Annotated in this window: 61 protein-coding genes (2 of these 61 cut by a window edge); 31 read left to right on the plus strand and 30 right to left on the minus strand. The window is 56.6% G+C overall.

What is annotated here, in order from left to right; genetic code table 11:
- Positions 1 to 161, plus strand: the 3' end of a protein-coding gene (locus HZ995_RS15060; protein ID WP_209356468.1) for an ammonium transporter. It extends 1,021 nt beyond the left edge of the window; only the last 161 of its 1,182 coding nucleotides appear in the window; its start codon lies beyond the left edge, outside the window; it ends in the stop codon at positions 159 to 161.
- Positions 162 to 206: 45 nt separating this feature from the next.
- Here the strand turns inward: HZ995_RS15060 and HZ995_RS15065 are convergent, their stop codons facing one another.
- On the minus strand, positions 207 to 650 hold the full coding sequence (locus HZ995_RS15065) for a type II toxin-antitoxin system RatA family toxin (RefSeq protein ID WP_209356469.1): 444 nt from the start codon (positions 648 to 650) through the stop codon (positions 207 to 209).
- A gap of 80 nt (positions 651 to 730) precedes the next feature.
- Here HZ995_RS15065 and hpt point away from each other — a divergent pair, with 80 nt between their 5' ends.
- The 3 genes from hpt to HZ995_RS15080 all read left to right on the plus strand — a co-directional run bounded on the left by hpt (position 731) and on the right by HZ995_RS15080 (position 2,723).
- Positions 731 to 1,273: a hypoxanthine phosphoribosyltransferase gene (gene hpt / locus HZ995_RS15070; RefSeq protein ID WP_209356470.1), complete on the plus strand. Its 543-nt coding sequence runs from the start codon at positions 731 to 733 to the stop codon at positions 1,271 to 1,273.
- A gap of 106 nt (positions 1,274 to 1,379) precedes the next feature.
- Positions 1,380 to 1,838: a c-type cytochrome gene (locus tag HZ995_RS15075; RefSeq protein ID WP_209356471.1), complete on the plus strand. Its 459-nt coding sequence runs from the start codon at positions 1,380 to 1,382 to the stop codon at positions 1,836 to 1,838.
- 6 nt (positions 1,839 to 1,844) lie between these two features.
- On the plus strand, positions 1,845 to 2,723 hold the full coding sequence (locus HZ995_RS15080) for a cytochrome c (RefSeq protein WP_209356472.1): 879 nt from the start codon (positions 1,845 to 1,847) through the stop codon (positions 2,721 to 2,723).
- Positions 2,724 to 2,785: 62 nt separating this feature from the next.
- Here HZ995_RS15080 and lipA read toward each other — a convergent pair whose 3' ends face one another.
- Entirely contained in the window at positions 2,786 to 3,739 is a 954-nt protein-coding gene (gene lipA / locus HZ995_RS15085; RefSeq protein ID WP_209356473.1) for a lipoyl synthase, read from the minus strand.
- 221 nt (positions 3,740 to 3,960) lie between these two features.
- Between lipA and HZ995_RS15090 the strand changes: the two genes are divergently transcribed.
- The gene (locus HZ995_RS15090; RefSeq protein WP_209356474.1) at positions 3,961 to 4,509 is read left to right on the plus strand and encodes a peroxiredoxin; all 549 of its coding nucleotides are present in this window, start codon (positions 3,961 to 3,963) and stop codon (positions 4,507 to 4,509) included.
- Positions 4,510 to 4,560: 51 nt separating this feature from the next.
- Here the strand turns inward: HZ995_RS15090 and HZ995_RS15095 are convergent, their stop codons facing one another.
- Entirely contained in the window at positions 4,561 to 5,646 is a 1,086-nt protein-coding gene (locus HZ995_RS15095) for a DUF6456 domain-containing protein (protein ID WP_209356475.1), read from the minus strand.
- Positions 5,647 to 5,884: 238 nt separating this feature from the next.
- On the opposite strand from HZ995_RS15095, the gene HZ995_RS15100 reads away from it, so the two are divergent.
- The gene (locus tag HZ995_RS15100; protein ID WP_209356476.1) at positions 5,885 to 6,169 is read left to right on the plus strand and encodes a DUF6477 family protein; all 285 of its coding nucleotides are present in this window, start codon (positions 5,885 to 5,887) and stop codon (positions 6,167 to 6,169) included.
- Positions 6,170 to 6,178: 9 nt separating this feature from the next.
- On the opposite strand, the gene HZ995_RS15105 is transcribed toward HZ995_RS15100, so the two are convergent.
- Positions 6,179 to 7,723, minus strand: coding sequence for a trimethylamine methyltransferase family protein (locus HZ995_RS15105; RefSeq protein ID WP_209356477.1), 1,545 nt, complete (start codon positions 7,721 to 7,723; stop codon positions 6,179 to 6,181).
- 223 nt (positions 7,724 to 7,946) lie between these two features.
- On the opposite strand from HZ995_RS15105, the gene guaA reads away from it, so the two are divergent.
- The 11 genes from guaA (at position 7,947) to HZ995_RS15160 (ending at position 17,955) form a co-directional block, all read left to right on the plus strand.
- Positions 7,947 to 9,506: a glutamine-hydrolyzing GMP synthase gene (guaA, locus tag HZ995_RS15110; protein ID WP_209356478.1), complete on the plus strand. Its 1,560-nt coding sequence runs from the start codon at positions 7,947 to 7,949 to the stop codon at positions 9,504 to 9,506.
- Entirely contained in the window at positions 9,497 to 10,144 is a 648-nt protein-coding gene (locus HZ995_RS15115) for a YdcF family protein (RefSeq protein WP_209356479.1), read from the plus strand. Before guaA ends, HZ995_RS15115 begins: the two co-directional genes overlap by 10 nt.
- 27 nt (positions 10,145 to 10,171) lie before the next feature.
- Positions 10,172 to 11,080, plus strand: coding sequence for an NAD-dependent epimerase/dehydratase family protein (locus HZ995_RS15120; RefSeq protein ID WP_209356480.1), 909 nt, complete (start codon positions 10,172 to 10,174; stop codon positions 11,078 to 11,080).
- A gap of 53 nt (positions 11,081 to 11,133) precedes the next feature.
- Positions 11,134 to 11,469 (plus strand): hypothetical protein, encoded by a 336-nt coding sequence (locus tag HZ995_RS15125; protein WP_209356481.1) that lies wholly within the window; start codon positions 11,134 to 11,136, stop codon positions 11,467 to 11,469.
- A complete protein-coding gene (locus HZ995_RS15130; protein ID WP_209356482.1) occupies positions 11,466 to 12,341 on the plus strand; it encodes a DMT family transporter in 876 nt (291 codons plus the stop codon). The genes HZ995_RS15125 and HZ995_RS15130 overlap by 4 nt, the downstream gene beginning before the upstream one ends.
- Before the next feature lie 99 nt (positions 12,342 to 12,440).
- Complete coding sequence (locus tag HZ995_RS15135; RefSeq protein ID WP_209356483.1) at positions 12,441 to 13,520, plus strand: OmpP1/FadL family transporter; 1,080 nt, start codon at positions 12,441 to 12,443, stop codon at positions 13,518 to 13,520.
- Between the two features lie 121 nt (positions 13,521 to 13,641).
- Positions 13,642 to 14,499, plus strand: a complete 858-nt coding sequence (locus HZ995_RS15140) for an ATPase (RefSeq protein WP_209356484.1) — start codon at positions 13,642 to 13,644, stop codon at positions 14,497 to 14,499.
- A 45-nt stretch (positions 14,500 to 14,544) separates the two neighbouring features.
- Entirely contained in the window at positions 14,545 to 15,489 is a 945-nt protein-coding gene (gene metA / locus HZ995_RS15145) for a homoserine O-acetyltransferase MetA (RefSeq protein ID WP_209356485.1), read from the plus strand.
- A 1-nt stretch (position 15,490) separates the two neighbouring features.
- On the plus strand, positions 15,491 to 16,435 hold the full coding sequence (locus HZ995_RS15150; RefSeq protein WP_209356486.1) for an alpha/beta fold hydrolase: 945 nt from the start codon (positions 15,491 to 15,493) through the stop codon (positions 16,433 to 16,435).
- A 40-nt stretch (positions 16,436 to 16,475) separates the two neighbouring features.
- A complete protein-coding gene (ppk2, locus tag HZ995_RS15155) occupies positions 16,476 to 17,345 on the plus strand; it encodes a polyphosphate kinase 2 (RefSeq protein ID WP_209356487.1) in 870 nt (289 codons plus the stop codon).
- Positions 17,338 to 17,955: a TetR/AcrR family transcriptional regulator gene (locus tag HZ995_RS15160; protein WP_209356488.1), complete on the plus strand. Its 618-nt coding sequence runs from the start codon at positions 17,338 to 17,340 to the stop codon at positions 17,953 to 17,955. The genes ppk2 and HZ995_RS15160 overlap by 8 nt, the downstream gene beginning before the upstream one ends.
- 121 nt (positions 17,956 to 18,076) lie before the next feature.
- Here the strand turns inward: HZ995_RS15160 and rpsI are convergent, their stop codons facing one another.
- From rpsI to HZ995_RS15175, 3 genes are all read right to left on the minus strand, one after another.
- Positions 18,077 to 18,562, minus strand: coding sequence for a 30S ribosomal protein S9 (gene rpsI, locus HZ995_RS15165; protein WP_209356489.1), 486 nt, complete (start codon positions 18,560 to 18,562; stop codon positions 18,077 to 18,079).
- 2 nt (positions 18,563 to 18,564) lie between these two features.
- Entirely contained in the window at positions 18,565 to 19,026 is a 462-nt protein-coding gene (gene rplM, locus HZ995_RS15170) for a 50S ribosomal protein L13 (protein ID WP_209356490.1), read from the minus strand.
- A gap of 159 nt (positions 19,027 to 19,185) precedes the next feature.
- Positions 19,186 to 20,580 carry a PLP-dependent aminotransferase family protein gene (locus tag HZ995_RS15175; protein WP_245168687.1) on the minus strand — a complete coding sequence of 465 codons (1,395 nt, stop codon included), beginning with the start codon at positions 20,578 to 20,580 and terminating at the stop codon, positions 19,186 to 19,188.
- A 108-nt stretch (positions 20,581 to 20,688) separates the two neighbouring features.
- Here HZ995_RS15175 and HZ995_RS15180 point away from each other — a divergent pair, with 108 nt between their 5' ends.
- Positions 20,689 to 20,922, plus strand: coding sequence for a DUF1127 domain-containing protein (locus HZ995_RS15180; protein ID WP_209356491.1), 234 nt, complete (start codon positions 20,689 to 20,691; stop codon positions 20,920 to 20,922).
- 34 nt (positions 20,923 to 20,956) lie between these two features.
- On the opposite strand, the gene HZ995_RS15185 is transcribed toward HZ995_RS15180, so the two are convergent.
- The gene (locus HZ995_RS15185) at positions 20,957 to 21,382 is read right to left on the minus strand and encodes a PaaI family thioesterase (protein ID WP_209356492.1); all 426 of its coding nucleotides are present in this window, start codon (positions 21,380 to 21,382) and stop codon (positions 20,957 to 20,959) included.
- 444 nt (positions 21,383 to 21,826) lie between these two features.
- Between HZ995_RS15185 and trmFO the strand changes: the two genes are divergently transcribed.
- The 3 genes from trmFO to gluQRS all read left to right on the plus strand — a co-directional run bounded on the left by trmFO (position 21,827) and on the right by gluQRS (position 24,694).
- Complete coding sequence (trmFO, locus tag HZ995_RS15190) at positions 21,827 to 23,170, plus strand: methylenetetrahydrofolate--tRNA-(uracil(54)-C(5))-methyltransferase (FADH(2)-oxidizing) TrmFO (protein WP_209356493.1); 1,344 nt, start codon at positions 21,827 to 21,829, stop codon at positions 23,168 to 23,170.
- 67 nt (positions 23,171 to 23,237) lie between these two features.
- Positions 23,238 to 23,849 carry a class I SAM-dependent DNA methyltransferase gene (locus HZ995_RS15195; protein ID WP_209356494.1) on the plus strand — a complete coding sequence of 204 codons (612 nt, stop codon included), beginning with the start codon at positions 23,238 to 23,240 and terminating at the stop codon, positions 23,847 to 23,849.
- Complete coding sequence (gluQRS, locus tag HZ995_RS15200; RefSeq protein WP_209356495.1) at positions 23,846 to 24,694, plus strand: tRNA glutamyl-Q(34) synthetase GluQRS; 849 nt, start codon at positions 23,846 to 23,848, stop codon at positions 24,692 to 24,694. The genes HZ995_RS15195 and gluQRS overlap by 4 nt, the downstream gene beginning before the upstream one ends.
- On the opposite strand, the gene hisI is transcribed toward gluQRS, so the two are convergent.
- Entirely contained in the window at positions 24,691 to 25,065 is a 375-nt protein-coding gene (gene hisI / locus HZ995_RS15205; RefSeq protein WP_209356496.1) for a phosphoribosyl-AMP cyclohydrolase, read from the minus strand. The genes gluQRS and hisI overlap by 4 nt on opposite strands.
- A gap of 66 nt (positions 25,066 to 25,131) precedes the next feature.
- Here hisI and HZ995_RS15210 point away from each other — a divergent pair, with 66 nt between their 5' ends.
- Positions 25,132 to 25,584, plus strand: a complete 453-nt coding sequence (locus HZ995_RS15210; protein ID WP_209356497.1) for an iron-sulfur cluster assembly scaffold protein — start codon at positions 25,132 to 25,134, stop codon at positions 25,582 to 25,584.
- Positions 25,585 to 25,792: 208 nt separating this feature from the next.
- Here the strand turns inward: HZ995_RS15210 and HZ995_RS16165 are convergent, their stop codons facing one another.
- From HZ995_RS16165 to HZ995_RS15230, 5 genes are all read right to left on the minus strand, one after another.
- Positions 25,793 to 25,915 carry a hypothetical protein gene (locus HZ995_RS16165; RefSeq protein WP_280719817.1) on the minus strand — a complete coding sequence of 41 codons (123 nt, stop codon included), beginning with the start codon at positions 25,913 to 25,915 and terminating at the stop codon, positions 25,793 to 25,795.
- A gap of 118 nt (positions 25,916 to 26,033) precedes the next feature.
- Positions 26,034 to 28,124, minus strand: coding sequence for an ATP-dependent DNA helicase RecG (recG, locus tag HZ995_RS15215; protein WP_209356498.1), 2,091 nt, complete (start codon positions 28,122 to 28,124; stop codon positions 26,034 to 26,036).
- A complete protein-coding gene (ligA, locus tag HZ995_RS15220; RefSeq protein ID WP_209356499.1) occupies positions 28,121 to 30,247 on the minus strand; it encodes an NAD-dependent DNA ligase LigA in 2,127 nt (708 codons plus the stop codon). The genes recG and ligA overlap by 4 nt, the downstream gene beginning before the upstream one ends.
- Positions 30,248 to 30,432: 185 nt before the next feature.
- Entirely contained in the window at positions 30,433 to 31,152 is a 720-nt protein-coding gene (ctrA, locus tag HZ995_RS15225) for a response regulator transcription factor CtrA (protein ID WP_209356500.1), read from the minus strand.
- Positions 31,153 to 31,259: 107 nt separating this feature from the next.
- Entirely contained in the window at positions 31,260 to 31,538 is a 279-nt protein-coding gene (locus HZ995_RS15230) for a DUF1153 domain-containing protein (protein WP_209356501.1), read from the minus strand.
- Positions 31,539 to 31,663: 125 nt separating this feature from the next.
- Here HZ995_RS15230 and mnmA point away from each other — a divergent pair, with 125 nt between their 5' ends.
- On the plus strand, positions 31,664 to 32,806 hold the full coding sequence (mnmA, locus tag HZ995_RS15235) for a tRNA 2-thiouridine(34) synthase MnmA (RefSeq protein ID WP_209356502.1): 1,143 nt from the start codon (positions 31,664 to 31,666) through the stop codon (positions 32,804 to 32,806).
- A gap of 7 nt (positions 32,807 to 32,813) precedes the next feature.
- Here the strand turns inward: mnmA and lpxB are convergent, their stop codons facing one another.
- The 13 genes from lpxB to pyrH all read right to left on the minus strand — a co-directional run bounded on the left by lpxB (position 32,814) and on the right by pyrH (position 44,860).
- Complete coding sequence (gene lpxB / locus HZ995_RS15240) at positions 32,814 to 33,989, minus strand: lipid-A-disaccharide synthase (RefSeq protein WP_209356503.1); 1,176 nt, start codon at positions 33,987 to 33,989, stop codon at positions 32,814 to 32,816.
- The gene (locus HZ995_RS15245; RefSeq protein WP_209356504.1) at positions 33,990 to 34,790 is read right to left on the minus strand and encodes an LpxI family protein; all 801 of its coding nucleotides are present in this window, start codon (positions 34,788 to 34,790) and stop codon (positions 33,990 to 33,992) included.
- Between the two features lie 3 nt (positions 34,791 to 34,793).
- Positions 34,794 to 35,591, minus strand: coding sequence for an acyl-ACP--UDP-N-acetylglucosamine O-acyltransferase (gene lpxA, locus HZ995_RS15250; RefSeq protein WP_209356505.1), 798 nt, complete (start codon positions 35,589 to 35,591; stop codon positions 34,794 to 34,796).
- A 3-nt stretch (positions 35,592 to 35,594) separates the two neighbouring features.
- Positions 35,595 to 36,056, minus strand: a complete 462-nt coding sequence (gene fabZ, locus HZ995_RS15255) for a 3-hydroxyacyl-ACP dehydratase FabZ (protein ID WP_209356506.1) — start codon at positions 36,054 to 36,056, stop codon at positions 35,595 to 35,597.
- Between the two features lie 84 nt (positions 36,057 to 36,140).
- On the minus strand, positions 36,141 to 36,677 hold the full coding sequence (locus tag HZ995_RS15260) for an OmpH family outer membrane protein (RefSeq protein ID WP_209356507.1): 537 nt from the start codon (positions 36,675 to 36,677) through the stop codon (positions 36,141 to 36,143).
- 32 nt (positions 36,678 to 36,709) lie between these two features.
- Positions 36,710 to 39,055 carry an outer membrane protein assembly factor BamA gene (bamA, locus tag HZ995_RS15265; protein ID WP_209356508.1) on the minus strand — a complete coding sequence of 782 codons (2,346 nt, stop codon included), beginning with the start codon at positions 39,053 to 39,055 and terminating at the stop codon, positions 36,710 to 36,712.
- A 161-nt stretch (positions 39,056 to 39,216) separates the two neighbouring features.
- Entirely contained in the window at positions 39,217 to 39,357 is a 141-nt protein-coding gene (locus HZ995_RS15270) for a hypothetical protein (protein WP_209356509.1), read from the minus strand.
- An 80-nt stretch (positions 39,358 to 39,437) separates the two neighbouring features.
- Positions 39,438 to 40,784: an RIP metalloprotease RseP gene (gene rseP / locus HZ995_RS15275; RefSeq protein WP_209356510.1), complete on the minus strand. Its 1,347-nt coding sequence runs from the start codon at positions 40,782 to 40,784 to the stop codon at positions 39,438 to 39,440.
- A 3-nt stretch (positions 40,785 to 40,787) separates the two neighbouring features.
- Positions 40,788 to 41,957 carry a 1-deoxy-D-xylulose-5-phosphate reductoisomerase gene (gene dxr, locus HZ995_RS15280; protein WP_209356511.1) on the minus strand — a complete coding sequence of 390 codons (1,170 nt, stop codon included), beginning with the start codon at positions 41,955 to 41,957 and terminating at the stop codon, positions 40,788 to 40,790.
- 42 nt (positions 41,958 to 41,999) lie between these two features.
- Positions 42,000 to 42,758: a phosphatidate cytidylyltransferase gene (locus HZ995_RS15285; protein WP_209356512.1), complete on the minus strand. Its 759-nt coding sequence runs from the start codon at positions 42,756 to 42,758 to the stop codon at positions 42,000 to 42,002.
- Positions 42,755 to 43,480 carry an isoprenyl transferase gene (locus HZ995_RS15290; RefSeq protein ID WP_209356513.1) on the minus strand — a complete coding sequence of 242 codons (726 nt, stop codon included), beginning with the start codon at positions 43,478 to 43,480 and terminating at the stop codon, positions 42,755 to 42,757. Before HZ995_RS15290 ends, HZ995_RS15285 begins: the two co-directional genes overlap by 4 nt.
- 18 nt (positions 43,481 to 43,498) lie before the next feature.
- On the minus strand, positions 43,499 to 44,062 hold the full coding sequence (gene frr / locus HZ995_RS15295; RefSeq protein WP_209356514.1) for a ribosome recycling factor: 564 nt from the start codon (positions 44,060 to 44,062) through the stop codon (positions 43,499 to 43,501).
- Between the two features lie 63 nt (positions 44,063 to 44,125).
- On the minus strand, positions 44,126 to 44,860 hold the full coding sequence (gene pyrH / locus HZ995_RS15300; RefSeq protein WP_209356515.1) for a UMP kinase: 735 nt from the start codon (positions 44,858 to 44,860) through the stop codon (positions 44,126 to 44,128).
- Between the two features lie 65 nt (positions 44,861 to 44,925).
- On the opposite strand from pyrH, the gene miaA reads away from it, so the two are divergent.
- The 5 genes from miaA (at position 44,926) to HZ995_RS15325 (ending at position 51,870) form a co-directional block, all read left to right on the plus strand.
- Entirely contained in the window at positions 44,926 to 45,873 is a 948-nt protein-coding gene (gene miaA / locus HZ995_RS15305; protein ID WP_209356516.1) for a tRNA (adenosine(37)-N6)-dimethylallyltransferase MiaA, read from the plus strand.
- A 122-nt stretch (positions 45,874 to 45,995) separates the two neighbouring features.
- Positions 45,996 to 46,793 (plus strand): helix-turn-helix transcriptional regulator, encoded by a 798-nt coding sequence (locus tag HZ995_RS15310; RefSeq protein WP_209356517.1) that lies wholly within the window; start codon positions 45,996 to 45,998, stop codon positions 46,791 to 46,793.
- Positions 46,794 to 47,141: 348 nt separating this feature from the next.
- Positions 47,142 to 48,224 (plus strand): ABC transporter permease, encoded by a 1,083-nt coding sequence (locus tag HZ995_RS15315; RefSeq protein ID WP_209356518.1) that lies wholly within the window; start codon positions 47,142 to 47,144, stop codon positions 48,222 to 48,224.
- Between the two features lie 12 nt (positions 48,225 to 48,236).
- Positions 48,237 to 49,688: an ABC transporter permease gene (locus HZ995_RS15320; RefSeq protein WP_209356519.1), complete on the plus strand. Its 1,452-nt coding sequence runs from the start codon at positions 48,237 to 48,239 to the stop codon at positions 49,686 to 49,688.
- Between the two features lie 94 nt (positions 49,689 to 49,782).
- The gene (locus HZ995_RS15325; RefSeq protein WP_209356520.1) at positions 49,783 to 51,870 is read left to right on the plus strand and encodes a dipeptide ABC transporter ATP-binding protein; all 2,088 of its coding nucleotides are present in this window, start codon (positions 49,783 to 49,785) and stop codon (positions 51,868 to 51,870) included.
- Between the two features lie 68 nt (positions 51,871 to 51,938).
- On the opposite strand, the gene HZ995_RS15330 is transcribed toward HZ995_RS15325, so the two are convergent.
- Entirely contained in the window at positions 51,939 to 52,517 is a 579-nt protein-coding gene (locus tag HZ995_RS15330) for a lytic transglycosylase domain-containing protein (protein WP_432417995.1), read from the minus strand.
- Positions 52,518 to 52,674: 157 nt separating this feature from the next.
- Between HZ995_RS15330 and HZ995_RS15335 the strand changes: the two genes are divergently transcribed.
- Both HZ995_RS15335 and HZ995_RS15340 read left to right on the plus strand, forming a co-directional pair.
- A complete protein-coding gene (locus HZ995_RS15335) occupies positions 52,675 to 53,199 on the plus strand; it encodes a single-stranded DNA-binding protein (RefSeq protein WP_209356521.1) in 525 nt (174 codons plus the stop codon).
- A 98-nt stretch (positions 53,200 to 53,297) separates the two neighbouring features.
- Entirely contained in the window at positions 53,298 to 53,657 is a 360-nt protein-coding gene (locus HZ995_RS15340) for a hypothetical protein (protein WP_209356522.1), read from the plus strand.
- A 36-nt stretch (positions 53,658 to 53,693) separates the two neighbouring features.
- Here HZ995_RS15340 and aroB read toward each other — a convergent pair whose 3' ends face one another.
- Positions 53,694 to 54,800, minus strand: coding sequence for a 3-dehydroquinate synthase (aroB, locus tag HZ995_RS15345; protein WP_209356523.1), 1,107 nt, complete (start codon positions 54,798 to 54,800; stop codon positions 53,694 to 53,696).
- 3 nt (positions 54,801 to 54,803) lie between these two features.
- On the minus strand, positions 54,804 to 55,340 hold the full coding sequence (locus HZ995_RS15350; RefSeq protein WP_209356524.1) for a shikimate kinase: 537 nt from the start codon (positions 55,338 to 55,340) through the stop codon (positions 54,804 to 54,806).
- A 139-nt stretch (positions 55,341 to 55,479) separates the two neighbouring features.
- Here HZ995_RS15350 and HZ995_RS15355 point away from each other — a divergent pair, with 139 nt between their 5' ends.
- Positions 55,480 to 55,501: the 5' end (the start) of a hypothetical protein gene (locus HZ995_RS15355; RefSeq protein ID WP_209356525.1), read on the plus strand. It continues 128 nt past the right edge of the window; the window shows 22 of its 150 coding nt (coding positions 1-22); the start codon lies at positions 55,480 to 55,482; the stop codon falls past the right edge of the window.

The raw sequence follows: 55,501 nt of genomic DNA on the forward strand, positions 1-55,501 counted from the left end.
TCGGATCACTGGCGATCGTGGGTGTGTTCACTCTGGTTGTGACCTTTGTGCTGGTGAAAGTCGTCGGTATGATCACACCGCTGCGTGTGGATGAGGAAACAGAGACCACCGGCCTGGACCTGACTGTACACGGCGAACGCGCTTACGACGTCAGCTCGTAATGCCATCAAAAAATTGAAATCGGGCGCTCTTCGGAGCGCCCTTTTTTATGCGTAAAGCTCGGCCGCGCGATTTTCAAAGGCGCGCACGATGCGGTTCATGGCCTCGTTGAAGACAACGCCGATGACGCCCTGCAAGATCGCATTTTTGAACTCGAAATCGACAAAGAAATCGACTTCGCATCCGCCCTCTACGTCTTTGAATTTCCAAGTAGACTTGAGGTATTTGAACGGGCCATCCAGATATTCTGTATCTATGGATTTCTCGCTTTCAAACAGCGTCACCCGCGACCCGAATTTCTCGCGAAACACTTTGAACGAGATCACTAGATCCGCCAGCATGACCTCTGCTGCGCCCTCAGGCACGCGCGAGCGAATGCGCGCAGCCGCGCACCAGGGTAGAAACTGCGGATAGGACGCCACGTCTGCCACCAGCGCATACATCTGCGTCGCCGTATAGGGCAGCACTCGAGTTTCGGAATGGCGTGGCATTTTCGTTCTTTGACCGCTCGGTTGTCCTTGATCCTTCGCGCCCATTTCGTATGGTTGGCGCGGAAATTCAAGGGGGCAGCATGACACAGCCAGCTTATGTGATCGACAAAATGATCTCGGCCAAAAGCATCGACGCGCGGATCGAAGAGCTTTGCAGCGAAATCCGGCGGGAGTTTGCGGACACGGACAAGCTGGTTGTTGTGGGGCTGTTGCGTGGCTCTTTCGTCTTTATCGCAGATCTTGTGCGAGAGCTGGACCTACCGGTCGAAGTCGACTTCCTTGAGGCGTCCTCCTACGGCGACGCCATGGAAAGCAGTCGCGAGGTGCGGATCCTCAAAGATCTGCGTGGCGAAATCGAAGGCCGCGATGTGTTGGTGGTGGAGGATATCGTCGACACGGGGCACACGCTGCACCATGTGTCTCGCTTCCTGCAGAACCGATCCCCGCGCAAAATGAAGACCATTGCGCTGTTGGACAAACCCAGCCGTCGCGAAGCCGATGTGCGCGCCGATTGGGTGGGCTTTGAGATCCCCGATGAATTCGTTGTCGGTTATGGCATTGATTACGCTCAAAGAAACCGGAACCTGCCCTTTATCGGCAAGGTACGTTTCGTCGAGGAATAGGCGGAGTTCACGACATCGTGAAGCCAAATTTGGGTCATGCTTCCCAAATCGCGCCCAGCGTTGCTACACTCGTGGAAAGTAGATTTACCAGCAGGAGTGTTACACCATGGCCAAGAAACTACTCACCACCCTTACATTGATGGCCTCAATGACAGCCGGCGCCGCCTTTGCCGGCGGGCATATCGAGGGCGCAATAAAGGCCCGGCAAGGTCAGATGCAACTTTACGCACATTACCTTGGCATCCTTGGCGGCATGGCGCGCGGCAATGCGGATTATGACGCCGCAGCGGCGCAGGCCGCAGCAGACAACCTGCTGGCGGTGGCGTCTCTGAACGCGGGTTCTCTCTGGCCACAGGGCTCTGATATGGACAGTGCGGAAGGTACCCGCGCGAAGGCGGCGATCTGGGAGAACTTCCCTGATGTGGGCGCGAAATCCATGGCGCTGACAAGTGCTGCAGCCAATATGGCCACTGCAGCAGGCACCGACCTTGACTCCCTGCGCGCCGCGATGGGCGATCTGGGCGGCACTTGTGGTGCATGTCACAAGGCCTATCGGGGTCGCTAATCCCCTATGGGACGTTTTATCCGTTTGATCTTTGTGCTGGCCCTTCTTGGGCTGGCCGTTTTCTTTTTCGTGACGCGACCCGGACAGGTCGACAGCGCCAGCTTTGACGGTCTGACAGCGGATCCGGTACATGGCAAAGACGTGTTTCATGCCGCGGGCTGTGCATCCTGTCACGTCGCCCCAAAGGCCGAGATCGGCGATGCTCCGGTTTTGGCGGGCGGTCAGGCCTTTCCTTCGGATTTCGGGACCTTCTATGCGCCTAACATCTCGCCGGATCCAGTGGCGGGGATTGGCGGCTGGAACACGGTTGACTTCGCGAATGCGGTTCAGAAAGGCGTAAGCCCTGCGGGGAAACACTATTATCCCGCATTTCCCTATGTGTCCTACGCCAAGATCACGCCGCAGGATGTGGTGGATCTGAAGGCCTTTATGGAGACCCTACCCGCCTCTGGCGAAGCGAACACTCCCCATGATGTGGGGTTCCCCTTTAGCTACCGACGCGCTTTGGGCGGATGGAAACTGCTCTTTGGGGCCAGCGACTGGGTTGTGAGTGATGTTGGAACGCCTGAACTGGAGCGCGGCCGCTATCTGGTCGAAGCGCTAGGACACTGCGGCGAATGCCATACGCCGCGGAACGCACTAGGTGGCTTGGATCGCGCGTCGTGGCTGACTGGATCTGTCTTGCCGGGCGAAGGCAAAGTGCCAGGTATCACCCCATCAGAGCTTGATTGGAGCCCTGAAGACATCGCCTATTATCTGGAAAGCGGCTTCACACCCAGCTTTGACAGCGCCGGCGGCGCAATGGCGCATGTGGTTGAGAACATGTCGAAATTACCAGTAGAGGACCGCAACGCGATTGCGGCCTATGTGGCGTCTTTGCCATAAATGAAACCGCCGGAGGCTCGGGTTGGAGCCTCCGGCGGGGATATTTTCAGCAAGAGAAAGACTTAGGCACGCGCGAGTTTTGCGCGGCGGTTGTCGCGCAGGCGGACGAAGTCATCGCCTGCGTGATAGGAGCTGCGGGTGAGCGGTGTGGCTGAGACCATGAGGAAGCCTTTGCCATAGGCGGCTTTCTCGTATTGCTCGAACTCTTCTGGCGTCACGAAACGGTCCACCGCGTGGTGCTTCGGGGTTGGCTGCAGATACTGGCCGATGGTCAGGAAATCGATGTCGGCGGCGCGCATGTCTTCCATGACTTGCATCACGGCCTGACGGTCTTCGCCAAGGCCGACCATGATGCCAGATTTGGTGAAGATCTCTGGGTCGAGTTCTTTGACGCGCTGCAACAGGCGCAGAGAATGGAAATAACGCGCGCCAGGGCGCACTTCTGGGTAGAGGCCCGGGACGGTTTCAAGATTGTGGTTGAAGACGTCAGGTTTCGCGTCGGTCACGATTTTCAGCACCGAAGGATCACAGCGGATGAAGTCCGGTGTCAGGATTTCAATCGTGGTGCCCGGGCTGCGGTGGCGGATCGCGCGGATGGTTTGGGCGAAATGCTCGGCTCCGCCGTCTTCGATGTCGTCACGATCCACCGAGGTGATGACCACGTGGTTAAGGCCAAGTTTCTGGACCGCATCGGCCACGCGGCCCGGTTCAAACGGGTCCAGATCCTCTGGTGGCTTGCCGGTGGCGATATTGCAGAATGTGCAGGCGCGGGTGCAGACCTCGCCCATGATCATCATGGTCGCGTGACCCTGGGACCAGCATTCGCCCGCGTTTGGACAGGCCGCCTCTTCGCAGACTGTCGCAAGGTTATGCTCGCGCATGATCTTTTTGGTCGCGTTATAGCCCTCTCCTGTTGGCGCCTTGACGCGGATCCATTTGGGTTTCTTCGGCTGGGCATTGTCCGGCCGATGGGCTTTTTCAGGATGGCGCTGCTCTGGGATCTTCAGGTCTCTCACGCGGCTCTCCTCTGCACTCGTTCAAGCTTTGGAACTGCTAACATAGCTCTAGATTTACGCAAGGGCCAGTCATGCAGGGCAGCTATGCGTTTTGCGCCCACCTGCCTAAGCAGATGGCAAAGGCGTTTTGCGGCCCCGTCGCCGGCACGCAAGCTGTTGAAGCCCTTCGGGAATCGCCTTATGCCGCAGTGCAGAACTATCCTATCCCACAGAGGCTCCTTATGTTTGCAGGACAAAAACTCCCCAATGTCACCTTCCGCACGCGCGTTCGCGACGACAGCATCGAAGGTCCAAACCCCTTCCGCTGGCAGGACATGACCACCGCAGATTACTTTGAAGGCAAGCGCGTTGTGCTGTTTTCCCTGCCGGGTGCGTTCACCCCGACATGCTCGACATACCAGCTGCCAGGCTTTGAGAACGGCTTTGCTGATTTCGCGGCCGAAGGCATCGATGCGATCTATTGCATGTCTGTGAACGACTCTTTTGTGATGAACAAATGGGCCGAAGCGCAGGGCATCAAAAACGTCGGCGTAATCCCTGACGGCTCTGGTGAATTCACCCGCAAAGTCGGCATGCTGGTGGACAAAGACAACCTCGGGTTCGGCATGCGCTCCTGGCGCTATGCGGCTGTCATCGACAATGGCGTTGTTGAGGCCTTCTTTGAAGAGCCAGGCCGCGACGACAACCACCCAGAGGATCCTTATGGCGAAAGCGCGCCAGAGAATGTTCTGAGCTATCTTAAGAACAAGGTCGACACTGTCGCGGCCTAAGCCTCTGTGAAAATTACGTAAAAGGCCCGCGACTATCGCGGGCCTTTTTTGTTACCAGATCAGATCGCCGACCTCGGGATCGCAATTGCGGTAATGTTCAGCAAGCCTCGTCAAGGCGATCCGCAGAACCACTTTGCCCGACCGCGCAGGCCACCCGAGGTGTTTTTCTGTCGCCTCCATACCGTCCATGTGACAGCAGCACCTGAGGACCACATCCGACAACCCATCGCCCAGAGTTTCGAGCGCGGCGGTCACCCGGGCCCGCGCTGTCGCTGGTCCGCTTGCCGGAGACCTTGAGGACTTGGTGGTTTGCGTTGGTGTCAGGAAATGGGACCAATCTTGCGTTAGCCCCGGCTCTAGATGTGCCAGTTCAAAATCCTCGCGCAACCGCTCCCCTGCCCGCACCAGCTCACGCGACAGGTACGGTGTGCCATCCTTGTCACGGCGACGGGCCAGCACAGCCATCGGGCCCTCAGAACTGTGAAAGCGGACACGGCCGACTTGGCGCGCCTGAGGTTGGGTTTCAAACTCGGCCTGTGCCTCTTGAAACCCCGTTGCAGAATTTTCGCGCCGCGCCAATAGCCTCTGCAGAGCCGCCCTTCCCTGCGGCGTGATCACATAGCGTGCCACCCGCCCGCCGGACTTGCAGGAAATCCAATCCTTGAGCGCCATGGCCTCTGCTACCGCGCGGTCCGTGACTGCCGTGCGCTCACTTTGCCCGTTCAATCCCTCGCGCATGACCACGGCCTTATCAAGATCCTGTGCGACCGCAAGAATGGCGCCTGAATGACTAAGGCCCGTCAGGACCTCAAGGGCCGCTGCATCCAAAGTTTCGTCGCTGGCTGGGGGATCAACTACATGACCATCCATCCCAATTGTCTCCGTCGCTGAGAGGGGCGGTTTGGTCGGAGACACGCGGGCGCTGAGTGCAGCCAAAGCGGAATCGATCAAGGGATCGTCACGACGGGATTCAACCCGCCTGATCTGGCGCATGATGGTCGATGCATGACATTTGGAATGTCGCGCAAGCTCTCGAATTGAAACACCTTTTTCCGTATGGGCCAAGTAGCGCACCGCATAGGGTGGCACCCAGGTGGGAATGCTGTTCAGGTTGTGGTCTCTGGTCCTCTCCGACATGTGAAATACCCCACGGAAGGTACACAAAACTGCCCTTTTTATCCGCGTTATTGTCCCCGGATTTATCCACACGCTAGGCAGCATTGGTTACCGACGCGTTAAAATATGCGTGCGGATCCGATGATTGTTTCCATTTGGTAAACAGTGCCTGAGGTGCCCGCACGGTGCTTTACGTCCACGCAACACCCCAATGGGCCGTGGCACGCTTGGCTGCGATTCCAGAAAAGGGGACAGAGTCATGGATATCTTGCAGCGCATGAACCGCCTAAAGCGCCCACCAATCCTGGTGCGCGCCGCCAAAGAAGGCGCCCTCAGCTATCGGCGCGACACACATCTGAAACGCTTTTTCGGAGAGGTGCCTCCGATGCAAAGCAAGGATCTTTTGGGACGTCTTTTGCATCTTGAGGATCAAAGCAACGATCAAAGACTGGCAGAAACGGCTGACTATTCCGTCACGCGCCACGTGGACATTTTGATCGCAGTCATAGGCGAAGCGCAGATTTTCCGCGCCTCGCAGTCGTAGATTGCGCCCTTAGATAAAGGCGTCTGGCATGGACGCCTTTTTCTCAGCCACATAGGCGTTGAGCGCCTCTTCGATGGCCGGATCAATCGCCGGTTTCTGGTAGTTGTCCAGCAGGGTCTTGACGCGATTGGCCGCAAGGGTTTGCGTATCGCGCGCGCCCTCTTCTTCCCAGGTTTCAAAGGGCTTGTAGTCCAGGAGTTCCGAGCGCCAGAAGGCCGATTTGAAGTTCGCCTGCGTATGGGCACAGCCCAGATAATGACCGCCTGGTCCGACTTCGCGGATCGCGTCCATCGCTTGGCCGTTCGTGTCAATCGCAACGCCTTCGGCCATTTTCTGCAGGATGCCGAGCTGGTCTGCGTCCATCACGAACTTCTCGAAAGACGACACCAGACCGCCCTCAAGCCAGCCACAGCTGTGCAGCATGAAGTTCACGCCGCCCATCAGCGCCGCATTATGCGTGTGTGCAGTTTCATAGGCCGCCTGCGCATCTGGCAGTTTGGAGCCACAGAGACCGCCACCCGAACGGAACGGCAGCCCCATGCGACGGGCCAGTTGGCCTGCGCCATAGAGGATCTGGCTCGCTTCAGGCGTGCCGAAGGTTGGTGCACCAGAGCCCATGTCGATCGAGGTCACGAAGGCCCCAAAGATGACCGGCGCACCTTTGCGAATGAGCTGGCTATAGGCGATGCCCGCGAGGACTTCGGCCATGACCTGTGTCAGAGTGCCAGCCACAGAGACAGGCGCCATTGCACCGCCCACAATGAACGGAGACACGATGCAGGCTTGGTTGTTCTTGGCGTAAACCTCAAGTGCGCCCATCATCACATCGTCAAATGTCATCGGCGAGTTGATGTTGATGAGCGAGGTCATGACGGTGTTGTCTTGAACGAAATCCTTGCCAAAGAGAATGCCCGCCATATCCACAGAATCCTGCGCGCGGCTTGGTTCCGTGACTGACCCCATGAAGGGCTTGTCACTCAGCGTCATATGCGCGAGCAGCATGTCCAGGTGACGTTTGTTAACCGGAATATCGGTTGGTTCGCAGACCGTGCCACCGGAGTGGTGGAGGTATTTGGACATATAGCCCAGCTTCACGAATTTCTGGAAGTCATCCATGGTCGCATAGCGACGCCCACCATCCACATCACGCACGAACGGAGGGCCATAGACCGGTGCACAGACCAGAGAGTTGCCGCCAATCACAACGGATTTTTCCGGATTGCGGGCGTGCTGAGTGATTGTCGACGGAGCAGTTTTACACAGCTCACGTGCCAAACCGCGCGGGATGCGAACGCGTTCACCTTCGACGGTGGCACCGGCCTCTTTCCAGCGCTCCAGAGCGGCTGGGTTGTCGACAAAGTTAACACCAACCTCTTCGAGGATGGTTTCAGCATTGGTCTCGATGATCTCGAGCGCCTCTTCGGTAAGGATCTCAAACAGCGGGATATTGCGTTCGATATACTTAGCGGTTTCGATCTTGATCGACCCACGTTCTGCACGGCGGGCTGCGCCCCCGCCTCCACGGCTACGACGACGAGATGTTGCTTCGGCCATTTTGTTCCTCACCCTCAGGCGTTAAAAGTTGATCTTATCTAGCCCGCCCCCATTTGTCGCCACCGAGGGATTGCGGCTATTTGCCGAAAAAAGCGACATTTGACGCGCGGATTTGTCGCCTTTAGGGGCTTTGCCCCTCGCGCCCTAGGGCGCTCACCCCAGAGTATTTGCTGCAAGATGAAAGCGGCTTGCGATTTTTGGGGTTTTGGCATATCCGCCCCCCATGACAGAGACATCCCACGACCGCCTGCTTATTATCGACTTTGGTAGCCAAGTGACGCAGCTGATTGCCCGTCGTTTGCGCGAGCTGAATGTCTATTGTGAAATCCACCCATATCAGAATGTGACCATGGAAATGGTGCGCGAGATGGCGCCCAAAGCTGTGATCTTTTCCGGTGGGCCTGATAGTGTAACGCGCGAGGGATCTCCGCGTGCCCCGCAGGAGATTTTCGATCTGGGCGTTCCGATTTTGGGCATCTGTTATGGCCAACAGGTGATGATGCATCAGCTGGGTGGCAAGGTTGAGTCGGGCCATGGCACGGCAGAGTTCGGGCGCGCCTTTGTGACGCCTCAAAACGAGCTGTCGATTTTGGAAGGTTGGTTCACCGAGGGTGACGAGCAAGTCTGGATGAGCCACGGCGACCATGTCTCTGAAATTGCTGAGGGTTTTGAAGTCTATGGCACCTCCCCGAATGCGCCTTATGCGATCACGGCGGATGTCTCCCGGAACTTCTATGCGGTGCAATTCCACCCCGAGGTGCATCACACGCCGCGCGGGGCGAAGCTTTATGAAAATTTCGTCAAACTGGCAGGTTTTTCCGGCGATTGGACCATGGGTGCTTATCGCGAAATCATGATCGAGAAGATCCGCGAACAGGTAGGCGACAAAAAGGTCATTTGTGGTCTTTCAGGCGGGGTCGATAGCTCTGTTGCGGCGGTATTGATCCATGAAGCCATTGGCGATCAACTGACCTGTGTGTTTGTCGATCACGGGTTGCTGCGCAAAGGTGAGGCCGAAGAGGTCGTCACTATGTTCCGCGACAATTACAATATGCAGTTGATCCACGCGGACGAGCAAGAGTTGTTCCTTGGCGAGCTGGACGGGCAATCCGATCCGGAAACCAAGCGTAAGATCATTGGCAAGCTGTTCATTGACGTGTTCCAGAAACATGCGGACACGATTGAGGGTGCAGAGTTCCTTGCCCAAGGCACGCTTTACCCTGATGTCATTGAATCCGTGAGCTTTTCCGGCGGGCCTTCGGTGACCATTAAATCGCACCATAACGTTGGCGGCTTGCCTGAGAAGATGGGGCTAAAGCTGGTTGAGCCTCTGCGTGAGCTCTTCAAAGACGAGGTCCGTGCTTTGGGCCGTGAGTTGGGCTTGCCTGCGTCCTTCATTGGACGTCATCCCTTCCCCGGGCCCGGTCTGGCGATCCGCTGTCCCGGCGAAATCACCCGCGAGAAACTGGCGATCCTGCGTGAGGCCGATGCGATCTATATCGACCAGATCCGCAAACACGGCCTCTATGATGAGATCTGGCAGGCCTTTGTGGCGATCCTGCCTGTGCGCACAGTCGGCGTGATGGGCGACGGGCGCACATATGACTACGCCTGCGCGCTGCGCGCGGTGACCTCGGTGGATGGCATGACCGCGGATTACTACCCGTTCAGCCATGAATTCCTTGGCGAAACCGCGACGCGGATCATCAACGAAGTCAAAGGCATCAACCGCTGCACCTATGACATCACTTCCAAGCCTCCGGGCACGATTGAATGGGAATAAAGCGCGCGTTTCTCAAGCTGTTGCGCCTTGGGGTGGTTGTCTATGCAGCCACCCTTTTTGCGGTCATTGGATGGAGTTTTTTGTGGCCCGCGCCTGATTTCTCTGAACTTCCAAAAGTCGAGACCGTCGTTTGCCTTGGTGCCGGTCACAATAAAGACGGCAGCATCGGGAAATACTCAAACCAAAGAGCGAAAACCTGTTCGGATCTGATCCTTGCCGGCAAGGCTCAGCACGTGATTATGACCGGCACGAGCCAAATTGACACCTCCGTGGCCGAGATGATGGCCGATGTGGCGCGCGCTGATGGGGTGAGCGATGAGGCGATCACCGAAGAGCGCCTTGCCCGTTCCACACTCCAAAACGGTCTGTTCTCAATGCCATTTCTGGACGCCCAAAAGCCCGTTTTTCTAGTAACCGACAGCTTTCATCTCCCTCGCAGTTGGATCAGCTTTCGCTGGGCTGGCTATGCAGACCTTATCCTTGTCCCTTCCAGCGCACGCGACGGCGAAAGCTGGGTCTGGCCGCGCCCATGGGCTTTGATGCGCGAACCGCTGGCTATTTGGTTCAATCTGATCCGCGGCGGCCTCTGGACGTTGGCCAATCGTTTTGGCGTAGAAAACACCGCCTGGCTTATGTAGCCTGTGGCCAAAAGCGCAGGACATCTCATGAGCAGCCCAACCCAGCCCCATATCGTGGTTACCGGTGCCAATGGCTTTATCGGCACACATGTTATGCACGCTTTGGCCCATGCCGGAGAATATCCGGTGGGGCTGTGCCGCAGGCCGACAAAGGGCCTCGTGCATGGGTTCGATCTGGAAAACCCAGGCGATTATGCGCAGGTTTTGAAAGGCGCGAAAGCCGTCGTGCATTGTGCCGCCCGTGTGCACGGGCGCGAGGACAAGGCAACCGAGCTTGCCGACCACATGAAAGCCAATCGCGATGGCACCGCCGATCTTGTCGCGCAGGCAGAGGCCGCTGGGGTTGAGACGTTTATCTTTCTTTCGACCGTCGCGGTCTATGGGGTGAACGCAAGCAGCACAGTGCTGGATCTAAACCACCCAACCGCGCCCAATACAGCGTATGGCAAAGCCAAACTCGAGGCCGAAGAGGTTGTTTTCAAAAGCAAAATGCGCGTGGTGATCCTGCGTGTGCCGCAGGTCTATGGCCCTCATGGGCCTGGCCTCTGGGGACGCATGTTGCGTATGGCCAATGCGCCTTATCCGTTGCCTTTGGGATTTGTCCGCAACCAGCGCAGCATGATTGCCGTCCAAAATCTGGCCGATTTGATCCGTCATTGTGTTCAATCAGCCGATGTGCCGTCTTTGATCCTTGCAACGGATCACGCAGACATCAGCACCACGGACATGATGCGCCGCCTGCGCAGAGCCTTTGGGCGCGCGCCGCGTCTATTCCCAGCCCCGTTCCCTATTCTGTGGCTGGGGGCCAAGGCCATGCGGCGCTCTTATCTGTATGACACCTACTACCGATCCCTAAGGTTCACCCCGACAGACTGCAGCTGGACCCCGCCCCTAAGCCCGGCTGACGCCTTGGCAGCTTGCGCACCAAAACGGTAATTTTACTTTCCAATTACCGCGGAACCAGACACAGTCTGCCAACGGAGGACATTATGGGTCGCACCACTCTCGCAGCGCTTTTACTGGCCAGCCCTTTGGCGGCAGAGGATTTTATTTGTTCAGGCACGGCGCCAGATTGGTCTTTGACGATCACCGGGTCAGAGGCGATCTTTGACTATCAGCGCAAGAACAGCTTTCAGATCCCCGATACGGCCCGTGCCGAAGGCCAAGACTGGCCCCGCGCCAAACCCTTGATCGGGGATTTTGACACGGCGGTTGTGATCTTGGATCAGGCCATATGTGAAACCGGTCCGATTTCGGTAGACATCCTCACGCAACGAGGTCAAACACCCATCCTCTTAACCGGTTGCTGCGAGATCAAAGAATGAGTGATAGCCTTAAAGGCGTTTTGTGGATGCTGGGCTCTGTGCTGTCCTTCACGGCCATGGCCATTGCAGGCCGCGCCGTGAGCACCGAACTTGATACATTCGAGATCATGCTGTTCAGAAGCCTCTTGGGCGTGACAATCATCAGCCTGATCCTGACCAAAACCAAAGCCTGGGACCAGATCACCGGCCGCGACTTTCACCTGCACTTGGGCCGCAACATCGCGCATTTCACAGGTCAGAACCTGTGGTTCTTTGCCCTTGCCTCAATCCCCCTCGCACAAGTCTTTGCACTTGAATTCACAACACCGATTTGGGTGATCCTTTTGGCACCGATTTTCCTGAAAGAACGGTGGAGCCTTTCGACCCTACTTTGTGCGGCACTTGGATTTCTGGGCATCCTCGCCATTGCCCGCCCCGGCGTGATCCCCATGGGGGTCGGCTTTATCACTGCAGCCTGCTCGGCCATTGGCTTTGCGATCACGATGCTCTTCACCAAGCATCTGACGAAGCGCAATTCAACCATCACAATCCTGTTTTATCTGACGTCCATGCAGGCCGTCTTTGGCCTGATCTGCGCAGGATATGACGGAGACATCACCTTCCCGTCGCTGTCATCTCTGCCCTATGTCATCCTGATCGGCCTCACTGGATTGACCGCGCATTGGAGCATAACCAGCGCGCTGCAACTCGCTCCGCCCTCTTTGGTTGCGCCTGTCGATTTCATTCGGTTGCCTTTAATAGCTGTCGTAGGGGCAGTTTTTTATGGGGAATCCGTCGACAATTGGTTAATTTTGGGGGCTTCGTTGATTTTGGCAGGCAATTACGCGAACATACTGTTGCAATTGCGCGCCACTCGGACTTCGGCGTCATAAATTCGACACAACTTGACGTGGTGTCAGCCGTTGACCGAAAAATAATGTTTTCCGTACCTTAGGCGCAGGGAAATTAAAATGCGCTTAGGGAGGCGTACAATGATCAAAAAACTTACAGGCGCATTGTCGCTGACGTTGATGGCGACGACAGCCATGGCGGGTGGATTGGAGCGATCTAACCAATCGGTTGGCATCATTTTTGAGAGCGGCGATTACGCAGAATTCTCATTCGGAATAGTCCGTCCTAATGTAACCGGCACTCAAAGCCTCGGAGGCGCGCCCTCCGGAGACATGGCAGGCGATTATTCACCGGTGGCGTTCGGCTTGAAGATGGATGTTACTGAGGATGTAAGTGTCGCGCTGGTAGTGGACTCGCCTTATGGCGGCGATGTTAGCTATCCAACCGGTACTGGCTACGCCCTCGCTGGAACAACTGCAGATGTGAACTCACAAGCTCTGACAGCGATTGCGCGATATCAAATGAACGAGAACTTCAGCGCATATGCTGGTGTCCGTACACAACGCGTAGATGGCGATGTTGCGATTACAGGTGGCTACACGCTAGACGTCTCTCAAGGATCTGGAACGGGTTACTTGGTCGGCGCAGCCTACGAGATCCCGGAAATCGCATTGCGGGCGTCTTTGACATATAATTCTGCGATTGATCACACACAATCGGTTACTGAATCGGGCGTCGGCACCTATAATCTGAGTTTCAAGACACCAAAGTCTTGGCACCTTGAAGCACAAAGTGGCATTGCCGAAGATACATTGCTTTTCGGTAGCGTTCGTTGGGTGAATTGGTCTGATTTTGCATTGACCCCAACAGGGTTTGCATTGGCCAACGGCGGCGCATCGCTGCTTTCTTATTCAAACGATGTGACTACCTATACACTCGGTGTTGGACGTCGCCTCAACGACAATTGGTCAGTTTCCGTCTCAGCGCGTCACGAAAAAGCCGAAGGTGGTTTTTCGGGTAACTTTGGCCCGAATGATGGTTCAACTGGTCTAACTATCGGAGCGCGCTACACGCAGGATAACATCACAGTTTCAGGTGGCATTAACTACACGTGGCTTGGTGACACGAACACGGTTCTGAATGCAGCACCCCTCATCACTGGCTCGTTTACAAACAACTACGCAATTGGTGCGGGCCTGAAAGTCGGTGTTCATTTCTAATCCGAGATTCAAAAGTTGAAAATGAAACCCCGCCCATCTCGGCGGGGTTTTTTTCATTTCACCATTTGACGCCCTGCCCGCACACAGCTACCTAATTCCAAACAGCAATTTGAGCCGGGCCATGATCTATCAATCCGCTTCCGACTGGCGCAATGCGCCGCATAAACGCGTCACGCTTTTCGCGATGTCTGGCCTGGGCAAGACCTATGTCTCAAACCTAATGCGCGCGACGGGGGACTGGTTTCACTATTCCGTCGATTACCGCATTGGCACACGCTACATGGGCGAGGCCATCGTGGATCACGCGAAATCCGAGGCCATGAAGGTCCCGTACCTGCGTGAGCTTTTGCTGAGCGACAGCATCTATATCGGCAACAACATCACCTTCGAGAACCTCGCACCGCTCTCGGCCTATCTGGGCAAACCCGGAGACCCCGCCAAAGGCGGCGTGCCCTTTGATGAATATATGCGCCGCCAAGAACTGCACCGCGCCTCCGAGGTGGCCGCGACGCTCGATACCGCGCATTTCATCAAACGCGCTCAGGAGCTTTATGGCTATGGCAATTTCATCTGCGATACGTCCGGCTCGATCTGCGAGGTCGTAGAGCCAGAGAACCCTGACGACCCTGTCCTAAAGGCTTTGACAGAGCAGACGCTGCTGGTTTGGATCAAGGGCTCTGACGCCCATACCGAAGAGCTGGTCAAACGCTTTGATCGCGCGCCTAAGCCTATGTATTACCAGCCGAAGTTCCTGCAATCAGCATGGTCGGAATACCTCGCGGAACAGGGCTGCGATGAGGATGCTGTGGACCCGAACGCCTTCGTGCGCTGGACCTACGCCCGCGCCCTTGCCGCACGCCAGCCGCGCTATGAGGCCATGTCGAAATGGGGCATCACGCTGGCTGGCGAAGATGTCGCCAAGGTCAAATCTGCTGCCGAATTCGAAGCCCTCATCGAAGAGACCCTTGAGCAAGCCTAATCTCTGCCTTACATAGGACCATCCAAGATATAGGAATTTTGTCCAATGCCCATCAAGCTGCCCTCTCACCTGCCTGCCTTTGACGTGCTCTCGCGCGAAGGCGTGATGGTGATGTCCGAGCGGCAGGCGGCACGACAAGACATCCGCCCTCTGCGCATCGGCCTCTTGAACCTGATGCCGAAAAAGATCCAAACCGAGAACCAATTCGCCCGTCTGATCGGCGCGACACCTTTGCAGATCGAGTTTTCACTGATCCGCATGAGCGAGCATCAGACCAAAAACACCGCCGCCGCCCATATGGAAGAATTTTACCGCCCGTTTTCCGAGGTGAAGGCGACTGGCGAAAAGTTCGACGGCCTGATCATCACCGGCGCGCCGATTGAACATCTGCCGTTTGAGGAGGTCACCTATTGGGACGAGCTCTGCGAAGTCTTTGACTGGACCCAGACCCATGTGCATTCGACCTTGGGTGTGTGCTGGGGTGGCATGGCGATGATCTACTATTTCCATGGCGTGCAAAAACACATTCTGGACGCCAAAGCCTTTGGGTGTTTCCGGCAAAAGAACCTGGCCCCTGCCAGTCATTATTTGCGTGGTTTTTCAGATGATTGCGTCATTCCGGTCAGCCGCTGGACCGAGATGAAGCAGGACGAGATCGACACGGTTGATGGGCTACAGACGCTCTTGGGCAACGAGGACACCGGCCCTTGCTTGGTCGAGGATAAAGCCAAACGTGGCCTCTATATCTTTAACCATTTTGAGTATGACTCAGGCACGCTGAAGCAGGAATATGACCGAGACGTCGCGTCCGGCACGCCGATAAACGTGCCGAGCAACTATTATCCCGACGATGATCCCAGCCAGGATCCAATGAATCGTTGGCGCAGCCATGCACATTTGCTCTATGGAAATTGGGTTTCTGAACTATATGAAACCACACCATTTGACATTTCCAAGATCGGAGAGAAGAGCACCGATCTAAGGGGGTAATATGCGCATCCTTTTGATCCTTGCGATCCTGATTTTGGGGCTGGCGACGCTCACCGTCTGGCGCGCCGCGCGCAATGAGGCACAGGCCCGTATTGACACCCCGCCTTTAGGTGAAATCATCGAGGTCGATGGCCACGACGTGCATGCTCTGGTCAAAGGCAGCGGTCCTGATCTTGTGCTGATCCACGGCTCTTCCGGCAATATCCGCGACTTTACCCATTCGCTGGTCGATCAGTTGACGGATCGCTACCGCGTCATCGTGCTGGATCGCCCCGGTCTGGGCTATTCTGATGCGGTCAATCCTAAAGGCGACACGATCTTTGAACAGGCCGCGATCTTGCAGAAAGCTGCCGCACAGTTGGGGGCCGACAAACCCATCGTCGTGGGTCAAAGCTATGGTGGCACAGTCGCTTTGGCCTGGGCTGCGGACCATCCGGACGCGCTTTCTGCCCTCGTGACCCTCGCGGCTCCTGCCGAGCCATGGGACACGCCGCTCGCAAGGCTTTATGAAATCAATTCAAACCCTTGGCTTAGCTGGGCTGTCTTGCCGGTCATCTCAGCTTGGGTGCCCAACAGCCATGTCCAAAACGTCCTGATAGAGGTTTTCGCGCCGCAACCGGTGCCCGAGGGATACCTTAACCATTTTGGCAGAATGACCCTGAGCCGCGGTTCGCAAAAAGCCACCGCCCTGCAGCGCAAACGGTTCCTGGACGAGGTACGGACGCTGAAACCCCGCTATAGTCAGATCTCTGTGCCGACTGAAGTCCTGCACGGCGATGCGGATGATACGGTCAATATCGACCTGCACACGCCGACTTTGCTGAACGCAATCGAGGGGGCGCAACTCACCACCCTGCCCGGCATCGGCCATATGCCCCAGCACGTCGCGCAAGAGGCTGTTTTGGACGCAATCGACCGCGCCGCGATACACGCCGCATTGCGCTAAGCGCTTGGGATCGCCATATTAATCAAAATGGAGAGATCTCATGCAGCTGCCCTTTGACGGTGCCATCAGCGCCTATCACACCGACCTCGCGCCTCAAGAGCTGCGTGACGCCATTGCGCAGGCGGGCAAGAAAGACATCGTGGACACAGGCTATCCATATGCCGAACGTATGGGCCGCAAGGCCTATGAGGCGCAATACGATGCGCTGCAGATCGAGCTGGTGAAATTGCAAGCCTGGGCCAAGGAAAGCGGCGCACGGATTGCGATTGTCTTTGAGGGGCGTGATGCAGCGGGCAAAGGCGGCACCATCAAACGGTTTCGCGAAAACCTCAACGCACGGGGCGCGCGCGTGGTGGCGCTCTCCAAACCGACAGAACGCGAACAGGGCCAATGGTATTTCCAGAGGTATATCAAACACTTGCCCACCTCCGGCGAAATCGTCTTCTTTGATCGCAGCTGGTACAATCGCGGCGTTGTGGAAAAGGTATTTGGCTTTTGCACGGATGAGCAACGTGAACATTTCTTCACGCAAGTGAACGACTTTGAAAAGATGCTCGAAGACGAAGGCATTATCCTTGTAAAGTTCTGGCTCAACGTGGGCCGTGCCGAACAACTGCGCCGGTTCTTGTCACGCGAGAGCGATCCGTTGAAACAATGGAAGCTCAGCTGGATCGACGTCGAAGGCCTTAAGAAATGGGACGACTATACGGCGGCGATTGGAGAGACCCTGACCCGCTCTGACAGCGCCCCTGCCCCCTGGACCGTCATCCGGTCAGACGACAAGCGCCGGGCTCGGCTGGCTGCGATCCGCCATGTGCTAAGCCAGATCGACTATGATCGCAAAGACGCCGCCGCTATTGGCGCGCAAGACGACAAAATCTGCGGAGGCATCGACATCTGGAATGCCTAAACGCGGCTATCATCACGGCAACCTGCGCCAAGCGCTGGTTGAGGCGGCCTTGCAGCTGATCGAGGCCAAGGGCCCGACCGGTTTCACCCTCTCAGAAGCCGCGAAAACCGCGGGTGTAACCCCGGCTGCGGTCTATCGGCACTTCGAAGGACGCGACGATCTAATCGCAGAGGCGGCCCGCCAAGGCTATGAAATCTTTGCGGATTTGATGCAATACGCCTACGACAAGGGCCAGCCCTCGGCGCTCTCGTCTTTTGAAGCGACAGGCCGCGCTTATCTGGCCTTCGCCCGTCGCTATCCCGGCCACTACATCGCGATGTTTGAAAGCGGGATTTCAGTTAACCGGACGCCGGAACTCGCAGCGGTGGCGCAGCGCGCACGCGGCGTGATGGAAAAAGCCGCTGCCGATCTCTCCGAACACATCCCACCAGAAAAGCGCCCGCCCCCCAGCATGTTCTCTGCACACGTATGGGCCATGAGCCACGGCGTTGTGGAGCTTTTTGCACGGAACTCGCCCGGCACCCAAAGCCCATTTGCTCCCGAAGATCTGCTTGAATCAGGCATCGGCGTCTATCTGCGTGGCCTGGGGCTGATAAAACCCGACACCTAGACTTTCTCTTGCTGAAAATATCCTGGGGGTCTGGGGGCAAGCCCCCAGCCAAATCATCCATCACCCAAAACAAAAAGGGCCGCCCGAAGGCAGCCCTTTCCGAAAACATAGACCCAGGCGATTAACGCTTGGAGAACTGGAAGGAACGACGCGCTTTACGCTTACCGAACTTCTTACGTTCAACAACACGCGAGTCACGTGTCAGGAAGCCAGCGGCTTTCAGAGCGCCACGCAGGGATGGTTCATAAAGCTGCAGAGCTTTAGAGATACCGTGCTTCACCGCACCCGCTTGGCCGGACAGACCGCCGCCCTTAACGGTTGCGTAAACGTCAAACTCGCCTTCAACGCCAGCAACAGTGAACGGCTGAGCCAGGATCATCTGCAGCACAGGGCGTGCGAAGTATTCGTTCATTGGCTTGCCGTTGACTTCGACCTTGCCGGAACCTGGTTTGATCCAAACGCGGGCAACCGCATCTTTACGTTTGCCGGTCGCATAGGAACGGCCCAGCTCGTCACGAACAGGCTCACGTGGGGCCAGCTCGACCACAGCAGCCTCTTCGCCGGCTACGGCGTTCAGCTCTTCGAGGGAATTCACTTGATCAGTCATGATTAGCTCCGGGTGTTCTTGGAGTTCATGGATTTCACATCCAGCACTTCTGGCGATTGCGCCTCATGTGGGTGCTCGGAGCCAGCATAGACACGCAGGTTGGTCATGATCTGGCGGGACAGACGGTTGCCCGGCAGCATGCGCTTTACCGCTGCGGTCACAACGCGCTCTGGGTACTTGCCTTCCAGCAGCTCGCCTGCAGTACGGGACTTGATGCCGCCTGGGTGGCCAGTGTGCCAGTAATAGTTCTTGTCCGTGCGTTTCTTGCCGGTCATCTGAACTTTTTCAGCGTTGATGATGATGACGTTGTCGCCGCAATCCATATGCGGAGTGAAAGACGCCTTGTGCTTGCCGCGCAGGCGCATAGCAACGATCGACGCCAAACGGCCCAGCACCACGCCCTCGGCGTCGATGATGATCCACTTCTTGTCGATGTCTGCTGGAGTAGCAGAGAAGGTTTTCATGTGGTTCTACCTGATATTTGGTAGCAGCGCCGAACGAGTCCGACGCGCTTGTTAAGCGATGGGCGGGTTATAAAGGGTGGAAATGCACAGTCAAGCGCACAAGGTGCGAAATATGCACACGATTTCAAGGTGTTACAAAATAGGTATTATTTTACCCCATCAGACATCTACCGAATTGGGCGGATTTTCCAGCATTTCGGACATACGACGCAGCGCGCGTTCAAATTCAGCTTGGGGAATCTGTGGGTTTATCCCAATGCGCACGGCATTTGGTGCTTGCCCGTCCTGTAAGGCAAACTCATCCGCAGACTTGATCCCGATCTTTTCAGCGGCGCAGGCAGCCGTAAATGTCGACCCCCTCCAGCCCTGCGGCAAACGCAGCCAGATAAACGGTACTTCTTTGCGCCAGCGGATGTCCCATTTGCCCAGAATATTGACGGCGATCTTCACCAGTTCTTCGGTTTTGGCAGAGGTCAGTCGCCGCAACCGTTCAGCCTCTCCTGACGTGAGCAATTCGGTACAGAGGTCCAAGATCGGCGTAGGGAGGCCGTAAAACGTGCTCTGCGCCACTTGCCGCGCAACCGAGGCCTTGCCCGTCGCGCAGGCCACATAGCCAAAGCGCACCGCTGCTGAAACCGATTTGGTCAGCGACGACACATACCACGCTCGCTCTGGTACAATCGCGCGATAAGTCGGACGGTCAGTGCGACAAACACAATAGCAATCGTCCTCGATGATTTGCAGCTGATAACGCCGTGCGATCTCTGCGATCTCTTGGCGGCGCGTTTCCGACGCGCGAATGGTGGTGGGGCTATGGGTTTCCGCGACGGTCACAAGCGCCTGACCACCGTGCTGACGCAAGGCCTCTTCCAGCAAATCCGGGCGCATCCCGTCTTGATCCATTTTTACGCCCACAGCCTGCGCGCGCAAAAGTCGCGCCGCGTGGCGGATACCGGGGTAGCCAAGGTCTTCGGTCAGGATCACAGGGTTCGGGCCATAAAGGCAGGCCTGCAACGTCATTATGACGGAATGCTGCGCACCAAGCCCCAAGACGATATCATCCGCAGAGAGACGCCCAACCCGATCCGGGCCGATCCAATCGACCACCGCCTGCCGCGCGGCCAAATCGCTGTCAGGTGTCGGGCAGTCCACATAGTTCTGACCAATCTCTCCCCCCAACTGCCGCATGATCTGCCGGATCGAAGCATCTTGCCCGACCTCAGGCACTTTGACGCCGCGCATATTGAGATCTGTGTCCTGATAAACCGAGACCAAGGACTCCTCGACCACAGGCTCCGCGCGTTCGCCTTCGGACACAAAAGTGCCCCGCCCGACCGTTGTTTCCACGAGCCCCTCTTCGACCGCCATCTTATAGGCCCGCGCGACGGTGCCCGGCGTGATCCCGAGTTGCCAGGCCAATTCCCGCACTGGCGGCAGCTTGAACCCGACAGACAATTCCCCGGATCGCACCGCTGCGCGCAGGGATTGTATTAGTACAATGTACTTAGATTCCGAAATATTCGCGAAATCAGGCGGCCAAATTGTATCAGTCACAATAATCTCCTCGGGTTATTGTCACCGTAATTGTACAAATACAGCAATACAATCACCCAATTGTACCAATACAATTTCTGGACCACCGACACAATAAAGGAGATCCCCATGTCACGGACGTCCACACTGCAACTGACGCAACTTACTCAAACCGCAGCGACCCAGCCTCTTCCGGTCTTTGCGCAATGGGCGATTGCCTTTGCAGCGACCGTGACGGTTTGGGATCGGCGTGTGCGCACCCGAAAGGCGCTGGCGCGGCTTGAGAACGCCGAGTTGCATGACATCGGCATCACGCCAGAGCAAGCCCGCGACGAAGTCAGAAAACGTTATTGGGAAGCGTGAAACACAAAGGGCCGGCACAGACCGGCCCTTTTCTTTAGGATTTCACTGGCGGGACAGAATAAGTCAACGAGGCCCGCGCGACCAAATCATCCGACCCTTCAGAACGCAGACGCACATCTGTAACCGTCAACGCCTTGCCGTGTTTCAAAAGCTCGGCATGCGCAATCAGATCCTTGCCCGCCTCGGGCTTGCGCATGAAGTCGATAGAGCAACTGGTTGTCACCGCCAAAGCCTTACGTCCGACAACCGCCAAAGTCGCCACATAAGCCGACACATCCGCCAACCCGAACATCGCAGGCCCAGACACAGTCCCACCCGGGCGAATGTGACGATCATTCACCTTCAGCTTCATAACCGTATGTCGCCCATCCATTTCCATAATCTCAAACTGAGACCAAACCTGAGGAAACACCTCGGCCAGATACTCTGACAGCTCTTCTTTGGAAATCACCGGGGTCATGTTGTGCCTCATACGTGTTTCACAATTCTTTTCGCCCCAAGGCCAGAGACTCAAGCGTCCAAATCCGTGACGTCACGGCAGAATTAAGGCGTGTTCGGCGTCATCGGGCCTTTTAGATAGGCGGAATTTCAGAGAATTGTTCGTTCTGGGACAATAAATTAGGGGCATCGCCAAGATTGGACACATTTCGGCACAAGTCGGCATATTCCTGCCCTAATTTCTGCAATTTCTCTGGAATCAGCCCGCGTTTTCTGGCATAAGATTTTCAGACGCTTCATTGGGTCGCTGAACGGTGGAAGGTCCCTCCAAGGTCAACTCTCTCTGACCTCGACATTCCTGCCTCAGCGACCCAAATGTGTTTTAGCCCCCCGAAATCACGACCAAAACCGCATTGCGCTGGCGCATGCCCTTCCCTTTGCACCGCTTCTGGCCTATCTGCGCCTCATGACAGAGACATTGCATATCATCGGCGGCGGCATGGCCGGATCGGAAGCGGCCTGGCAGGCGGCGAATATGGGCGTCAACGTGGTGATCCACGAGATGCGCCCCAAGGTCGAGACCTTTGCCCATCGCACTGGACATCTGGCCGAGATGGTGTGCTCAAACTCTTTCCGCTCCGATGACGACGAACAAAACGCGGTTGGCCTTTTGCACTGGGAAATGCGCGCGGCCAACGGGCTGATCATGGCCATGGCCGACAAACATCGCCTGCCTGCGGGCGGAGCTTTGGCGGTAGACCGGGATCCTTTTGCGGAAAGTGTAACGGAGGCGCTGACCGCGCATCCTAATATTTCGGTGGAATACGGTGAAATCACCGAGCTGCCCCAAGACGGCCATTGGATCATCGCAACGGGCCCTCTGACGTCAGCCGGTCTTGGCGCCGCCATTCAGGCCGAAACCGGCGCCGATGCTTTGGCGTTCTTTGATGCCATCGCCCCGATTGTCTATGCTGAGAGCATCAATATGGACGTCGCCTGGTTGCAGTCTCGATATGACAAGGGCGATACCGAAGAAGAACGCAAGGCCTACCTCAACTGCCCGATGACATATGAGCAGTACGAGGCCTTCATCGACGCGCTTGAGACGGCTGACAAAACCGAATTCCACGAAGGCGAAACTGCTGGATACTTTGACGGTTGTCTGCCGATCGAAGTCATGGCCGAGCGCGGCCGCGAGACTTTGCGTTTTGGCCCGATGAAGCCAGTGGGCCTTACGAACGCGCATGATCCCGACAACAAACCCTACGCCGTGGTTCAACTTCGTCGTGATAACGCTTTGGGAACGCTCTATAATATCGTGGGTTTCCAAACCAAAATGAAATACGGCGCGCAGACCGAAGTACTGCGCATGATCCCCGGCCTTGAGGACGCGAGCTTTGCGCGTCTGGGTGGCATTCACCGCAATACCTTCATCAATTCGCCGACGCTTTTGGACAATCAAATGCGGCTTAAAAGCAAACCGCATATCCGCTTTGCAGGCCAAATCACAGGCGTCGAAGGCTATGTGGAAAGCGCTGCCATGGGGCTTTTGGCGGGCCGTTTGGCGGCAGCAGAGATCCTTGGCAAACCGATGGAAACCGCGCCTGCGAACTCCGCCATGGGTGCTCTGGTCCATCACATCACCGGCGGGGCTGAGGCGAAGACCTTCCAGCCGATGAATGTGAACTTTGGTCTGTTCCATCCGGTCGAGGGCCTCAAAGGCGGACGTCGCGGGCGCAAAGACCGCTATAAGGCCTATACGGATCGCGCAAAAATCGACTGGCAAGACTGGCTGAACGCGCAATCCTGATGCGCTCTTTCGCGTAGCCGACCAAGAAATCATAGACGTAAGCGCTTTCACGCGCTTTACTTACGCTATGACAAAGAAGTTTTTGGACTCCGTTTACAATCTGGACACCGCCAGCGACGTCGAAGAATTCTATGACGACTGGGCGTCCACCTATGACGCCGAAGTCACCGACAACGGCTATCTCACCCCATCCCGCTGTGCGGATGCGCTTTGGCAGTTCTTGCCCAACCCAGAGACCAAGATTCTGGACGTTGGCTGTGGCACCGGCCTCTCTGGCGAGGCTTTGGCCAAAGTCGGCTACACCAACATTGACGGCATCGACCCCTCGGCCGAGATGCTTGCCATCGCCAAACGCAAGGGTGTCTACAAGACGGCCATTCATATGCAGGGCGAAGAGATGGACATCGAGCCCGGCAGCTATGAGGTCATCGCCTGCATCGGTGTCATCGGCGTCGGCGCCGCGCCCGTGTCCTTGTTGGACACAGTAGTGGATCTTTTGCCCTCGGGCGGGAAACTCGTGCTGTCCTATAACGACAAAGCCATCAAAGAACGTATTTACGAAGCCCGTCTGAACGATTATCTCGACGGCGGTAGCGCGCGGCTCTTGTTCCGAGAGTTGGGCGACCACCTGCCCGGCAAGGGCATGACCTCTTATGTCTATGTCGTTGAGAAAGTTTGACTTTTAGAACGCGATTTGCGCCTTCCCCGACTGGTCCTTTGCATCTGGGACACGCCTATTCCGCCTTGATCGCGGCCCAAGAAGCGCGCGTACATGGTGGAGAGTTGCTGTTGCGGATCGAGGATATCGATCAATCCCGCAGCCGGACGCATTGGGAAGATCAGATCTATGATGACCTCGCGTGGTTGGGCCTATCTTGGCCCCGCCCCGTAATGCGTCAATCGGAACGCACGAAGGCCTATGCACGCGCGGTTGCTAAGTTAACCGAAGCGGATTTGACCTATCCCTGCATTTGCCGCCGCGCGGATATTGAGGCGGCAGCCGGTGCGCCTCAGGAAGGTGTGCCGCAGTTTGGCCCTGACGGGCGGATCTACCCAGGGACCTGTCGTGCGCGCGCGTTTCCAGAGCCTCAGGATCACGCAATCCGCCTGAATATGGCGAAGGCTGTTGAAGGCCTGACAGAGCTAAGCTTTGTCGAACAGGGCGCGCTCTTTGCTGGCGCGCATCGCTTGGAGGCCGCTCAGCTTGTCGAGACCGTCGGGGATATCATCCTTGTGCGCAAAGGCATGGCCGCCAGCTATCATCTTGCGGTGGTCGTGGATGACGCAGATCAGGGCATTACCCAGGTCACGCGCGGCGCGGACCTTTGGGAAGCCACCCAAATTCACGTTCTATTACAGAAGCTTCTGGGCCTTTCTACACCCGACTACCATCACCACGACCTGATCCGCGACGATGCCGGAAAGCGGCTCGCCAAACGAGACGACGCCCGCGCCATAGCCACCTATCGCGCCGACGGCGCAACGCCAGAAGATGTCATCGAAATGGTCGGTCTGACACCCTAGTGGTCGTCGCAGTCATGCATTGGCTTCATAAGCTCAATCTCTTCGCCGTCCCGAACCGCTGTGTAAAAACAACTGCGTCGCATGGTGTGACAGGCCGCCCCAGTCTGGTTAATCAGCACAAGGATACAATCCTGATCGCAGTCATAGCGGAAATCGACCAATTCCTGCGTATGCCCGCTTGTCTCGCCCTTGATCCAAAACGACTGCCGTGACCTAGACCAATAGGTCACCCGCCCCGTTTCCAGCGTCCGCTTGACGGATTCCTCATTCATCCACGCCATCATCAAGACCTCATGGCTGGTGGCATCCTGCGCAATCGCAGGGATCAGGCCATTTGCGTCGTACTTCAGCGTTTTCGGGTCGAAAGCCATGAGGCGCCTCTTTGCATTTGGGTGTAGGAACTCTATCTAAGACTGGCGGCGAAAAGGAAAGACCTGATGTCTGGCGATACCGATCTGATCAAACTCTATTCTGGGCGCATTCTAGCGCTGGCCGCCGACATGCCGCGCACGGAGCGTTTGGCGGATCCGCATGCGACGGTCAAGAAACGCTCGCCGCTCTGTGGGTCAACAATAACCGTCGATGTGATCCTGCAAGACGATAAAATTTCCGAATATGGTCAGGATGTTAAGGCCTGCGCTTTGGGTCAAGCAGCGGCCTCAGTGGTGGGCGCGCATGTGGTGGGCCTGTCTCGCGCCGAGATCGAAACCGCGCGTGACGCTTTGAAAGACATGCTGAAAAACGACGGCCCCGCCCCCGCGGCCCCTTTCGAAGACCTCGAAGTGCTGCGCCCGGCCCGCGACTATAAAAACCGCCACGCGTCGATCATGCTCGCCCTTGAAGCCACGCTCGAAGCCATCGATCAGGCTGAGCAATCCGCCTGCGCCTGACCGCAATCTTCACAGCAAGACAAAAAAAATCGCCGCACGTCTCGGGGAAGACGGCGGCGAAAGTCGCGTGTTCTCTGCAATGGAAACGACGTTTCAGACGGGCTGATGTGAGGCAAACCCAAAGACTTTCAGGCAGTGACAGTCAATGCGCAGCAAGCGGGGACAGGCTACGCGGAAACATCAAAATGAGAACCGCAGGCAGATAAAATTAAACAAAACCGGGAACGTGCAGAGCCACGAGCATCATCACGACAAGAGACGCGGCACCAACTGCGTCTTGCAGCAGCGTGGACTGGGAATTTTGGATCGCGGACTTGATTTGACGAAGCATCGGGCTCTCCTGCACTCAGAATTATTTGTTGCTCATTTGTTCTCATTTTTAGCGAGTCGTGTAAAGAACTAAATAAGAACATTTGAGAACATTTTGTGAATATGGGAACGTTTAACGGCTAACCCACTGAAATCAAACGGATCGCTTGATCTTGTTCCATCAGCCACAAAAGAACACGCGCAGCCTGTCCACGGTCCGTGGTTAAATCGGGATCGTCATTTAACAGTTTTCGCGCGTCCGTTTGCGCAATTTGCATCAAATGCGCCTGTGATTCCATGTCAGCGATTCTGAACCGAGGCACGCCGGACTGCGCCGTCCCAATCAAATCCCCTGCCCCGCGCATCTCTAGATCGGTCTCGGCAATCCGAAACCCGTCATTAGTCTCGCGCATCACGGTCAGCCGCTTGGTGCCGCTTTCACTGAGTGGCGATTGATACAGCAACAGACAGGTTGAGGCCTCTGAGCCGCGTCCAACCCGTCCCCGCAACTGGTGCAGCTGCGCCAACCCAAAGATCTCGGCCCGTTCAATCACCATGATCGTGGCCTTGGGCACGTCGACGCCGACCTCAATCACCGTGGTCGCCACAAGGATCTGGGTTTCGCCATTCTGAAACGCCTTCATGGCCGCGTCTTTTTCTGCCGGCGGCATTTGACCATGCACAAGGCCCACAACGCCCTCGCCCAGCGTCGCGCGCAGGTGTTTGAACCGCTCTTCTGCGGCCGTCAGATCCAGAACCTCGCTTTCGTCCACCAGAGGACAGACCCAATAGGCCTGTTTACCTTCGTGAACAGCCTTTCGCAGGCGCTCGACCACCTCAGAGATCCGTTCGTCCGACACCATCACCGTCTGAATCGGCTGCCGTCCTGGGGGTTTTTCATCCAGCACCGACACGTCCATATCGCCATATTGCGCTAACGCCAGCGAGCGCGGGATTGGCGTCGCCGTCATCACCAAAACATCGGCTGCCGCGCCCTTTTTGCCCAGTTCCAGCCTCTGGCGCACGCCAAAGCGATGTTGTTCATCAACGATGGCAAGCCGCAGGTCTTTGAAATTCACGTCGGCCTGAAACACCGCATGGGTGCCCACCAAAATATGAATGTCTCCCCGTTCCAGCGCCGCCAGTTTCGCCGCGCGGTCTTTACCTTTGTCGCGCCCTGTTAAGATTTCGACAACCACGCCAGCCTGCTCGGCCAAAGGCTGCAACCCTTCCATATGCTGCCGTGCCAAGATCTCTGTCGGAGCCATCATGACGCCCTGTCCACCCGCCTCGATCGCCACCAAGAGCGACATAAAGGCGACCAGAGTTTTACCTGCCCCTACATCGCCCTGCAGCAAGCGGTTCATCCGCACCGGCCGCGCCATATCGTCGGAAATTTCTGAAATCGCGCGGGTTTGCGCGCCCGTCGGCCGATAAGGCAAAGCCTGAAGAACTTTGGACTGCAGACGCCCATTGGCGTGGCTTTCGATACCCCGCGCGCGGCGGGTTTGTTGGCGCGCAAGGGCCAACGTTAACTGGTGGGCCAGAAATTCATCATAGGCCAAGCGTTCCCGTGCTGGCGCGGTCGCCGAGATCTCACCCAACGCTTGCGGGTTATGCGCGGCCTCGATGGCATCCCGCCAGTCTGGCCATCCGGCCTTGTCCTTTTGCGCCGGATCGATCCATTCTGCGAGCAAGGGCGCGGTCGCGACCGCCGAGCGCGCGGCCTTGGTCATCACCTTCTGCGTAACCCCTGCAGTCAGCGGATAAACCGGCTCAAACTCTGGGATTTGACCGGCGTCCTCCACGGGCACCATATGGTCTGGATGCACCATTTGCCCGACGCCATCAAACAGCTCGACCCGTCCAGACACCAGTCGCACAGAGCCTTCTGGCAGCTGTTTCTTAAGATAATCTCCACGCGCGTGAAAAAACACGAGCTGAAAGGACGTCTTGGCGTCCTGCACCGTCACCCGGTAAGCGCCATTGCGGTTCCGGGGGGGCCGATGTGTGCCGATTTCCACTTCGACCGTTACAATCCCGGGCAGATCCGCGCCTTGGATCGTCTCGCGACGACGGCGATCCACCAGAGAATAGGGTAATGAAAACAACAGGTCGCGCGGCTTTTCCACCCCAAGCCCCGCCATGTTTTGCGCGATCTTTGGCCCCACGCCTTCCAGCTTGGTCAAGGCTCCAAAGAGCGGAAACAGGATTTCCGGACGACTGCTCACAGACCTTCGACCAGCGCAAGCCAGGCATCTTCGTCGATGGTGTCCACGCCCAAATCAGCGGCTTTCTTCGCTTTGGATCCAGCGCCTGGACCGGCCACCAATAAGTCTGTTTTCTTCGACACAGAACCCGCGACCTTCGCGCCCAACCGCTCTGCCCGCGCCTTGGCTTCGTCCCGCGTCATCTTTTCCAACTTGCCGGTAAAGACGACTGTTTTGCCCGCGACGGGGCTGCCCTCTGCTTTTGGTTTCTCGGCGGACTGGATCGACAATTGCGCAACGAGTTCGTCAATCACCGCGCGCTCTTTGTCTTGTGCGAAAGCCGTGACCAAAGACCGCGCCATGACCTCTCCGATGCCGTCCATCGCCAAGAGGTCTTCCCATTCGGGACCCTCAAACTGAGCGGCAGCCGTGACAGCGGCCTCAAAACTCTGCCAGTCGCCGTAGTGATTGGCGATCAAGTTAGACGCCGCCTCTCCGACGTGCCGGATTCCCAAAGCAAACAGCGCGCGGCCAAAGCCGATATTGCGTTTTTCGTTGATGGCGGCAAAGAGATTGGCCGCGCTTTGATCCCCCCAGCCTTTGCGGTTCTTGAGCTTGGTCAAATTGCCAGCGTCTCGGCCTTCCAGCCTGAAAATATCCGCAGGTGTCCGCACAGGCAGATCAGGATCATCAAAGAACATCTCGATTTGCTTCGCGCCAAGCCCCTCGATATCGAACGCCTTACGAGACACAAAATGTTTCAGTTTCTCAATCGCTTGAGCCGGGCAAATCATGCCGCCTGTGCATCGCCTTACGGCATCACCTTCTTCACGCACGGCCTCTGAACCGCATTCAGGGCAAAGAGTGGGAAAGACATAGGGCGTTGCATCAGCAGGCCGCTTGGACAGGTCCACATCTGCCACTTTCGGAATGACATCCCCCGCGCGATAGACCTGAACCCAATCACCTTCGCGAATGTCTTTACCGCCCCGGATCTCGGCGCCCTTGCTATCCAGACCCCGGATATAGTCCTCATTGTGCAACGTCGCATTCGAGACGACGACGCCCCCTACAGTCACCGGCTTCAGCCGCGCCACCGGAGACAGCGCGCCCGTGCGTCCGACCTGAATGTCGATTGTCTCAAGCGTGGTCCAGGCAAGTTCTGCAGGGAATTTATGCGCAATCGCCCAACGCGGCGTGGTCGAACGGAACCCGAGTCGGTCCTGCAAGGCAAGCTCATCCACCTTGTAGACAACCCCATCGATGTCATAGCCCAGTGACGCGCGCTGCGCTTCGATGTCTTTGTAGTGGGCAATCATCTCGGCGGGACCGTCACATAATTTGGTCAGATCATTGGTCACAAACCCCAATTCTGCCAGCCGTTTGATCGCTCCCATCTGCGTGCTTGCCAAAGGTGCCGAGAGATCCCCCCAAGCATAGGCAAAAAACCGCAACGGACGAGATTTGGTGACCTCGGAATCCAATTGCCGCAAAGATCCAGCCGCCGCATTGCGCGGATTGGCGAAAGGTTTGTCGCCTTTGGCCTCTTGCGCGGCATTGAGCGCTTCGAAATCGCTATGCGCCATGTAAACTTCGCCGCGCACTTCCAACACATCCGGAGCATCTGTCAGCTGCTGCGGGATATCCGACATCGTCAGCGCATTGGCCGTCACATTTTCGCCCGTCGCCCCGTCACCACGGGTTGCAGCTTGGACAAGCTGACCGCCTTCATAGCGCAAAGACAGGCTAAGCCCGTCGATTTTGGGTTCGGCCGTGAACTTCAGAGGCGCATCCGCCGCCAGTCCCAGAAAATTTCGGATCCGCCCGTCAAAATCCTGCACGTCTTCGTCTGTGAAAGCATTGCCCAACGACAACATGCGCACAACATGCTCGACCTTGGAAAACCCGGAAGCCACCGCAGCCCCAACCTGCTCGCTGGGGCTATCACTGCGTTTCAGATCCGGGAACGCGCGCTCGATTGCCGCGTTTCGCCGCTTGAGCCGGTCGTATTCGGCGTCCGACAGCTCTGGTGCATCAAGCGTGTGATAGTCCGTGTTTGCCTGCGCTAGGACTTTGGCCAAGCGGGCAAGCTCTTCCCGTGCCTCGGATGCGGAAAGTGTCGAGATGTCTTTTTCTGGCTGCACCGGACCTGCTCCTGAATTTATCTTTTTGATAAATCGGGTGCCAGCCTGCGTCCAGCCAGAATAAATTGTTTCGCGACGACCCTGATTCACCGGCTACTTTGGAAATGGTCCGTCGATCAGTTGGTTCCTGGTATGTCGCGTCAATCTTTCGTACCACGACTAACGCGAAAGGCACCGGCAAACGCCTAGGCACGCATGGCTACGCGATCCTCTTTGAGAGCTTCCACAATCTCTGGGTCGCGCAGCACATAACCCCGCCCCCAAACCGTTTCGATGTAGTTCTCACCCCCCGTGGCCTCAGAGAGCTTTTTGCGCAGCTTGCAGATAAAGACGTCGATAATCTTAAGCTCAGGCTCGTCCATGCCGCCATATAGGTGGTTCAGGAACATTTCCTTGGTCAAGGTCGTGCCCTTGCGCAGCGAAAGAAGCTCGAGCATCTGATATTCCTTGCCCGTCAGATGGACGATAGCGCCATCCACATCCGCGGTCTTTGCATCCAGATTGACCGACACGCGCCCGGTTTTGATGATCGACTGCGAATGACCTTTCGAACGGCGAATGATTGCATGAATACGCGCCACCAGTTCCTCGCGATGGAAGGGTTTCGTCAGATAGTCATCCGCGCCAAATCCAAAGCCCTTGAGTTTGCTTTCCGTATCGTCCGCGCCCGACAAAATAAGAATCGGCGTCTCAACGCGTGCACGGCGGATTTGACGCAATACTTCGTGACCGGCCATATCCGGCAAGCCAAGGTCCAGAAGGATCAGGTCATAGTCATAGAGCTTGGCCAGATCGATGCCTTCTTCGCCAAGATGTGTGCAATAGACGTTCAGGTTGGCGTGGCTCAGCATCATTTCGATGCTTTTGGTCGTGGTCGGATCGTCTTCAACTAAAAGAATGCGCATTAACTTTAACTCCAAAGAACTGGGAATAGAGAACGGTCAGCTACGCAACTGTGTGTAAAAACAAGTTAATTTCAAATTAACAGGCAGCAAAAACTGAAGAATTCGCTTTACGGTTGTCTAAATTTTTGCAGCGCAGTGGTCTTGAGCGCCTCTTCTCCGTGCTTGTGGATCGCGACCGACCATTGCACGAACTCTTCATTGCTGAGGTTATAGCGGCGCAGTGCCTCATCCTTGCTAATCAGCCCGTAGGCCACCCCACGCACCACGGCAGCCTTGCGCGAGGCCACCCAGCGCGATGTGCCTTTCGGCGGCAGATCTGCTTGCGAAAACACCTTGCCATTGGGCAATTTCACCGTGCGAAAGCCGTTCACTTTTTTCAAAAACATGGTCCCACCTCTTTTGTCCGAGGACAGAATGTGGAAAACGCACTTAACGCCGCATGAAGCGGCCCCTTGAGAGTAATTAGGATTTTCCTATATTCCTTTCTTTCTCGCCCTGAACGGAGCCCCAAATGAACGCCCTCACGGATCATCCGGTCAATTCCCTTGGCTTTGCAAAGCCACCCTCCGAGACCCGGGTTGTGGTCGCGATGTCAGGCGGCGTGGACAGCTCGGTTGTGGCCGCGAAACTGGCCGATGAGGGCTATGACGTGGTCGGCGTGACCCTGCAGCTTTACGACCACGGCGCCGCTTTAGCGAAAAAGGGCGCGTGTTGTGCAGGCATCGACATTCACGACGCGCGCCGTGTGGCTGAGGAAAAAGGCTTTCCGCATTATGTTCTGGACTATGAAAACATCTTTCAGGACGCAGTGATTGATGAATTTGCCGATAGCTATCTGGCCGGCGCAACGCCTGTGCCCTGCATCCGCTGCAATGAGCGCGTGAAGTTCAAGGATCTCTTGGAAACGGCCAAGGATTTGGACGCCGATTGCATGGCCACAGGCCACTACATCCAGCGCAAAATGGGCGCACATGGGGCCGAGCTGCATTCCGCCGAAGACGCGCGGCGCGATCAGAGCTACTTCCTCTTTTCGACCACGCCAGAACAGCTCGATTACCTGCGCTTTCCGCTGGGACATCTGCCTGACAAAGACGCAACCCGCGCACTGGCCGCTGAATATGGGCTGGCCGTGGCAGACAAGCCTGACAGCCAGGACATCTGTTTTGTGCCCAATGGTGACTATGCCTCTGTGATTGAGAAACTGCGCCCAGGGGCAGCGGAGCCGGGCGATATCGTCGATCCCGAGGGCCGCGTTTTGGGTCAGCACAATGGAGTCATCCACTACACGATCGGACAACGTCGTGGCCTCGGAATCGGTGGCCTTGAAGAGCCGCTTTATGTGGTGAAACTGGATGTCGATGCCAAGCAGGTCATCGTTGGCCCCAAGTCCATGCTGGCCACGCGGATCGTGCCTGTACGCGAGATCAACTGGCTGGGCGATGAGCCCTTTACGTCGAAATCCGAATGGCATGTATCGGTTAAGGTGCGTTCAACCCGTCCGCCGCGTGAGGCGATCTTGCGGCCGCTGTCGGATACCACCGCCGAAGTCGAATTGTTGACACCTGAGGAAGGCGTGTCTCCGGGGCAGGCTTGCGTGTTCTACGAAAGCGAAGGCAGCCGGATTTTTGGCGGCGGCTGGATCTGGAAGAGCTGATCGAATTTTAAGTAGATTTCGGCGTCGAAAGCCCATCAAGCACGGCTTTCGCAGCCCGCAAGCCGGGATCTTGGTCTCCGCGTCCGAGTCGCTTCATCGTAAGCTCCAGGGCCTCGGCTTGCTCTTGCGGAGCCTGCAACAACTTTAGCACACCCTCTGTGATCGCCTCAGGTTGGCAATTCTCAGCGATAAATTCGGGCACAACGCGCGTCTCGCTGACCAGATTAACCAGGGTTACCGTGTCGATCTTAAGCATGCGCTTGAATATCTGACGTGACAGCCAGCTTACATCGTAAGCGATGATCATAGGCGTGCCTGCAGCCGCCAGTTCAAGCGACACAGTACCGGACGCCGCCAGCGCGACATCTGCCGCTTGAAACCCCGCCCGCTTGCGCATCAGAGCCTCTTGGGAAGAGAGACCAGAGGGATCGATGAGGACCGGCGGCGAAGCCATATCCTTGATCATCTCGCGCACCAGATCCGCGACAGGCCCCGCCACAGGCAACACAAACCGCAGCTCGGGGCGTTCCTGATTGAGCCGTTCCATGACGTCGATAAACACCGGCAACAGGCGTGTGACTTCAGACCGCCGACTGCCGGGCAAAACCAGAACGACCGGATCCTCTGCCGCACCGTCCAGAGATGCCCGAAATGCATCCACATCGGCCGCATCGGCCAAAGGCTCGTTCACCACTGGATGCCCAACAAAATCGCAACGCATCCCCTCGGCTTTCATATAGGGCGGCTCAAACGGCAAGAGCGCCAGAACCTGATCGATATGCTTCGCCATCTTGGCCGCTCGTTTCGGACGCCATGCCCAGACAGAAGGCGCCACATAGTGCACCGTGCGAATATCACTAGCCTCGCGCACCAAATTTGCGACGCGAAGGCAGAAATCCGGACTGTCGATGGTGATCATAAGATCGGGCTGCCAAGCCAACACGGCGTCAGCACATTCGCGAATACGGCGTTTCAGGTGGAAGTACTTTGGCAGAACCTCGGCAATGCCCATGACCGACAGCTCGTTCATCGGGAACTGACTGTTCAGCCCTTCATCCGCCATCAAAGGCCCGCCGACCCCGCGAAACTCTATTTCTACGTCATAAAGCGTCTTAAGCCCCGCCATCAAAGACGCGCCAAGACGGTCGCCTGACAGTTCTCCGGCAATGAGGTAGACCTTCACCTAGATCTCCTCCAGCCCATAGATGAACACACCCAGAGAGGCCGCCAGCCCAAGGGTCCGCACACGGTCCAAAATCAGCACGCGTTCAGCCGCCAGAGCGATCCCTGCAAGGCCAGCCTCTGCAACATGTTTAACGGTCTCTGGACCAATAGCGGGCATGTCAACGCGCAGGTCCTGCCCGACCTTGGGCGCTTTGATAAAGACACCCGCTGAGCGATGCAGATGCGCGGGGGTCCGAGCCACAAAATCCAGCAACGCATCGGTGCCTTGAAGCGTCTCAATACCCAGACAGAGGCCAGAGGCCACAACGCAGCCCTGCCCTAAATCAAGCGGCGAAAGGGTTGCCAAGATTTCAGCACCGCGCGCGGCATCTGCAAGATTTTGATCGCTGGGTGTTGGCCCTGTGACCAAGCCTCGCGGAGCCTTCGCCTCAGGCAGCAGCTCATGCGCGCCGCGGATTGCGAGCCCCTGTTCTTCAAACAGCGTCATAATCAGGCGCAGGAGATGATCATCCCCCTGCTGGAAAGCCGCCATCAGACGAGGTGCTGTTTCGGCCATAAAGGGATCAAAATTCGCCGGATCAAGATCAGGTCGTGACATACCCCCGGCAAAAACCACCTCGTTCACGCCCTGCGCCTTAAGATCCGCGAACAAGCCACCGAGTTTCTCAAAATGGTGCTCGCGCGTCTGAGGCAGATCGTGCGACATACCTGCAAGGCTCACCAGAACGGCCTTAGTGTGGTCCTCGGCCAGCTCCACTGGCAGTGCGCCTGACCCTGCAATGATCGCCAAACGCTCCATGTTTTAGCGCGGCGTCAAGAATGATCGGTCGCTTTTGGCCAACACAAACTCAACAATGTCCTTCACATAAGGACTGTCGGTCTCTTCGCCCAAACGCTCACTGCGCTCCATGAAAGAGCCCTCTCCCTGTGCCAGCATCTGAAAGGCCGCCCTGAGCGCAGTGATGTCCTCACGCGCAACGCCACGGCGTTTGAGGCCCACAAGGTTCAACCCATCAAGCTGCCCGCGCGGTCCCTGAACAAGGCCATAGGGGATCACATCATTGGTTACCATGGTCAGAGCACCAATGATCGCACCTTTGCCGATGCGGACGAACTGATGCACGCCCGAAAGGCCTCCGACGATCACATTATCTTCGATGATACAGTGCCCCGCGACAGCAACCGAGTTCACAAGGACCACATTGTTCCCGATCTGCGCATCATGCGCCACGTGGCAACCGTTCATAAAGAACCCGTCGTCGCCAACCTTGGTCACGCCGACACCGCCTTTGGAGCCACCATTCATGGTGACAGCCTCGCGAATGCGGTTGCGTTTGCCGATGACCAGCTTGCTGGTTGCGTCCTTGTACTTCAAATCCTGCGGAATTTCCCCGATGACCGAGAAAGGAAAGATCACCGTTTCTTCGCCAACCTTAGTGTCCCCTGTCACAACGACATGGGATTTCAGTACCACGCCAGCCTTCAAAACGACCTGAGGGCCAACCATACAGAAGGGACCGACCTGGCAGCCCTCAGCGATGACGGCGCCGTCTTCGATCACGGCAGAGGGATGAATATTGGCCTTTGGGGAAATTGTCATGGTTCAGGCTTTCGGCATTTCCATCATCGCGGTGAACTCGGCTTCTGCGGCCATTTCACCCTCGACTTCGGCCACGCCTGCGAATTTCCACACCTTGCCACCGGGCTTGCCGCGCGTGGTTTGCAGTTTCATTTCCAGCACATCGCCCGGCACCACCATGCGGCGGAATTTGCATTTGTCGATGGCCATGAAATAGACCTGCATGTTCTTGTCTTCGAGCCCCAGCTCGGTACCTACCATAATCGCCGCAGTCTGCGCCATGGCTTCGATGATCGTCACGCCCGGCATGATCGGGTTGCCTGGGAAATGACCCTGGAAATGCGGCTCGTTCATGGTGACATTCTTGATGCCCTTCGCGGATTGATAGCCATCGATATCGACCACTTTGTCCACCAGCAGAAACGGGTAGCGATGTGGGATAAGACGTTGGATCAGATGGATATCGGCGCTTTTGAGCTCGGTCATATTTTGTCCTGCAATAAGTCAGTGCGGTTCCTGAAAACCCCTAACAATCTGGCACTGTTAGGGCAAGTCACAGGTTGTTTCGCACTATTGCTCTGGGGCTTCGGTGCCGTCGCCCAGAATGCGGTTGGCTTGAAACAACGCACGATCCGTCACGTCCAGAACATCGCGCACAGCAAAGGCTGTGCGACGTTCCAGAATGATCAACGCGTTGGACTCAGCCAAGATTTGCTCCAACACCGGATTAAGCGACTTTATGAAGCGTTGGCGCTCGTCTTCAGCATTTTGCGCAATCTCACGCTGTTTGTTGATCTGAGCCTCTCGGGCCGCCTGAGCCTTGGCATCAAAGGCATCCGCCGCGGCCCTGAAATCAGCGGACGGCATGGTTTTGCGCTGTTCTGTCAGCACACGCTCTTCTTCTTCCAACTCAGTGGCAACACGCTCATTTTCCGCCTCAAGCGCCGCGATCGCATCATCCCGTTCCTGCGCCACCCGTTTGCCGAAATCGGATTCTGCGTACAACCGGTCTGACTGGATCACCAGGATCGGACTGGTAACAATACGCGGCAGATCGCTCGAGCTTTGGGCCGAAACACTTGTGGCGGCCCCGATCAAGACCGCCACGAAGCACGCAAACTTGCGCAAGAAAGACACGTTTAGAACTCTGTCCGTAGGGTCAGGTTAAAGGTCTGCTCCTTGTCAAAGGCCTCTTTTTGCAGCGCTTTAGAGAAGTTGAACCGCAACGGACCAATCGGGGTATCCCAGAAGAGCGACACACCCACCGTCTGGCGCAACGAGAAGTCATTGCCGACCACATTGGTCAGGCTGCCATCGGTATCCCACAGAGAGCCGATGTCATAGAACAAGCCGCCCGAGATACCATATTCCTCTGGCAAACCAATTGGGAACTCAGCGTCAAACCGCGCGACGGCATAGTATTTGCCGCCAAGACCGTCATCTGCCGCACCGACCTGATCCCGAGGCCCGATGCCCAAGGGTTCAAAGCCACGAATCTGCGAAGAGCTCAGCGCAAACCGGTTGTGAACCCGAGTGTCATTGTTTGGTGCAATAATTGCACCACCTTCGAGAGTCGCTCTCAGAGTAACTTCACCCTGCAGGATCTTACGCTGTGCAATGGTTTTGGCGGTGGTCTTTAGATATTCGATATCCCCGCCCAGACCATAGAAATCTTGAGACAATTCAAACAACACACCCGCATCTGGATTCAAGCCGCCAACGCGCGAGTCATATTGGTACGTATAACCAATACCGCTGCCTAGTTGCGTGCCTACAGCTGCTTCTGAATCAATCACAGAGCCCGCGATCAAGGAGGCTGTTGGCACCGTCATTTCCACGTTTTCGTAGCTATATCGCAACTGCATCGTGCTGCGTTCGCCCAACTGGAAGCCGACGAAAGGCTTAAACGAGCCGACCGTGTTGGTGTAACGCGCATCCGCAATCGATACATCCTGATAGGCCAAAGCAAAACCAACTGCCACATTGCGCCCCAGGAACCGAGGTTCGGTGAACGAGAGCTGATAGTTGTTCACATCCGGTGAGGTTGAGATATCAACCGCAAGTTCCTGACCACGCCCAAGGAAGTTGCGTTCCTTGAAGCCAGCCACCAGACCAAAACCGCTGTCGGTGGAATAGGTACCACCGAAGCTCAGAGAGCCCGTGTTCTGTTCCTCGACATCCACATCCACGATCACCTGATCCGGACGCGAGCCTTCTCGCGCATTCACTTCGGAATTGGCAAAGAAGCCCAGTGCCCGAATACGTTCCGCAGATTCACGGATCTCGCGCGGGTTAAACGGATCGCCTTCGACCACATTGAACTGTTGACGGACAACCCGGTCCAAGGTCGTGGTATTGCCCTCAATATCGATGCGCTCGATAAAGATGCGAGGACCACGGTCGACGACGAACTCAACATCAAGGCTGAGGTCACGATCATTACGAGAAATACGCGGCTCGATCCGCACGAAATCCAGACCCTGACGGTTGGCCAGACGTTCCAGTCGCGCAATCGAGCTTTCCACCAAGGACGGAGAGTACACAACGCCTGGACGGATCCGTAGCGTGTCTTGGTATTCTTCGGCATCTGCATCGTCGATGTTGGATACTGTGGTGATCTCGCCAAAGGTGAACTGCTGCCCCTCTTCGACGTTGAATGTAATGAAATAGCCGTCACGCTCGCTGGCCAGCTCGGCGTTCACGCCGGTGACACGGAAATCCACATAGCCACGGGACTGATAGAAATCGCGCAGAACCTGCTTGTCAAACTCGATCCGGTCCTCAACCAGAGTGTCGCTGCGGAAGAACTGACGCAGGATACCAGCCTGTTTTGTCGCCAGAACACGACGCAGGCGGCGGTCGCTGAATTGACGGTTGCCGACAAAGCCCAGACGTTCGATTTCCGCCAGCGAGCCTTCGAATATTTCAAACACCAGATCGACGCGGTTGTCAGACCGGCGAATGATACGTGGTGTCACGCGGGCCGCAATCCGACCCTGAGCAGCATAGGCCTCGGCGATTGCAACGGCATCGCGCTCAGCGGTGGAAGGGTTGAAAACACGACGAGACTGGGACGAGATGGCCTGGGACAGCGCATCATCCTTAAGACGGCGATTACCCTCAAAACTGATGATATTGATGGTTGGGTATTCGACTACGGATATCACCAGCGTATTACCGCGCGGCGTGAACTCAACGCTCTCAAACAAGCCAGACGCAAGGATGTTCTGATAGGCTTCGTTCAGATCGCCCCCAGACAGCACCTGACCCGGAGCGATTCCCGCGTAACCGATGACGGCGCTGTCATCGATGCGGTTGTTTCCTTCGACGGAAATGGCATTCAAATTAAAGCTTTGCGCGTTTGACACAGCTGGCAGCAGCACAAAAAGCATTGAAATTAATAGAGAAATCGCGAACAACAGGTGACGCGGCTTGGACAACTCTACCGCATTAGAGGGCGCTTTCCCTCTGAAATTACTGCTCATAAATCCTCATCCCGACAGACATTCCCAGACCGTAACTGAGTACTTGTTCGCGGGGACAATGTCAAAAGCGCATTGGGGATTGTTTCGGACCTAAAGACATATATGCAAAAGGGCGCGGATTGCTATGGCAACCGCGCTCCAAGCTCAACAAATGGGTTAATTTAGTGCCAGAAGAACCCTTGGGATCCGACATAGTGCCATACGCTCAGGCACGCGAGCATCACGGCAGGAAACAAGAAGCGTTCCCAGTTCACCGCCCAAAGGACGCCAAGAGCCTGATATCCGTTACTGATCGTCTGCATGGTTTCTCTCGCATTTGATTTCAGAAACCTTCTTGCCCGCTAAATGGGGCAAGAATTGGGCAGGACCCGTAAATTTTGAATTAAGGGCAGAATAAATCGTTCGTCAGGCCAAAGACCATGAGGCTGAGGACGATCGCCAGACCGATCGACATCAGAACACGCGCCACGCGGTCACTTGGAGGGCGGCCGCTGACTGCCTCATAGGCGTGGAACATCAGGTGGCCTCCATCCAGCACCGGGATCGGGAACAGGTTCAAGAGGCCAATTGCGGTGGACAAAACGGCAATAAACCATATGAAGTTGTCTGCACCTTGGCTCGCCATCGCACCTGAGGTCTGTGCAATTCCGACCGGTCCCGAGAGGTTACAGCTCGAAATCGCGCCGGTGATCATGTGATAAAGACCCGAGATCGAGCCTTCGATAATACGTCCTGTCTGATTGACCGCCGCGGAAAACGCCTCGCCCACACCGGGCGTTTCTCGTGCTGGGTCAAACGCCACTCCACCGGCGATGCCGATGCGCCATTGGGTCTGAAACCCGCCCTCTGCAAGCGGCTCGTCCACACGGCGTGGAACAAGCACGAAATCGAGCATCTGACCATCGCGCCACACATCCAGTTTCAGTGGTTCGCCATTTCCGCCCTCGACGGCTTCTTTCAGATCGCGGAACGCATATATTTCTTGCCCGTCAATCGCCGTGATCACGTCACCAGAGGCCATCCCGATGTCCATCGCGGCGCCACGCGCAGCCAGTTCAACGATCAAAGGTGGATAGAAGTATGGTCCGGTGACAGTCATCTGGTCGCCGTTCCGCAATACAGTGTAATCCAGATAGGGTGTGCGTGGCAGCAACTCTAGGAAAGACTCAGAGGCCTCTGCATCTGTGCCATCAGGAAAGGGCACACCCTCAATCGCGAGCACCTCATCGCCTGCTTTAAGCGCATACTCGGCATTCGGCAGCGCGCGCAGATCGCCCACGATCAGTTTATCGCCCACAACGCCTTGGCTGAAGATCACGCCCGCGAAGATCAGGATCGACAGAATAAAGTTAAAGATCGGCCCTGCAGCGACGGTCGCCGAACGCGCCCAAAGCGGCGCACCGTGCATAGTCGTACGCAGCTCTTCGGGCGACAGCGAGGAAATCAGCTCTCCGTTCGGGCCAGAGGCCGCATTGGCATCACCTTTAAAACGCACATAGCCCCCCAAAGGGATCGCCGCGATCTGCCACTTCGTGCCGCGTTTGTCATGAGTGGAATAAAGGACAGGCCCAAAGCCCAAGGAAAACACCTCAGCATGGATGCCCGACCAGCGTCCGACGATGTAGTGCCCATATTCATGGATCGCCACGATGATCGACAGAGCAATGATGAAAAACACAATCGCCCAGAGGCTCGACCCAAAGGACGGCAGAAGTGTTGTCAGATCCAAGGTCTATCCCCTCGTCGCAATGATCTCGGTCGCAGTCTTACGTGCGAGATGGTCCGTTTGCTTGACCGTATCAAGGGTCATTTCGGCATTAATAAGGCAGCTGTCGGCGGCCAATTTATTCAGCGTCGCCTCTACCACATCCGCCATATCCAGAAAACCGATCTGGTGGTCGATGAAGGCATCCAGCGCCTTTTCCTTGGCGGCATTGAAAATGCACCCTGCCATGCCACCGATCTCCATAACGTCCCAGGCGAGCCTAAGGGCCGGATAGCGGTCAGGATTGGGGGCTTTGAACGTGAGTTGACCGATACGCGCCAGATCGAGGCGTTCGACAGGTAGGTCTTTGCGATCTGGGTAGTGCAGCGCAAAGCCAATGGCGTGACGCATATCGGGCGGGCCGACGTGGGCCATGAGGGCTCCGTCATTGAAGCCAACCAGCGCGTGCACGAGGGATTCCGGGTGGACCAACACTTCGATTTGACGCGGCGCGACGCCAAAGAATTCTTTTGTTTCAATGACCTCTAGGGCTTTATTGAACATAGAGGCGGAGTCTATCGTGATGCGTTGGCCCATGTCCCAGTTGGGATGTTTGGCGGCCTGTTCTGGGGTGGCTTTGGCCATCTCTTCCAGCGGCCAATCGCGGAAAGCGCCGCCAGACGCGGTGATTGTGATGCGCTCAACAGAGGCGATGTCTTCGCCAATGAGGCCCTGAAAAACGGCGGAATGTTCGCTATCCACCGGCAGGATTTTCGCGTCATGCTTAGAGGCAGTGCGGTGGACAAGATCGCCTGCGGTCACGAGGCTTTCCTTATTGGCCAAAGCCAGCGTTGCACCGGTGGACATGGCGATCAATCCGGGCTCAAGACCCGCGGCGCCAACAATGGCCGACATCACCCAATCCGCAGGGCGGGCCGCGGCCTCGGCAATCGCCTCGCTGCCAGCGGCGGCCTCGATGCCTGTGCCAGAGAGTGCCGCGCGCAGATCTTCGAGGCGGTTGGGATAGGCCGTGACCGCAATCTCGGCACCCAGATCTATCGCGTCATGCGCCAATTGCGGAATATTCGCACCGCCCGTCAGAGCCACAACATCATAGCCCGCGCGGTCGCGACGGATCAGATCCAGCGTGTTTTGCCCAATCGAGCCGGTCGCCCCAAAGATAGAAACGCGTCGCATGGATCCCCTTACCCTGTTGCGGATGCTTTAGACGCTCTGGCCTTACAAGCCAAGCGTAAGAAGTGCGATCAACACCACAAGATTGGCGGCAATCAGCCCGTCGAACCGGTCCAAAAGCCCGCCATGACCGGGGATCAGGTTCGAGCTGTCTTTGACACCAGACCGACGCTTGATAGCGCTTTCGGCAATGTCGCCAAGCTGGCTGGCAAAGGACATGAAGACGCTGATCGCTGCGAGCTCTTCTCCGCCCATAAGACCGCCGACGACTGCAGCCGCCGCCCAGCCCGCAAGGATGCCAGCCCATGTCTTTTTAGGGCTGATGCTGGGCCAGAATTTCTTGCCACCAATGGCTTTGCCCGCGAAATACCCTGCCACATCGGTGGCCACGACCACGCAAATCAGCCAGACCACAAGGAAAATACCCTGCGCGTCATAAAGCATGAGCAACCCGAGGCCTGAAATCACCACAAGGCTCGCGTAGACGCCAAAGATCACCCGATCCTTGGCCGCAAAAAGCGCACCGACGAGACCCGGCAGTATAGCAGCTTCAATCAACGGCCGAGGCGCCGCGAAAACGCTCGCAATCAAAACAGACGCCGAGGCAACGCCCACGACAACCGCCAGCCATGCCTTGCCCGGCACGATCATCCGCGACAGTTCCCAGTTCATCCCAGCAACCGCCAGCGTGATCAAAGCAACATAGGCAAGGCCCCCGGTCGCGATCGCCCCTGCCCCAATTCCAAGCATCACGATCGCGGACAGTACGCGCGTACGCAGGTCTCCCCAGTTGCCAGAACTCATGCGGAAACCGCGCCGAACCGACGGTTGCGCTCGCCGAATTTGGAAATCACTTTGGTGAATTCTTCTTTCGAGAAATCCGGCCAGAGCGTGTCGACGAATTCATATTCCGAATAGGCAGACTGCCACAGAAGGAAATTCGAAATTCGCGCTTCGCCACTGGTGCGAATGACCAGATCGGGATCGGGCAACACATGGGTATCCAGATAGGAGGACAGCGTGTCCTCGTTCACGGTCTTGGGGTCGAGCTTACCGTCCGCCACATCCTGCGCCAGTTGCTGTGTCGCGCGCGCCACCTCGTCGCGGCCACCGTAGTTGATGGCGATGGTCAGATTGACGACGGTATTGCCCTTAGTGACCTCTTCGAGCTCGTTCATCAGCCCCTGCAACTTTTTATCCAGCCGCATGCGGTCGCCAATAAAACGCACGCAAACGCCCTCTTCTTTCAAGGCCTTGGCCTCGCGTTTGATGTACTGACGAAAGAGCGTCATCAGCCCGGCCACTTCGGACTGGGTGCGTTTCCAGTTCTCGGTCGAAAACGCATAGATGGTCAGATAGCCGATATCGAGATCCTTACAGGTGCGCACGATTTCTTTCACTCGGCGCGCACCGGCATGGTGCCCAAACAGCCGAGGACGCCCCCGGCTCTGAGCCCAGCGACCATTGCCATCCATAATGATGGCCACGTGATCGGGCGTGTTTTGAACCGGAGTGTCTTTGGCCATAACCGCCCTACTCGTCACTTAGACCTGCATGATCTCTTCTTGTTTGGTGGCCAGCGCTTCGTCGACCTTCTTGATGTAAGCATCGGTCATTTCCTGCACTTCGCCTTCCCAAAGCTTCTGGTCGTCCTCAGACATCCCGTCCCCTTTGGCCTTCTTAATCTGATCCATTCCGTCGCGGCGCACATTACGGATCGAGACCCGCGCGTTCTCGGCATATTGACCGGCCACTTTGCCCAGCTCGCGACGACGTTCTTCGTTGAGCTCAGGGATCGGCAGCATGATGATTGTACCATTAAGCTGGGGGTTGATCCCAAGTCCGGATTCCCGGATCGCCTTTTCCACTTTGCCGACAAGCGCCTTGTCCCAGACGTTGATCGTCACCATCCGAGGCTCTGGCACGTTGACGGTACCCACCTGGTTGATCGGCGTCATGGACCCATAGGCATCCACTTGCACAGGCTCAAGCATCGAGGCCGAGGCACGGCCCGTGCGCAAAGATGCAAATTCGGTTTTCAGATTGGTCATCGCGCCATCCATGCGGCGCGTCAGGTCGTCGGTGTCGAGTTCAAAATCGTCGGACATGCGAATACTCTTGCTTTTGGGGAGGCCCGTGCCGTCCCGATGGTTTTGATCAGCTTACGAGGTTTAGCTGACCTTTGTATAGGTGCCTTGACCGGCCATGATCCCCTTGAACCCGCCGGGCTCATCCAGACCAAAGACAATCAGAGGCAAATTGTTGTCCCGCGCCAAAGCAATCGCCGAGGCATCCATGACCTTCAGACGTTTGGACAACACTTCGTCATAGCTGATTGCATCATAGCGCACGGCGTCGTCATGCTCTGCTGGGTCTTTGTCATAAACGCCATCAACGCCGTTCTTGCCCATGAGGATCGCTTCGCAAGCCATCTCATTGGCGCGCAGGGTCGCGGCTGTATCTGTGGTGAAATATGGGTTGCCGGTGCCAGCTGCGAAGATACAGACGCGTTTCTTTTCCAAGTGACGCACAGCGCGGCGGCGGATGTAGGGTTCCGCGACCTCGTCCATGCGGATCGCCGAGATCACGCGGGTAAAGACGCCGATTTCTTCCAAAGCGGACTGCATACCAAGCGCGTTCATGACCGTGGCCAACATGCCCATATAGTCAGCCGTGGTGCGTTCCATCCCCTGGGCGGATCCCGAAAGACCACGGAAGATATTGCCGCCGCCGATGACCAGACAAATCTCGACGCCCAGATCGTGAACCGCCTTCACCTCTTGGGCGATCCGTTGAACAGTCGGTGGATGCAGGCCGAACCCTTGATCCCCCATTAGGGCTTCCCCAGATATTTTGAGCATCACGCGTTTATAGGTGGTCTCAGATTCAGGGGCTGCCTCGCTCATGTTGCACTCCGTTCACGCAAACATTTAAATTGTGCGCAAGATGTCGGAAAAGCGGCGCAGGTTCAATGCGCGATGTCAGAGAATCTGACGCTTTGGACGCAAAAACGCAGCAAAGGCCTTTGGCAGTGATCGATCTCAGTAAAATCCCCTCGGACAAACACGTCTTGATTGCAGGGCCCACCGCCAGCGGCAAATCAGCTTTGGCGCTTGAGATTGCTGCCAAACAAGGGGGTGTCATCGTCAATGCGGACGCCTTACAGATTTATGACAATTGGCCGATCCTCTCTGCGCGACCCAATGCTGAGGACGAAGCCGCAGCCCCGCACCGCCTCTACGGGCATATTTCGGGCGATCAAGCCTATTCTGTCGGCCATTGGCTACGAGAGATAAAGCCAATCCTAGCCTCCGAACGCGCCATCATTGTTGGCGGCACTGGCCTTTATTTTACGGCCCTCACAGAAGGCCTTGCCGAGATCCCAGCAACGCCTGACGCCACCCGAGAAGAGGCAAACTTGCGTGTTAAGGCCGAAGGGTTTGAATCCCTGCGGGATGAATTGGACGAAGAAACGCTCCGCCGGATCGATGTGCAAAACCCAATGCGCGTTCAGCGTGCCTGGGAGGTTTTACGCGCAACCGGAAGGCATATCTGGGACTGGCAAGACCAAACCCCACCTCCATTATTGAATAAAGATCAATATGTTACGACCTTGATGATGGCCGAGAAAGACTGGCTGAATGCGCGCATCGAACAAAGGTTCGATTTGATGATCAAAGCGGGCGCGCTGGATGAGGCCCGCGCGAATCTAAAAACATGGGATCCCAAGGCCCCAAGCGCCAAGACTATTGGCGCTTCGGAACTAATCCGCCACGTTCTAGGGGAATTGTCTCTGGATCGTGCACGAGAATTGACGACAATCTTAACACGACAGTATGCCAAGCGGCAGCGTACATGGTTCAAAAGCCGCATGTCTCATTGGGAAAAATGCCACCTACCTATCCGTACGGATAGATAATCCTTCAATTTAAAACTTTTTTTTAAATTTAGCTCGCGTAAGCTGAAATCCGTGGGGCGCACTGATTGTAACAAATCGAACAATTTGTTTGACCAGTACGTAAGATGAGGGGACGCGCAGGCATGTCACAACCGGTTCAAGTGATGACACTGGCTCAATTGGGTCAATCCGCGTCATGGACGTTGGAGCTTATGCATCCGCAACAGGGCGGGTTGCTGATCTGGACCACGCGCGGTCAGGGTGTTGTGAACCTGCATGGGCATCGCCGTGGCTTTAGCACCTATCACGCGATTTATGTGCCCAACGGCCAGCTTTGGTCGATTGAACTGGGCCGCGGAGCTTTGGGTCTTGCGGTGGCCATCAAAGACGCCGAAGCCGCGAATTTCCCCGATCGTTGTCAGCAACTGCGCATTATGGAGCCTCAGGCTCAGAGCGAGCTGACTGCCCTGATTGACGACATGCGGCGCGAGATCGAAAAGGATCGCCCGCTGCAAGGCGAAGTCCTGCAGGCGCATGCCCAGCTCTTGTCCATTTGGCTGCGCCGCGAGATGCGCGAGCAATATGAACCCAAACGCCCTAAAGCGGCCGAACGGCTGGTGGAAAAGTTCCATGATCTGGCCGCAGAGCGCTTTAGCGAAGGCCATTCCATGGCCGATTTTGCTCAGATGCTCGACGTTACGCCAACCCATCTGGCGCGTGTCTGTCGCCAGACCAGCGGAATCACTGCGGCTGATGTCCTATCCCAATGCGTGCTCTACAAGGCCCGCATGGAATTGGAGAACAGTGACCTTTCCATCAAGGCGATCGCCGAATCGTTGGGATTTGGCAGCGCTGCCTACTTTACGCGCTTCATTCAGCAGCACTGCGGCACAACGCCGAGCAATTTGAGGAACAATTTCAGACACTTGCAGGCAGCTTAACCCTAAGTTAGCTTTCTGCGCGGTATCTTTCTAAAAACGCCAGTTTTCGACATGCATGTCGTTTTTGGGTCGATTATGACGATCCCGTCCATTGACGGATGGTCATTTATCAGGCCGAATAGTCTCACCTAAACGAAAGACTGTGGCGGATGGTGCGCCTGACACGCACCCGGAGTCGCGGCAAAACGAAAGCTAGAGCCATATATGGCCGGGGAGAAATTCATGTTCAATCCAGTCACTCTGGGAGTCCGCCTTTTCGCGGCCCCGGCGGCAGCCGCTTTGTGTTTTTGTCAATTGGTTAACGAGTGACCAAGCCTTGTTTTTCGGTAACGGCAAAGCGGAGAAGATATGGGACTTTTCATTCTAAGACGGTTTGGCGTGATGCTGCTTACAGCACTCTGCCTCACCTATATCGTGTTCTTCATGACGAACCTCTATCCCAACCTGGAGAAGCTTGCGAAAACGCAGGGTAACTTCAGGATGTCGGATGAGGCCGTTGCGAGTTTCCTCGAAGATCGCGGCTATTTGCAATCCACGCCTCGGAAGTATCTGGAATGGGTCGGTCTTGCGCCGGGCTATTTGACAGAAAAAGACGGCGTGCCTCTTGGTAAATGTGTCCGCCCGGGCATGACCACCGAAGAAGTCCCAAATTATTGCGGTATTCTTCAAGGGGACTGGGGTTGGTCCACGGTTGCCAAGGCGCCTGTGGCTGACGTTTTAGGTACACGGCTTGCAAATACCGGCTATCTGATGTGGTGGGTGATGGTACTGATGGTACCTTCGGCTCTGATTATCGGGGTCTTGGCCGGCATGCGCGAAGGCAGCAAGCTTGACCGAAGCCTCTCTACCGTCTCGATCCTTTCTACCGCGACGCCAGAATATGTGTCTGGTGTCATCTTTATCGTCTTCCTCGCCTCTTCCCGTTATGGTCTGAGCCCCTGGCTCGCCGAGATGGGTCTGATCGAAGGTAAGACGCTCTTTAAAGGCACGGCCGCCAAAGCGATGGAAACGCCGACCTTTGAGAACTTCTTCCTGCCGGTTCTGACCATTGCGCTTTACGGAATGGGCTATATCGCGCGGATGACGCGGGCCTCTATGGCTGAAGTCATGACGGCGCAATATATCCGGACCGCGCGCCTGAAGGGTGTGAACTTCCGCAATGTGGTCATCAAACACGCGCTTCGCAACGCTCTGATCGCGCCGTTTACCGTGATCATGCTGCAGGTGCCGTGGCTGCTTAATGGCGTGGTGATCGTTGAGAACCTCTTTAACTACAAAGGGTTCGGCTGGCAGCTGGTGAATGCGGCAGGCAACAACGACATCGACGTGCTCTTGGCGGTTTCGGTCGTCTCGGTGGTCGTCGTTCTCTTGACGCAGCTAATATCGGACATCGGCTATGTCTATCTCAACCCACGTATCCGTATTTCGTAAGGAGGCCTGATTATGGAACCATTAACCTGGACAGGCCCTTTCGGAGCCTTCATTGATCCGATCTTCTCTGTGGTGCTGGTGATCTTTTTGATCCTCGTCGCCATTCAGGTGGTCGGCGCCTATGCCTTGCCTGCGGTCAACGACCGTATTCTCGCAGACGGCACCATCATTCGCGACCGCGGGCCAAACGCGATGATTGGCATGGCTGTGCGCTATGCATTGCTGGCCCTTCTCGCCCTGATCGTTGTCTATATCGTTGCTGGCATGTTCACCCCATTGGGCACTGTCGGCATCGTCGGCGCACTTGCAGCGCAGCTTTCGCCGGTCTGGATCTCGCTTTTGGCGACCTTCCTGATTTCGATCGTCTACAAGCGCAAGCTGGGCCTTTACGGCAAGCTTTTTGACAGCACCGTCGGCATGATCGGTTTTGGCATCGTGATGTTCTGGGTCTATACGGCGGTCTTTGCTGGCGTGTTTGACATGATCACCACGCATGACGAACTGGCTCAGGTCTCTGGCATGAAGAACAAGGGGCCTGGCACACCGTTGCGCGGTATCGAGGAAGGCGACTATCCTTACTACCTCTTGGGCGGTGACAACCTCGCGCGTGACGTCTTTAGCCGCGTGGTCGAAGGCAGCTGGATCGTGATCACCATCGCGCCGCCAGCGACGCTTTTCGCCTTCATGGTCGGCATCACGCTAGGTCTGCCAGCAGGTTACTTTGGCGGGCGTCTCGACACCTTCCTATCGTTCCTCGCGAACCTGGTTCTGGCCTTCCCTGTGATCCTGTTGTTCTACCTCTTGGTGACACCAGAGATCGTGGCGATCGGCGTCCCGAACTATTTGGCGGTGGTCCTGTTCATCTTCCCGATCATCTTTGTGGCGGTCTTGCTAAACTCACGGTTCTATACCCGTCCACGCCTGCGCACGCCGCTTTTGATCGCGGTTGTGGGCCTGATGTTCTGGTTCTACCTCTGCCTCGTTTCGGCCAAAGGGTCTGCCATTAATGTTCTACCGTCCACTTTGGACCTCTTTGACATCTCGTCAGGCTTCCTAGTGGTGTTTGTCTCGGTGGCTTTTGTGAACTCGATCACCGTGTTCCGGATCGTCCGTGGCCTCGCGCTGGACATCCAGACGCGCGACTATGTGGCGGCGGCGCAAACCCGGGGCGAAGGTCCGTGGTACATCATGCTGTGGGAGATCCTGCCCAACGCACGTGGCCCGCTGATCGTCGATTTCTGTCTGCGGATTGGGTACACGACCATCCTGCTTGGCACCTTGGGCTTCTTTGGCCTTGGCCTGCCACCAGAGAGCCCGGACTGGGGCACAACCATCAACGACGGCCGTAAACTGATGCAGCTTTATGTGCATCCGGTTCTGCCCCCTGCGTTCGCCCTGCTAACGCTGGTTCTGGGTCTGAACCTTCTGGCCGATGGTCTGCGCGAAGAGAGCCTCCGCGACTAAGCAATCATGGTTCGGGGGCCAGCCCCCGGACCCCCGAGATATTTAGAGCAAGAGAAAGCCCATGGGGCCTAATGCTCTAACCAGGGAGATAAAAATGAGTAAGATGGAAGACTATGACGGTCCAATTCTAGAAATCGACAAGCTCTCGATTTCTTTCTTCACCCGTCTGCGTGAAATTCCTGCGGTGATGGACTTTTCAGTGACCGTGCAACCGGGCGAAGCCGTTGGCCTTGTTGGAGAATCTGGCTGCGGTAAATCCACCGTGGCTTTGGGCGTCATGCAGGATTTGGGCAAGAACGGCCGCATCGTTGGCGGCTCGATCAAGTTCAAGGGCCGTGATTTGAGCGAGATGAGCGACGAAGAGCTGCGTGATGTGCGCGGCAATGAGATCGCGATGATCTATCAGGAACCGATGGCCTCGCTGAACCCGGCGATGAAGATCGGCAAGCAGCTGATGGAAGTGCCGATGATCCACGAGGGCGTGTCGGAGAAAGAAGCCTATGCGCGGGCGCTGGAAGTCGTCACAGATGTGCGCCTGCCAGACCCCGAGCGGATGCTGAATTCCTTCCCGCATCAGCTTTCCGGTGGTCAGCAGCAGCGGATCGTGATCGCGATGGCGCTGATGTCCAAACCGGCGCTACTCATATTGGACGAGCCTACCACAGCGCTCGACGTGACCGTTGAGGCCGCGGTTGTGGAGCTGGTCAAAGATCTGGGCAAGAAATACGGCACCTCGATGCTGTTTATTTCCCATAACCTTGGTCTGGTTCTGGAAACCTGCGACCGGCTTTGCGTGATGTATTCCGGTGAGGCGGTCGAGCGTGGCTCGATTGAAGACGTTTTTGACAAGATGCAGCACCCTTATACGCAGGCGCTGTTCCGCTCTATTCCACTGCCGGGTGCCGACAAGGAAAGCCGCCCGCTGGTGGCAATCCCAGGGAACTTCCCCCTGCCCCACGAACGGCCTCCGGGCTGTAACTTTGGCCCGCGCTGCAACTATTTTGAAGAAGGCCGCTGTGACGCGCAGGATATCTTAATGGAAGACGTGGAAGGCCATGATCGCCACTCCACACGTTGTCTGAAGTTCAAAGAGATCGACTGGGCCGCGCCGCCGGAAGTAGGTGAGCAGAAGGCCAAGGCAGAACCTGGCAATGTGGTTCTGAAGATGGACAACCTCAAGAAATACTATGAGGTCGCGGCATCTGCGCTCTTTGGCGGTGGCAACAAGAAGGTTGTGAAGGCCAACGAAACCCTCAGTTTTGAGGCGCGGGAATCTGAAACCCTCGCGATTGTGGGTGAATCCGGTTGCGGTAAGTCGACGTTCGCGAAGGTTCTGATGGGGCTTGAGACAGCCACGGACGGCCAGATCCTGCTTGATAACCGAAACATAGAAAGCACGGCGATTGAGGATCGGGACACCGGCACCGTTGCTGATGTTCAGATGGTCTTCCAAAACCCGTTTGATACGCTGAACCCTTCTATGTCGGTGGGGCGTCAGATCATCCGCGCGCTGGAAATCTTCAAAATCGGTGATTCCGAGGCCGAGCGTCGCGAACGCATGTTGGAACTGCTCGATCTGGTGAAGCTGCCGCGTGCATTTGCAGATCGGATGCCGCGCCAGCTCTCTGGCGGTCAGAAGCAACGTGTGGGCATTGCCCGCGCCTTCGCAGGTGGCGCTCGGATCGTTGTGGCGGATGAACCTGTCTCGGCACTTGATGTGTCGGTTCAGGCGGCTGTGACCGATCTTTTGATGGACATCCAGCGTGAAAACAAAACCACGCTTCTGTTCATCAGCCACGACCTCTCGATCGTACGGTACCTGTCTGATCGTGTGATGGTGATGTATCTCGGCCATGTGGTGGAATTGGGCACGACCGATCAGGTCTTTAACCCGCCCTATCACCCCTACACCGAGGCGCTGCTTTCAGCCGTTCCAATCGCCGACACCAGCGTCGAGAAAGAGCACATCGTGCTTGAAGGCGAGATCCCATCGGCCATGAACCCGCCCCCGGGTTGCCCATTCCAGACGCGGTGCCGTTGGAAATCTGAAGTTCCGGGAGGTCTGTGTGAGAAGGAAGTGCCGCCGGTGCAGACCATGGCAAATGGCCATCAGGTCAAGTGTCACCTTGCCGAGGATGTACTCGAGCGCATGAAGCCGGTGATTAAGATCGCAGCCGAATAGGGTTCGTCTTGCCAAACATACTCAAAACCGCCGCCTCTCCCGAGCGCGGCGGTTTTTGTTTGGGCACCTCAGCTGCCCCAGATCGCTTTCACGTAATCCTGCGTCTCTTTATAGGGCGGCACACCACGGTGCTTTTCAACCGCTTCAGGCCCTGCGTTATAGGCGGCCAAAGCCAGACGCCATGAATTGAACCGGCGGTATTGCTGATAGAGATACCGCGCGCCACCCTCTAAGTTCTCTTTCGGATCGAGCGCATCCACGCGCAAGAGTTTGGCCGTGTCAGGCATCAGTTGCGCCAGCCCCAAGGCCCCTTTGGGCGATACAGCGCCGGCGTTCCAATTGCTCTCCTGCTGCACAAGGCGCAGGAACAGATCAACGGGCACGTTGTGCGTAAGGGCGGCCTCACGCGCCATGTCCAGGTAGGGTCCGGTGTAGTTGCCACGATAGGGCTGCGCGCCCCATTTGCTGGGCGTGTAAATGGGCTGTGGCTGAAGACGCACCGAGTCGCGATATTGCTCTGATGCACGATTGTCCAACACCTTAAGCTGAGCTGCCGACAGACCATTCTTGGTTTTATGGCTACCTGCCAAAACAGGCCCAGCCATCACAGCCAAGCCCACAGAGCCCAAGAATATCGCGCGTCTCATCATCATCGACCTAACATAGCGCCTCTTAACCAAATTTGAATAAGATGCTCTGAAAATCCGAAAGACTTATCCACAGCGGTGCGTTTTTGCTGGCGTTCCGCGCGTGTGGATGGTGTAACCTATGCCAAACGAAAAAAGGGCTCAAAGGGGCGAACATATGGCCGGATCTCTGAACAAAGTAATGCTGATCGGTAATCTGGGCCGCGACCCAGAGGTGCGCAATTTCCAGAACGGTGGCAAGGTTTGTAACCTGCGCATTGCGACGTCCGAAACTTGGAAAGACCGCAACACAGGCGAGCGTCGTGAACGCACAGAATGGCACTCCGTCGCGATTTTCAACGAAGGTCTTGTACGTGTGGCCGAGCAATACCTCCGCAAAGGCTCCAAGGTCTATATCGAAGGCCAGCTGCAGACCCGCAAATGGCAGGACCAAAGCGGTCAGGATCGCTATTCCACCGAGGTCGTGCTGCAGGGCTTTGGCTCTACACTGACAATGCTCGACGGCCGTGGCGAAGGCGGCGGTGGCGGCGGCTTTGGCGGTGGCGGCCAGGGCGGCGGCTATGGCGGCGGAAGCGGCTATGACAGCGGTGGTGGTTATGACCAAGGCGGCGGAAGCTTTGGTGGCGGCGGTGGTGGCCAAAGCGCGCCAAGCCGTGATCTGGACGACGAGATCCCGTTCTAAACCCTTCAACTTTTGAGATTCTCAAAAGTTATGATACCACCAAGAGGTGTTCTGGGCCTCCCTGAATACAGGGGGGCTTTTCTTTTCGGGGTATCACAATGTTAAAACGCACACTCACAACCGCCGCGCTTCTTGTCGCGGCAAGCCAAGTCTCCGCACAAGGCACCGGATCTGAAGGCTATTTCCAGATCTACAACGACACCGCCAATAATATTCTGATCGGCTTTTACACCAACGACGGCTCTGGCTGGTCTACCAACTGGATTGACGGTTACGAGGTCGATCCGGGCGCCTCTATGCAAGCCGAGTTCTTTGCACCAGAAGGGCTCTGCGATCAGGTCTTTGCCGCTGGATGGCTGGCCGACAATGGGGACGAGATCATCGACGATCCGATTGCGATCGACATCTGTGCTGCGTCCAATGTCTATCTTGGCGACAACGAAATTTTCTACGACTAAGCTCTCGTGCGTTGCTTGAGCGATTGGTAATCGGCCCTAGCCTGCCAGGCCGTCCTTGATCACCGACACAACCGCATCGCGTGGCACATCTGCGGTGACAAAGGCCTGACCGATGCCGCGCGCGAGAATAAAGCGCAACTGTCCGTCGACGACCTTTTTGTCTTGCCCCATAAGGTCCACAAGATGCTCAGCCGAAGGCAGATCACCGGGAATATCCGTCAGGTCGGTTTTCATGCCCATCGCTTTAAGATGCGTCCTTACCCGGCTTGGATCTTCTTGCGAACACCGGCCAAGGCGCGAAGAGAGTTCAAACGCCAGGGCACAGCCGATGGCGACGCCTTCGCCATGCAAAAGACGATCCGAATAGCCGGTTGCAGCCTCAAGCGCGTGACAGAAGGTATGGCCAAGGTTCAAGAGCGCACGGTCGCCCTGCTCGGTCTCATCGCGCATGACGATCTCGGCTTTCATCTCGCAAGAGCGTTTGACCGCGTAAATCCGCGCCTCTTCGTCCCCTGCCGCCAGCTTCGGGCCATTCTCTTCGAGCCACTCAAAGAACGCGGCATCGCCCAGCAGTCCATATTTCACGACTTCGCCGTAGCCTGCCAGAAAGTCACGTGGTGTCAGCGCCTTAAGCACATCCACATCCGCCAGAACCAGCGATGGCTGGTGGAACGCACCGATCAGGTTCTTGCCCTGCGGAGCATTGATTCCGGTCTTGCCACCCACCGAACTGTCAACCTGCGCCAACAGAGAGGTCGGGATCTGAACAAACCCCACCCCGCGTCGTAAGGATGCGGCTGCAAAGCCAGTAAGGTCTCCGATCACGCCGCCGCCGAAGGCGATCACAAGATCTTTGCGCTCGACCTTTTGCGCCAAAAGCCATTCAACCGTGCGCTCAAAATGCGGCCAGCTTTTGGTGGCCTCGCCTGCGGGCAAAACCAAAGCCTCTGAGGCGATCCCCGCCGCGGCCAGACCTTCCTGCAAGGCGGGCAAATGCAAAGACGCGACATTTTCATCCGTCACGATCATCATACGCTTGCGGTCGCTGATCTGGCGGATCAAATCTCCGGACTGAGCCAGCAAACCAGGGCCGATCAGAATGTCGTACTCACGGCCTTCAAGGCCCACATGAACGGTTTGCATTGCCTAAACCTCTATTACGTCGGGGCGCGTGCGTAGAGCATCGATCACGCGGTCTGCCATCTCTTCGATGGTGAAATCCGGATCCGCTTTGACCGATAAATCCGCCAGAGCGTAGATCGGCACGCGTGTGTTGAATATCTCGGTCAGGGTCGCCAATGGATCGGCTGTGCGCAACAAGGGGCGCGTGTCCTTATGGCGGACGCGCTCCCACAAAAGGCTCAGATCCGCATCTAGCCAAATCGCCACACCCTTGTCGGAAATCATATCGCGATTACCGTCCGCAAGATAAGCGCCGCCGCCGGTCGACAGAATACCGATCTCATTTTCCAAAAGGCGCTCAATGACTTGCGTCTCTTTCTTACGGAAAAATGGCTCGCCATCGCGGGCAAAGATCTCGGCAATCGACATATTGGCAGCCGCTTCGATCTCGGCGTCGGAATCAAGAAACGGGACCCCAAGCTTGGCCGCGACAGCACGCCCCACGGCGGTCTTGCCAGCGCCCATCATGCCGACCATCACAACCGTTTTCCTGAGTTTCATGCCGCCCCTATTGCCCCGCTGGCGATTTTCACGCTGAAAACCGGCCAATTTTCGCCATTTCGCACTGAATGACGTGATATTCGCAAAAAGGCCAGATATATATTAGAAAAAAGCAGGCACTAAGAATGTGAGGGCGGTCATGGGTCGACTCATCAGAGCAA

It is taken from the genome of Cognatishimia activa (assembly GCF_017798205.1).
Classification (GTDB): Bacteria; Pseudomonadota; Alphaproteobacteria; order Rhodobacterales; family Rhodobacteraceae; genus Cognatishimia; species Cognatishimia activa_A.

What these genes read in the sequence shown, in the direction of transcription:
- HZ995_RS15065 (WP_209356469.1), bottom strand. Translation starts at nt 650, where the DNA reads ATGCCACGCCATTCCGAAACTCGAGTGCTGCCCTATACGGCGACGCAG.
- hpt (WP_209356470.1), top strand. Translation starts at nt 731, where the DNA reads ATGACACAGCCAGCTTATGTGATCGACAAAATGATCTCGGCCAAAAGC.
- HZ995_RS15075 (WP_209356471.1), top strand. Translation starts at nt 1,380, where the DNA reads ATGGCCAAGAAACTACTCACCACCCTTACATTGATGGCCTCAATGACA.
- HZ995_RS15080 (WP_209356472.1), top strand. Translation starts at nt 1,845, where the DNA reads ATGGGACGTTTTATCCGTTTGATCTTTGTGCTGGCCCTTCTTGGGCTG.
- HZ995_RS15090 (WP_209356474.1), top strand. Translation starts at nt 3,961, where the DNA reads ATGTTTGCAGGACAAAAACTCCCCAATGTCACCTTCCGCACGCGCGTT.
- HZ995_RS15095 (WP_209356475.1), bottom strand. Translation starts at nt 5,646, where the DNA reads ATGTCGGAGAGGACCAGAGACCACAACCTGAACAGCATTCCCACCTGG.
- HZ995_RS15100 (WP_209356476.1), top strand. Translation starts at nt 5,885, where the DNA reads ATGGATATCTTGCAGCGCATGAACCGCCTAAAGCGCCCACCAATCCTG.
- HZ995_RS15105 (WP_209356477.1), bottom strand. Translation starts at nt 7,723, where the DNA reads ATGGCCGAAGCAACATCTCGTCGTCGTAGCCGTGGAGGCGGGGGCGCA.
- guaA (WP_209356478.1), top strand. Translation starts at nt 7,947, where the DNA reads ATGACAGAGACATCCCACGACCGCCTGCTTATTATCGACTTTGGTAGC.
- HZ995_RS15115 (WP_209356479.1), top strand. Translation starts at nt 9,497, where the DNA reads ATGGGAATAAAGCGCGCGTTTCTCAAGCTGTTGCGCCTTGGGGTGGTT.
- HZ995_RS15120 (WP_209356480.1), top strand. Translation starts at nt 10,172, where the DNA reads ATGAGCAGCCCAACCCAGCCCCATATCGTGGTTACCGGTGCCAATGGC.
- HZ995_RS15125 (WP_209356481.1), top strand. Translation starts at nt 11,134, where the DNA reads ATGGGTCGCACCACTCTCGCAGCGCTTTTACTGGCCAGCCCTTTGGCG.
- HZ995_RS15130 (WP_209356482.1), top strand. Translation starts at nt 11,466, where the DNA reads ATGAGTGATAGCCTTAAAGGCGTTTTGTGGATGCTGGGCTCTGTGCTG.
- HZ995_RS15135 (WP_209356483.1), top strand. Translation starts at nt 12,441, where the DNA reads ATGATCAAAAAACTTACAGGCGCATTGTCGCTGACGTTGATGGCGACG.
- HZ995_RS15140 (WP_209356484.1), top strand. Translation starts at nt 13,642, where the DNA reads ATGATCTATCAATCCGCTTCCGACTGGCGCAATGCGCCGCATAAACGC.
- metA (WP_209356485.1), top strand. Translation starts at nt 14,545, where the DNA reads ATGCCCATCAAGCTGCCCTCTCACCTGCCTGCCTTTGACGTGCTCTCG.
- HZ995_RS15150 (WP_209356486.1), top strand. Translation starts at nt 15,491, where the DNA reads ATGCGCATCCTTTTGATCCTTGCGATCCTGATTTTGGGGCTGGCGACG.
- ppk2 (WP_209356487.1), top strand. Translation starts at nt 16,476, where the DNA reads ATGCAGCTGCCCTTTGACGGTGCCATCAGCGCCTATCACACCGACCTC.
- HZ995_RS15160 (WP_209356488.1), top strand. Translation starts at nt 17,338, where the DNA reads ATGCCTAAACGCGGCTATCATCACGGCAACCTGCGCCAAGCGCTGGTT.
- rpsI (WP_209356489.1), bottom strand. Translation starts at nt 18,562, where the DNA reads ATGACTGATCAAGTGAATTCCCTCGAAGAGCTGAACGCCGTAGCCGGC.
- rplM (WP_209356490.1), bottom strand. Translation starts at nt 19,026, where the DNA reads ATGAAAACCTTCTCTGCTACTCCAGCAGACATCGACAAGAAGTGGATC.
- HZ995_RS15180 (WP_209356491.1), top strand. Translation starts at nt 20,689, where the DNA reads ATGTCACGGACGTCCACACTGCAACTGACGCAACTTACTCAAACCGCA.
- HZ995_RS15185 (WP_209356492.1), bottom strand. Translation starts at nt 21,382, where the DNA reads ATGACCCCGGTGATTTCCAAAGAAGAGCTGTCAGAGTATCTGGCCGAG.
- trmFO (WP_209356493.1), top strand. Translation starts at nt 21,827, where the DNA reads ATGACAGAGACATTGCATATCATCGGCGGCGGCATGGCCGGATCGGAA.
- HZ995_RS15195 (WP_209356494.1), top strand. Translation starts at nt 23,238, where the DNA reads ATGACAAAGAAGTTTTTGGACTCCGTTTACAATCTGGACACCGCCAGC.
- hisI (WP_209356496.1), bottom strand. Translation starts at nt 25,065, where the DNA reads ATGGCTTTCGACCCGAAAACGCTGAAGTACGACGCAAATGGCCTGATC.
- HZ995_RS15210 (WP_209356497.1), top strand. Translation starts at nt 25,132, where the DNA reads ATGTCTGGCGATACCGATCTGATCAAACTCTATTCTGGGCGCATTCTA.
- HZ995_RS16165 (WP_280719817.1), bottom strand. Translation starts at nt 25,915, where the DNA reads ATGCTTCGTCAAATCAAGTCCGCGATCCAAAATTCCCAGTCCACGCTG.
- ctrA (WP_209356500.1), bottom strand. Translation starts at nt 31,152, where the DNA reads ATGCGCATTCTTTTAGTTGAAGACGATCCGACCACGACCAAAAGCATC.
- HZ995_RS15230 (WP_209356501.1), bottom strand. Translation starts at nt 31,538, where the DNA reads ATGTTTTTGAAAAAAGTGAACGGCTTTCGCACGGTGAAATTGCCCAAT.
- mnmA (WP_209356502.1), top strand. Translation starts at nt 31,664, where the DNA reads ATGAACGCCCTCACGGATCATCCGGTCAATTCCCTTGGCTTTGCAAAG.
- HZ995_RS15245 (WP_209356504.1), bottom strand. Translation starts at nt 34,790, where the DNA reads ATGGAGCGTTTGGCGATCATTGCAGGGTCAGGCGCACTGCCAGTGGAG.
- lpxA (WP_209356505.1), bottom strand. Translation starts at nt 35,591, where the DNA reads ATGACAATTTCCCCAAAGGCCAATATTCATCCCTCTGCCGTGATCGAA.
- fabZ (WP_209356506.1), bottom strand. Translation starts at nt 36,056, where the DNA reads ATGACCGAGCTCAAAAGCGCCGATATCCATCTGATCCAACGTCTTATC.
- bamA (WP_209356508.1), bottom strand. Translation starts at nt 39,055, where the DNA reads ATGAGCAGTAATTTCAGAGGGAAAGCGCCCTCTAATGCGGTAGAGTTG.
- HZ995_RS15270 (WP_209356509.1), bottom strand. Translation starts at nt 39,357, where the DNA reads ATGCAGACGATCAGTAACGGATATCAGGCTCTTGGCGTCCTTTGGGCG.
- dxr (WP_209356511.1), bottom strand. Translation starts at nt 41,957, where the DNA reads ATGCGACGCGTTTCTATCTTTGGGGCGACCGGCTCGATTGGGCAAAAC.
- HZ995_RS15285 (WP_209356512.1), bottom strand. Translation starts at nt 42,758, where the DNA reads ATGAGTTCTGGCAACTGGGGAGACCTGCGTACGCGCGTACTGTCCGCG.
- HZ995_RS15290 (WP_209356513.1), bottom strand. Translation starts at nt 43,480, where the DNA reads ATGGCCAAAGACACTCCGGTTCAAAACACGCCCGATCACGTGGCCATC.
- frr (WP_209356514.1), bottom strand. Translation starts at nt 44,062, where the DNA reads ATGTCCGACGATTTTGAACTCGACACCGACGACCTGACGCGCCGCATG.
- pyrH (WP_209356515.1), bottom strand. Translation starts at nt 44,860, where the DNA reads ATGAGCGAGGCAGCCCCTGAATCTGAGACCACCTATAAACGCGTGATG.
- miaA (WP_209356516.1), top strand. Translation starts at nt 44,926, where the DNA reads ATGCGCGATGTCAGAGAATCTGACGCTTTGGACGCAAAAACGCAGCAA.
- HZ995_RS15310 (WP_209356517.1), top strand. Translation starts at nt 45,996, where the DNA reads ATGTCACAACCGGTTCAAGTGATGACACTGGCTCAATTGGGTCAATCC.
- HZ995_RS15315 (WP_209356518.1), top strand. Translation starts at nt 47,142, where the DNA reads ATGGGACTTTTCATTCTAAGACGGTTTGGCGTGATGCTGCTTACAGCA.
- HZ995_RS15320 (WP_209356519.1), top strand. Translation starts at nt 48,237, where the DNA reads ATGGAACCATTAACCTGGACAGGCCCTTTCGGAGCCTTCATTGATCCG.
- HZ995_RS15325 (WP_209356520.1), top strand. Translation starts at nt 49,783, where the DNA reads ATGAGTAAGATGGAAGACTATGACGGTCCAATTCTAGAAATCGACAAG.
- HZ995_RS15330 (WP_432417995.1), bottom strand. Translation starts at nt 52,517, where the DNA reads ATGAGACGCGCGATATTCTTGGGCTCTGTGGGCTTGGCTGTGATGGCT.
- HZ995_RS15335 (WP_209356521.1), top strand. Translation starts at nt 52,675, where the DNA reads ATGGCCGGATCTCTGAACAAAGTAATGCTGATCGGTAATCTGGGCCGC.
- HZ995_RS15340 (WP_209356522.1), top strand. Translation starts at nt 53,298, where the DNA reads ATGTTAAAACGCACACTCACAACCGCCGCGCTTCTTGTCGCGGCAAGC.
- aroB (WP_209356523.1), bottom strand. Translation starts at nt 54,800, where the DNA reads ATGCAAACCGTTCATGTGGGCCTTGAAGGCCGTGAGTACGACATTCTG.
- HZ995_RS15350 (WP_209356524.1), bottom strand. Translation starts at nt 55,340, where the DNA reads ATGAAACTCAGGAAAACGGTTGTGATGGTCGGCATGATGGGCGCTGGC.